At 68.6% G+C, this 55,141-nt stretch carries 54 protein-coding genes (2 of these 54 only partly in view); 34 read left to right on the top strand and 20 right to left on the bottom strand.

Annotated features, from left to right (window positions below; genetic code table 11):
- From ACM14_RS00490 to boxA, 4 genes are all read left to right on the top strand, one after another.
- Nucleotides 1–479, top strand: partial view of a helix-turn-helix transcriptional regulator gene (locus tag ACM14_RS00490; RefSeq protein WP_013799986.1) — the 3' portion only. 436 nt of this gene lie to the left of the window's left edge; 479 of the gene's 915 nt are visible here — the last part of the coding sequence; the start codon falls outside the window, past its left edge; its stop codon occupies nt 477–479.
- A gap of 194 nt (nt 480–673) precedes the next feature.
- Nucleotides 674–2,344 (top strand): 2,3-epoxybenzoyl-CoA dihydrolase, encoded by a 1,671-nt coding sequence (boxC, locus tag ACM14_RS00495; RefSeq protein ID WP_065344951.1) that lies wholly within the window; start codon nt 674–676, stop codon nt 2,342–2,344.
- Between the two features lie 38 nt (nt 2,345–2,382).
- Nucleotides 2,383–3,810 carry a benzoyl-CoA 2,3-epoxidase subunit BoxB gene (gene boxB / locus ACM14_RS00500; protein WP_043823400.1) on the top strand — a complete coding sequence of 476 codons (1,428 nt, stop codon included), beginning with the start codon at nt 2,383–2,385 and terminating at the stop codon, nt 3,808–3,810.
- A 26-nt stretch (nt 3,811–3,836) separates the two neighbouring features.
- A complete protein-coding gene (boxA, locus tag ACM14_RS00505) occupies nt 3,837–5,180 on the top strand; it encodes a benzoyl-CoA 2,3-epoxidase subunit BoxA (RefSeq protein ID WP_065344952.1) in 1,344 nt (447 codons plus the stop codon).
- Nucleotides 5,181–5,318: 138 nt separating this feature from the next.
- Here the strand turns inward: boxA and ACM14_RS00510 are convergent, their stop codons facing one another.
- Together ACM14_RS00510 and ACM14_RS00515 are read right to left on the bottom strand one after the other, a co-directional pair.
- Nucleotides 5,319–6,086 carry an aspartate/glutamate racemase family protein gene (locus tag ACM14_RS00510; protein ID WP_065345025.1) on the bottom strand — a complete coding sequence of 256 codons (768 nt, stop codon included), beginning with the start codon at nt 6,084–6,086 and terminating at the stop codon, nt 5,319–5,321.
- 14 nt (nt 6,087–6,100) lie between these two features.
- Nucleotides 6,101–6,982 carry an amino acid ABC transporter substrate-binding protein gene (locus ACM14_RS00515; RefSeq protein ID WP_012202010.1) on the bottom strand — a complete coding sequence of 294 codons (882 nt, stop codon included), beginning with the start codon at nt 6,980–6,982 and terminating at the stop codon, nt 6,101–6,103.
- Nucleotides 6,983–7,204: 222 nt separating this feature from the next.
- Between ACM14_RS00515 and ACM14_RS00520 the strand changes: the two genes are divergently transcribed.
- Complete coding sequence (locus tag ACM14_RS00520) at nt 7,205–8,434, top strand: D-amino acid dehydrogenase (protein WP_065344953.1); 1,230 nt, start codon at nt 7,205–7,207, stop codon at nt 8,432–8,434.
- Nucleotides 8,435–8,446: 12 nt separating this feature from the next.
- Here the strand turns inward: ACM14_RS00520 and ACM14_RS00525 are convergent, their stop codons facing one another.
- Nucleotides 8,447–9,352, bottom strand: a complete 906-nt coding sequence (locus tag ACM14_RS00525; RefSeq protein ID WP_012202007.1) for a LysR substrate-binding domain-containing protein — start codon at nt 9,350–9,352, stop codon at nt 8,447–8,449.
- A gap of 53 nt (nt 9,353–9,405) precedes the next feature.
- Nucleotides 9,406–9,978 (bottom strand): cob(I)yrinic acid a,c-diamide adenosyltransferase, encoded by a 573-nt coding sequence (locus ACM14_RS00530; protein WP_065344954.1) that lies wholly within the window; start codon nt 9,976–9,978, stop codon nt 9,406–9,408.
- Between the two features lie 181 nt (nt 9,979–10,159).
- On the opposite strand from ACM14_RS00530, the gene ACM14_RS00535 reads away from it, so the two are divergent.
- Both ACM14_RS00535 and ACM14_RS00540 read left to right on the top strand, forming a co-directional pair.
- Nucleotides 10,160–10,519 carry an EF-hand domain-containing protein gene (locus ACM14_RS00535; RefSeq protein WP_065344955.1) on the top strand — a complete coding sequence of 120 codons (360 nt, stop codon included), beginning with the start codon at nt 10,160–10,162 and terminating at the stop codon, nt 10,517–10,519.
- An 82-nt stretch (nt 10,520–10,601) separates the two neighbouring features.
- Nucleotides 10,602–12,026 (top strand): FAD-binding oxidoreductase, encoded by a 1,425-nt coding sequence (locus tag ACM14_RS00540; RefSeq protein ID WP_013799978.1) that lies wholly within the window; start codon nt 10,602–10,604, stop codon nt 12,024–12,026.
- Here ACM14_RS00540 and ACM14_RS00545 read toward each other — a convergent pair.
- Nucleotides 12,016–12,921 carry a LysR family transcriptional regulator gene (locus ACM14_RS00545; protein ID WP_065344956.1) on the bottom strand — a complete coding sequence of 302 codons (906 nt, stop codon included), beginning with the start codon at nt 12,919–12,921 and terminating at the stop codon, nt 12,016–12,018. The two genes, ACM14_RS00540 and ACM14_RS00545, sit on opposite strands and share 11 nt — an antisense overlap.
- Nucleotides 12,922–13,050: 129 nt before the next feature.
- On the opposite strand from ACM14_RS00545, the gene ACM14_RS00550 reads away from it, so the two are divergent.
- Nucleotides 13,051–14,259 (top strand): CaiB/BaiF CoA-transferase family protein, encoded by a 1,209-nt coding sequence (locus tag ACM14_RS00550; RefSeq protein ID WP_012202002.1) that lies wholly within the window; start codon nt 13,051–13,053, stop codon nt 14,257–14,259.
- Nucleotides 14,260–14,330: 71 nt separating this feature from the next.
- Nucleotides 14,331–15,332 (top strand): tripartite tricarboxylate transporter substrate binding protein, encoded by a 1,002-nt coding sequence (locus ACM14_RS00555; RefSeq protein WP_013799975.1) that lies wholly within the window; start codon nt 14,331–14,333, stop codon nt 15,330–15,332.
- Between the two features lie 188 nt (nt 15,333–15,520).
- On the opposite strand, the gene ACM14_RS00560 is transcribed toward ACM14_RS00555, so the two are convergent.
- Together ACM14_RS00560 and ACM14_RS00565 are read right to left on the bottom strand one after the other, a co-directional pair.
- Nucleotides 15,521–16,810, bottom strand: a complete 1,290-nt coding sequence (locus tag ACM14_RS00560; protein WP_065344957.1) for a M20/M25/M40 family metallo-hydrolase — start codon at nt 16,808–16,810, stop codon at nt 15,521–15,523.
- Between the two features lie 157 nt (nt 16,811–16,967).
- Nucleotides 16,968–18,242 (bottom strand): MFS transporter, encoded by a 1,275-nt coding sequence (locus ACM14_RS00565; protein ID WP_063328069.1) that lies wholly within the window; start codon nt 18,240–18,242, stop codon nt 16,968–16,970.
- Nucleotides 18,243–18,307: 65 nt separating this feature from the next.
- Between ACM14_RS00565 and ACM14_RS00570 the strand changes: the two genes are divergently transcribed.
- The 5 genes from ACM14_RS00570 (at nt 18,308) to ACM14_RS00590 (ending at nt 22,283) form a co-directional block, all read left to right on the top strand.
- Nucleotides 18,308–19,330 (top strand): helix-turn-helix domain-containing protein, encoded by a 1,023-nt coding sequence (locus ACM14_RS00570; RefSeq protein WP_065344958.1) that lies wholly within the window; start codon nt 18,308–18,310, stop codon nt 19,328–19,330.
- 98 nt (nt 19,331–19,428) lie between these two features.
- The gene (locus ACM14_RS00575; protein ID WP_065344959.1) at nt 19,429–19,989 is read left to right on the top strand and encodes an RNA polymerase sigma factor; all 561 of its coding nucleotides are present in this window, start codon (nt 19,429–19,431) and stop codon (nt 19,987–19,989) included.
- Nucleotides 19,986–20,573: a hypothetical protein gene (locus ACM14_RS00580; protein WP_065344960.1), complete on the top strand. Its 588-nt coding sequence runs from the start codon at nt 19,986–19,988 to the stop codon at nt 20,571–20,573. Before ACM14_RS00575 ends, ACM14_RS00580 begins: the two co-directional genes overlap by 4 nt.
- 34 nt (nt 20,574–20,607) lie before the next feature.
- On the top strand, nt 20,608–21,849 hold the full coding sequence (locus ACM14_RS00585) for a sulfite oxidase (RefSeq protein ID WP_065345026.1): 1,242 nt from the start codon (nt 20,608–20,610) through the stop codon (nt 21,847–21,849).
- 86 nt (nt 21,850–21,935) lie between these two features.
- On the top strand, nt 21,936–22,283 hold the full coding sequence (locus tag ACM14_RS00590) for a cytochrome c (RefSeq protein WP_034368558.1): 348 nt from the start codon (nt 21,936–21,938) through the stop codon (nt 22,281–22,283).
- 16 nt (nt 22,284–22,299) lie between these two features.
- On the opposite strand, the gene ACM14_RS00595 is transcribed toward ACM14_RS00590, so the two are convergent.
- From ACM14_RS00595 to mnmG, 9 genes are all read right to left on the bottom strand, one after another.
- Nucleotides 22,300–24,603 carry an IPTL-CTERM sorting domain-containing protein gene (locus ACM14_RS00595; RefSeq protein WP_175403216.1) on the bottom strand — a complete coding sequence of 768 codons (2,304 nt, stop codon included), beginning with the start codon at nt 24,601–24,603 and terminating at the stop codon, nt 22,300–22,302.
- A gap of 333 nt (nt 24,604–24,936) precedes the next feature.
- Entirely contained in the window at nt 24,937–25,758 is an 822-nt protein-coding gene (locus ACM14_RS00600) for a methyltransferase type 12 (RefSeq protein WP_065344962.1), read from the bottom strand.
- A gap of 188 nt (nt 25,759–25,946) precedes the next feature.
- Nucleotides 25,947–26,981: a peptidoglycan-binding domain-containing protein gene (locus tag ACM14_RS00605; RefSeq protein WP_013799966.1), complete on the bottom strand. Its 1,035-nt coding sequence runs from the start codon at nt 26,979–26,981 to the stop codon at nt 25,947–25,949.
- A gap of 196 nt (nt 26,982–27,177) precedes the next feature.
- On the bottom strand, nt 27,178–28,113 hold the full coding sequence (locus ACM14_RS00610; protein WP_013799965.1) for a ParB/RepB/Spo0J family partition protein: 936 nt from the start codon (nt 28,111–28,113) through the stop codon (nt 27,178–27,180).
- Nucleotides 28,114–28,126: 13 nt separating this feature from the next.
- Complete coding sequence (locus tag ACM14_RS00615; RefSeq protein WP_043783088.1) at nt 28,127–28,672, bottom strand: alpha/beta hydrolase; 546 nt, start codon at nt 28,670–28,672, stop codon at nt 28,127–28,129.
- A gap of 186 nt (nt 28,673–28,858) precedes the next feature.
- Complete coding sequence (locus ACM14_RS00620; protein ID WP_034397528.1) at nt 28,859–29,629, bottom strand: ParA family protein; 771 nt, start codon at nt 29,627–29,629, stop codon at nt 28,859–28,861.
- 13 nt (nt 29,630–29,642) lie between these two features.
- The gene (locus ACM14_RS00625; RefSeq protein ID WP_012201988.1) at nt 29,643–30,257 is read right to left on the bottom strand and encodes a LysE family transporter; all 615 of its coding nucleotides are present in this window, start codon (nt 30,255–30,257) and stop codon (nt 29,643–29,645) included.
- A gap of 106 nt (nt 30,258–30,363) precedes the next feature.
- The gene (gene rsmG / locus ACM14_RS00630; protein ID WP_012201987.1) at nt 30,364–31,023 is read right to left on the bottom strand and encodes a 16S rRNA (guanine(527)-N(7))-methyltransferase RsmG; all 660 of its coding nucleotides are present in this window, start codon (nt 31,021–31,023) and stop codon (nt 30,364–30,366) included.
- Nucleotides 31,020–32,999, bottom strand: coding sequence for a tRNA uridine-5-carboxymethylaminomethyl(34) synthesis enzyme MnmG (gene mnmG, locus ACM14_RS00635; RefSeq protein WP_065344963.1), 1,980 nt, complete (start codon nt 32,997–32,999; stop codon nt 31,020–31,022). The genes rsmG and mnmG overlap by 4 nt, the downstream gene beginning before the upstream one ends.
- Before the next feature lie 302 nt (nt 33,000–33,301).
- On the opposite strand from mnmG, the gene ACM14_RS00640 reads away from it, so the two are divergent.
- Complete coding sequence (locus ACM14_RS00640) at nt 33,302–33,889, top strand: NADPH-dependent FMN reductase (protein ID WP_016447287.1); 588 nt, start codon at nt 33,302–33,304, stop codon at nt 33,887–33,889.
- Between the two features lie 95 nt (nt 33,890–33,984).
- A complete protein-coding gene (gstA, locus tag ACM14_RS00645; protein ID WP_013799958.1) occupies nt 33,985–34,593 on the top strand; it encodes a glutathione transferase GstA in 609 nt (202 codons plus the stop codon).
- A 60-nt stretch (nt 34,594–34,653) separates the two neighbouring features.
- Here gstA and ACM14_RS00650 read toward each other — a convergent pair whose 3' ends face one another.
- Nucleotides 34,654–35,427 carry an IclR family transcriptional regulator gene (locus ACM14_RS00650; RefSeq protein ID WP_065344964.1) on the bottom strand — a complete coding sequence of 258 codons (774 nt, stop codon included), beginning with the start codon at nt 35,425–35,427 and terminating at the stop codon, nt 34,654–34,656.
- A 114-nt stretch (nt 35,428–35,541) separates the two neighbouring features.
- On the opposite strand from ACM14_RS00650, the gene ACM14_RS00655 reads away from it, so the two are divergent.
- From ACM14_RS00655 to ACM14_RS00680, 6 genes are all read left to right on the top strand, one after another.
- Complete coding sequence (locus ACM14_RS00655) at nt 35,542–36,297, top strand: SDR family NAD(P)-dependent oxidoreductase (protein ID WP_047469596.1); 756 nt, start codon at nt 35,542–35,544, stop codon at nt 36,295–36,297.
- Between the two features lie 13 nt (nt 36,298–36,310).
- Nucleotides 36,311–36,697, top strand: a complete 387-nt coding sequence (locus ACM14_RS00660; RefSeq protein ID WP_063327853.1) for an NIPSNAP family protein — start codon at nt 36,311–36,313, stop codon at nt 36,695–36,697.
- A 12-nt stretch (nt 36,698–36,709) separates the two neighbouring features.
- The gene (locus ACM14_RS00665; RefSeq protein ID WP_065344965.1) at nt 36,710–37,261 is read left to right on the top strand and encodes a VOC family protein; all 552 of its coding nucleotides are present in this window, start codon (nt 36,710–36,712) and stop codon (nt 37,259–37,261) included.
- Nucleotides 37,262–37,333: 72 nt separating this feature from the next.
- Complete coding sequence (locus tag ACM14_RS00670; RefSeq protein WP_065344966.1) at nt 37,334–38,308, top strand: tripartite tricarboxylate transporter substrate binding protein; 975 nt, start codon at nt 37,334–37,336, stop codon at nt 38,306–38,308.
- A 4-nt stretch (nt 38,309–38,312) separates the two neighbouring features.
- Complete coding sequence (locus ACM14_RS00675) at nt 38,313–38,894, top strand: NADPH-dependent FMN reductase (RefSeq protein ID WP_065344967.1); 582 nt, start codon at nt 38,313–38,315, stop codon at nt 38,892–38,894.
- 81 nt (nt 38,895–38,975) lie between these two features.
- Entirely contained in the window at nt 38,976–40,094 is a 1,119-nt protein-coding gene (locus tag ACM14_RS00680; protein WP_065344968.1) for an alkene reductase, read from the top strand.
- A gap of 105 nt (nt 40,095–40,199) precedes the next feature.
- On the opposite strand, the gene ACM14_RS00685 is transcribed toward ACM14_RS00680, so the two are convergent.
- Complete coding sequence (locus tag ACM14_RS00685) at nt 40,200–41,894, bottom strand: methyl-accepting chemotaxis protein (RefSeq protein ID WP_034397522.1); 1,695 nt, start codon at nt 41,892–41,894, stop codon at nt 40,200–40,202.
- 300 nt (nt 41,895–42,194) lie between these two features.
- On the opposite strand from ACM14_RS00685, the gene ACM14_RS00690 reads away from it, so the two are divergent.
- Both ACM14_RS00690 and cueR read left to right on the top strand, forming a co-directional pair.
- Complete coding sequence (locus tag ACM14_RS00690) at nt 42,195–42,389, top strand: heavy-metal-associated domain-containing protein (protein ID WP_012201975.1); 195 nt, start codon at nt 42,195–42,197, stop codon at nt 42,387–42,389.
- Nucleotides 42,390–42,433: 44 nt separating this feature from the next.
- Nucleotides 42,434–42,868, top strand: a complete 435-nt coding sequence (gene cueR / locus ACM14_RS00695) for a Cu(I)-responsive transcriptional regulator (protein WP_012201974.1) — start codon at nt 42,434–42,436, stop codon at nt 42,866–42,868.
- A gap of 26 nt (nt 42,869–42,894) precedes the next feature.
- Here the strand turns inward: cueR and ACM14_RS00700 are convergent, their stop codons facing one another.
- Nucleotides 42,895–43,665: a TetR/AcrR family transcriptional regulator gene (locus ACM14_RS00700; protein WP_065344969.1), complete on the bottom strand. Its 771-nt coding sequence runs from the start codon at nt 43,663–43,665 to the stop codon at nt 42,895–42,897.
- Between the two features lie 130 nt (nt 43,666–43,795).
- Between ACM14_RS00700 and ACM14_RS00705 the strand changes: the two genes are divergently transcribed.
- From ACM14_RS00705 to ACM14_RS00740, 8 genes are all read left to right on the top strand, one after another.
- On the top strand, nt 43,796–44,680 hold the full coding sequence (locus ACM14_RS00705; RefSeq protein ID WP_065344970.1) for an ABC transporter ATP-binding protein: 885 nt from the start codon (nt 43,796–43,798) through the stop codon (nt 44,678–44,680).
- Nucleotides 44,677–45,558, top strand: coding sequence for a branched-chain amino acid ABC transporter permease (locus ACM14_RS00710; protein WP_013799949.1), 882 nt, complete (start codon nt 44,677–44,679; stop codon nt 45,556–45,558). Before ACM14_RS00705 ends, ACM14_RS00710 begins: the two co-directional genes overlap by 4 nt.
- Nucleotides 45,559–45,580: 22 nt before the next feature.
- A complete protein-coding gene (locus tag ACM14_RS00715; RefSeq protein WP_043825211.1) occupies nt 45,581–46,618 on the top strand; it encodes a branched-chain amino acid ABC transporter permease in 1,038 nt (345 codons plus the stop codon).
- Between the two features lie 37 nt (nt 46,619–46,655).
- On the top strand, nt 46,656–47,837 hold the full coding sequence (locus tag ACM14_RS00720; RefSeq protein ID WP_012201969.1) for an ABC transporter substrate-binding protein: 1,182 nt from the start codon (nt 46,656–46,658) through the stop codon (nt 47,835–47,837).
- A gap of 25 nt (nt 47,838–47,862) precedes the next feature.
- Nucleotides 47,863–48,681, top strand: a complete 819-nt coding sequence (locus tag ACM14_RS00725; RefSeq protein ID WP_065344971.1) for an ABC transporter ATP-binding protein — start codon at nt 47,863–47,865, stop codon at nt 48,679–48,681.
- A 13-nt stretch (nt 48,682–48,694) separates the two neighbouring features.
- Nucleotides 48,695–50,539 carry a long-chain fatty acid--CoA ligase gene (locus tag ACM14_RS00730; protein WP_065344972.1) on the top strand — a complete coding sequence of 615 codons (1,845 nt, stop codon included), beginning with the start codon at nt 48,695–48,697 and terminating at the stop codon, nt 50,537–50,539.
- A 9-nt stretch (nt 50,540–50,548) separates the two neighbouring features.
- Entirely contained in the window at nt 50,549–51,337 is a 789-nt protein-coding gene (locus ACM14_RS00735) for an enoyl-CoA hydratase/isomerase family protein (protein WP_065344973.1), read from the top strand.
- 99 nt (nt 51,338–51,436) lie between these two features.
- The gene (locus ACM14_RS00740) at nt 51,437–52,624 is read left to right on the top strand and encodes an acetyl-CoA C-acyltransferase family protein (RefSeq protein ID WP_065344974.1); all 1,188 of its coding nucleotides are present in this window, start codon (nt 51,437–51,439) and stop codon (nt 52,622–52,624) included.
- Nucleotides 52,625–52,684: 60 nt separating this feature from the next.
- On the opposite strand, the gene ACM14_RS00745 is transcribed toward ACM14_RS00740, so the two are convergent.
- Nucleotides 52,685–53,722 carry a recombination-associated protein RdgC gene (locus tag ACM14_RS00745; protein ID WP_065344975.1) on the bottom strand — a complete coding sequence of 346 codons (1,038 nt, stop codon included), beginning with the start codon at nt 53,720–53,722 and terminating at the stop codon, nt 52,685–52,687.
- A 310-nt stretch (nt 53,723–54,032) separates the two neighbouring features.
- On the opposite strand from ACM14_RS00745, the gene ACM14_RS00750 reads away from it, so the two are divergent.
- Together ACM14_RS00750 and ACM14_RS00755 are read left to right on the top strand one after the other, a co-directional pair.
- Nucleotides 54,033–54,578, top strand: a complete 546-nt coding sequence (locus tag ACM14_RS00750) for a Spy/CpxP family protein refolding chaperone (RefSeq protein ID WP_065344976.1) — start codon at nt 54,033–54,035, stop codon at nt 54,576–54,578.
- A 175-nt stretch (nt 54,579–54,753) separates the two neighbouring features.
- On the top strand, nt 54,754–55,141 hold the 5' portion of the coding sequence (locus tag ACM14_RS00755) for an acyloxyacyl hydrolase (RefSeq protein WP_065344977.1). Its footprint extends 284 nt past the window's final position; only the first 388 of its 672 coding nucleotides appear in the window; its start codon is at nt 54,754–54,756; its stop codon lies beyond the right edge, outside the window.

Raw genomic sequence — 55,141 nt, forward strand, 5'->3', positions numbered from 1 at the left:
GCAAGTCCACGCTGGGCCGCATGCTGGCCGAGCAGCTGGGCGTGCCCTTTCTCGAACTCAACCAGGAAATCGAGCGCATTGCGGGCTGCAGCGTGCGCGCCATCCACGACCTGTACGGTGCCAACGCCTACCGCCGCTACGAGCGCCGCGCGCTGGAGGAGGCCGTGCAGATCTATAGCGACGTGGTCATCGCCACGCCGGGCGGCATCGTCTCCGACCCGGCCACCTTCAACGAGCTGCTGTCGCACTGCACCACGGTCTGGCTCAAGGCCCAGCCCGAGGAGCACATGGCCCGCGTCGTGGCCCAGGGCGATACCCGCCCCATGGCCGCCAATCCCGAGGCCATGGACGATCTGCGCAGCATCCTCGAAGGCCGCGCCGGCTTCTACGCCAAGGCCGACCACGTGGTGGATACCAGCGGGCAGACGCTGGAGCAGAGCTTCGATCAGTTGAAGGCACTGTTCCTGCCCGCACGCTGAGACGGCGGCAGCAACCCACGGCATCCAGGCCCCAGGCCTGGATTTTTTTCGCCTGTGCTGGCTGGTGTTTACCCTGGATATGGCCAAAACACGCACTATCGTGCGTGTTGCTGCGTGCATTTTTGGGATGAAACTGCATAATTGTGCCTGCACCGTATCTGCGACTGCACTATTTTTCATCCAAGAGGCCGTCCATGCACCCGTCCAGCCCCACTGTCGATTACCGCACCGAGCCCGCCCAGTACCGCCACTGGTCGTTCACCGTCGAGGGCGCCATCGCCCGCATGCAGCTGAACATCGCCGAGGACGGCGGCATACGGCCCGGCTACAAGCTCAAGCTCAACAGCTACGACCTGGGCGTGGACATCGAGCTGCACGACGCGCTCAACCGCATCCGCTTCGAGCATCCGCAGGTGCGCACCGTCATCGTCACCAGCGGGCGCGACCGCATCTTCTGCTCGGGCGCCAACATCTTCATGCTGGGCGTGTCCAGCCATGCCTGGAAGGTGAACTTCTGCAAGTTCACGAACGAGACGCGCAACGGCATCGAGGACAGCTCGCGCCATTCGGGCCTGAAGTTCCTGGCCGCCGTCAATGGCGCCTGCGCGGGCGGCGGCTACGAGCTGGCCCTGGCCTGCGACGACATCGTGCTGATCGACGACCGCTCCTCCTCCGTCTCCCTGCCCGAGGTGCCGCTGCTGGGCGTGCTGCCCGGCACGGGCGGCCTCACGCGCGTGACCGACAAGCGCCATGTGCGCCATGACCTGGCCGACATCTTCTGCACCAGCGTGGAAGGCGTGCGCGGCCAGCGCGCCGTGGACTGGCGCCTGGTCGATGCCGTGGCCAAGCCCGCGCAGTTCGACGCCGTGGTGGCCCAGCGCGCGCAGCGCCTGGCCGAGGGCAGCACGCGCCCCGCCAGCGCGCAGGGCATCACGCTCACGCGCCTGGAGCGCGAGGCCACGGACGACGCGCTGCACTACCGCCATGTCAGCGTGCAGATCGACCGCGCGCGCCGCAGCGCCACGCTGACCGTGAAGGCGCCCACGCTTGGGCAAGGCCCGCAGCCTGCCACCCTCGAAGCCATCGAGCAGGCCGGCGACGCCTGGTGGCCGCTGGCCATGGGCCGCGAGCTGGACGACGCCATCCTGCACCTGCGCACCAACGAGCTGGACGTGGGCACCTGGCTGCTCAAGACCGAAGGCGATGCCGCCGCCGTGCTGGCCGCAGACGCCGCCCTGCTGGCCCACCAGGACCACTGGCTGGCGCGCGAGACGCTGGGCCTGCTGCGCCGCAGCTTTGCGCGGCTCGATGTGTCCTCGCGCACGCTGTTCGCGCTGATCGAGCCCGGCTCCTGCTTCGTGGGCATGCTGGCCGAGCTGGCCTTCGCGGCCGACCGCGCCTACATGCTGGTGCTGCCCGATGACACCGAGCGCGCCCCGCGCATCCAGCTGGACGAATTCAATTTCGGCCTGCTGCCCCTGGTCAACGACCAGTCGCGCCTGCAGCGCCGCTTCTACGAGGAGGCCGCGCCGCTGGAGGCCGCGCGCGCCGCCACGGGCCGCGCGCTGGACGGCGACCAGGCCCTGGCCTTGGGCCTGGTCACGGCCGCGCCCGACGACATCGACTGGGACGACGAGATCCGCATCGCCATGGAAGAGCGCGCCGCCATGTCGCCCGATGCGCTCACGGGCCTGGAGGCCAACCTGCGCTTTGCCAGCCGCGAGAACATGGTCACGCGCATCTTCGGGCGCCTGTCGGCCTGGCAGAACTGGATCTTCAACCGCCCCAATGCCGTGGGCGACAAGGGCGCTCTCAAGCTCTACGGCACGGGCCAGAAGGCCGGCTTCGACTTCAACCGCGTCTGACCGCAGGCACGCCCCGAAACATCCACGGAGACCCCACCATGAGCGCCATCAACTACAGCGAGAAGATCCCCAACAACGTCAACCTCGGCGAAGACCGCACCCTGCAGCGCGCGCTGGAGAGCTGGCAGCCCAACTTCCTGAACTGGTGGGGCGACGTGGGCCCCGAAGGCTCCACCGACTACGACGTCTACCTGCGCACCGCCATCAGCGTGGACCCCCAGGGCTGGGCCCAGTTCGGCCACGTGAAGATGCGCGACTACCGCTGGGGCATCTTCCTGAACCCGGCCGAGGCCGACCGCAAGGTGCACTTCGGCGACCACGCGGGCGAGAAGGCCTGGCAGGACGTGCCCGGCGAGCACCGCGCCAACCTGCGCCGCATCATCGTCACCCAGGGCGATACCGAGCCCGCCTCGGTGGAGCAGCAGCGCCACCTGGGCCTGACCGCGCCGTCCATGTACGACCTGCGCAACCTGTTCCAGGTCAACGTGGAGGAAGGCCGCCACCTGTGGGCCATGGTCTACCTGCTGCACAAGCACTTCGGCCGCGACGGCCGCGAGGAGGCCGAGGCCCTGCTGGAGCGCCAGTCGGGCGACGAGAACAACCCGCGCATCCTGGGCGCCTTCAACGAGAAGACGCCCGACTGGCTGTCCTTCTTCATGTTCACCTACTTCACCGACCGCGACGGCAAGTTCCAGCTGGCCGCGCTGGCCGAGAGCGCCTTCGACCCGCTGGCGCGCACCACCAAATTCATGCTGACCGAGGAGGCCCACCACATGTTCGTGGGCGAGTCCGGCGTCTCGCGCGTGCTGCAGCGCACCTGCCAGGTCATGAACGAGCTGCGCACCGACGACGTGGGCCGCCTGCGCGCGGCCGGCGTGATCGACCTGCCCACGCTGCAGCGCTACCTGAACTTCCACTACAGCGTGACCATCGACCTGTTCGGCGCCGACCAGTCCAGCAATGCCGCCACCTTCTACAGCAGCGGCCTCAAGGGCCGCTACGAGGAAGGCAAGCGCGCGGACGACCACCGCCTGCACGACCAGCACTACAAGGTGCTGGAGGTCGTGGACGGCAGGCTGCAGGAAAAGGAAGTACCCATGCTCAACGCGCTCAACGAGGTGCTGCGCGACGACTACATCAAGGACTCCAACGCGGGCGTGGGCCGCTGGAACAAGGTCATGGAAAAGGCCGGCATCGACTTCCGCCTCACCGTGCCGCACAAGGCCTTCAACCGCCAGATCGGCGCGCTGGCCGGCGTGCGCATGAGCCCCGACGGCCGCGTGGTCAGCGAGCAGGAATGGCGCATGCGCGAGGCCGAATGGCTGCCCTCGGACGCCGACCGCGCCTTCGTCGCCTCGCTCATGGGCCGCTGCGTGGAGCCGGGCCAGTTCGCGGGCTGGATCGCGCCGCCGGTCATGGGCATCAACCGCCAGCCCGTGGATTTCGAATACGTGCGCTTCAACTGAAGCGCCGCGCCAGCAGGGAGTCGCCCATGACAGTCGCCTTGGTAGAACACGGCATCCTCACGCAGCACCTGATCGACCCGGAGATCTGCATCCGCTGCAACACCTGCGAGGCCACCTGCCCCGTGGGCGCCATCACGCACGATGACCGCAACTACGTGGTCCTGGCCGAGCAGTGCAACGGCTGCATGGACTGCGTCTCGCCCTGCCCCACGGGCGCCATCGACAACTGGCGCAAGGTGCCGCTGGCGAGCGCCTATCCCGTGGCCGAGCAGCTGCTCTGGGACGAGCTGCCCGAGGAACTGCCGCCTGAGACGCTGGTCCAGGCACTGGTTCAGGAACGGACCCAGGCACAGGACGCAGCGGACGCGCCCGCCGCCGAGGACCTGAGCCAGGCCCAGGCCGTGATCGCGGCGGCCGCCACGCGCGGTGCGGATGCGGCCCGGCCCGACGACCAGGCCGATACCCAGGTGTTGCGCAGCGCCAGCTACGGCGCCACCGTGCCGCCCTGGTCGGCCGCCCATCCGTACACCAACCTGCATGGCCCCAGGAGCCCCGTCACGGCCACCGTGGTCGGCAACCTCAACTGCACGGAGGCGGGATTCGACAGCGAGACCCACCACATCGTGCTGGACTTCGGCAGCCAGCCGTTCCCCGTGCTCGAAGGCCAGTCCATCGCCGTCATCGCGCCCGGCACCGATGCCCAGGGCCGCCCGCATGTGGCGCGCCAGTACTCGGTGGCCAGTGCGCGCAATGGCGAGCGGCCCGGCTACAACAACCTGGCGCTGACCGTGAAACGCGTCACCCAGGACCACCAGGGCCGCCCCGTGCGCGGCGTGGCCAGCAACTACCTGTGCGACGCACGCATCGGCGACAGGGTCCAGGTCATAGGCCCGTTCGGCCAGTCGTTCCTGATGCCCAACCATCCCCGCTCGCACATCGTGATGATCTGCACGGGCACGGGCAGCGCCCCCATGCGCGCCATGACCGAATGGCGCAGGCGGCTGCGCAAGAGCGGCAGGTTCGAGGGCGGCAAGCTCATGCTGTTCTTCGGCGCACGCACGCCGCAGGAGCTGCCCTACTTCGGCCCGCTGCAAAGCCTGCCGCGCGACTTCATCGACAACAACCTGGCCTTCTCGCGCGTGGCCGGCCAGCCCCGGCGCTACGTGCAGGACCTGCTGCGCGAACGTGCGGCCGACCTGGCGGCCCTGCTGCGCGACGACAACGCGCACTTCTACGTCTGCGGGCTCAAGAGCATGGAGGAAGGCGTGGTGCTGGCACTGCGCGACGTGGCGCAGCAATCGGGACTGGACTGGGAACAGGTCGGCGCGCGCCTCAAGCGCGAAGGCCGGCTGCATCTGGAGACTTATTGACCCCCCCTGAGTCGCTTCGCGCCTTCCCCCCGAAGGGGGACGACACCCTCGGTGCGGGGCGGCCCTTCCTCGGTGTCCCTGAGTTGAGCCGCGCCAGGTTCCTAGGCAGTTATTGAATGGCGCGCAACACCTTAAAAACTAATGCGCTGGAGCTCGGACCTGTCCATAGGCATCGCCGGCCAGGGCCTGGGCCAGTATCCAGGCAGGGTCCACCAGCTCGGCACCGCGCGCCAGCGGCGACTGCGGCAGGGCCAGCGGGATCTCGGTGCAGCCCATGATCACGGGCACATCGCCATGGCGCTGCAGCAGCGGCGCCAGCACCTCGCCGAAGCAGCGCGCGGCCAGGTCCATGTCGCCCTGCTTGACGCCGTCGTAGATGCCCTGCATGAGCCGCGCGCGGCCCTGTGCATCGGGCTGCAGCGCGGTGATGCCGCACTCGGCCAGCGCCGCGTCGTACAGGCCGCTGTCATAGGTGCCCTGCGTGGCCAGCACGATGGCCTGCTGCGCGCCGCCGGCCTGCAGGTGCAGGGCGGCCTGGCGCGCAATGTGCAGCACATGCAGCTGCGGAAAAAGCGCCTGCAGCTGCCCATGCCAGGCATGGGCCGTGTTGCAGGCCAGGGCCACGCTGCGCACGCCCAGCGCCGCCATGCGGCCCACGCCCTGCAGCAGGTGCTGGGCCGGCCCCGTGGGCGACTGCGGGTCCGCCCGCAGCGCGGCGCTGCGGTCGGGCATGGGCAACTGCACCAGCCAGTGCTCGGGATAGGCCTGGTCATGCACGGGCAGGCCCTGCTGCTGCAGGTGCGCCGTGCAGGCCTGCACGAACAGGCGCACGAAATCCGCGCCTGCGGCCGGGCCCATGCCCCCGAGAATGCCCACCGCGCGCGGGGGCTGAAGCTGCTGCTGCATGCTGCGATCCGAAATCAAAAAGCGGGTTTGTCGCTGAGGTCCTGCAGGTTTTTCTGCAATTGCTCGCTCATCGGCAGGCCCAGGGCCACGTTCCTCGGGGCAATGGGCTGCATGAACCACTTGTCATAAAGCCTGGCGAACGCGCCCGACTTCATCATGTCGCCGATCACGCCATCGACCAGCTGCTTGAACTGGGGGTCGTCCTTGCGCAGCATGCAGGCATAGGGCTCGACCTGCAGCGAGTCGGCCACCACCTCGAAGTCCCCGGGGTTCTTGGCCGTGGGGATCAGGCCGAAGAGCAGGATGTCGTCCATGCCGAAGGCCGCGGCGCGGTCGTTCTCCACCAGCAGAAAGCCGTCCGCATGGTCCTTGGCCATGACGATGTTCATGCCCCAGGCCTTGTCGGCATTGGCCTTGCGCAGCACCTGCAGGTTGGTGGTTCCCGTGGTGATGGCCACGGTCTTGTCCTTGAGGTCGGCGTAGTTTTTGATGCCCGAACTCTTCTTCACCAGCAGCCGCGTGCCCGTGTAGAAATGGTTGATGGCAAAGGCCACCTCCTTGCCGCGCACCGTGTTGTTGGTGGTCGAGCCGCATTCCAGGTCGATGGTGCCGTTGGCCAGCAGCGGCATGCGGTTCTGCGAGGTCACGGCCTGCCACTGCACCTTGAGATCGGGCCGGTTCACCGCCTTCTTCACGGCCTCGGCCACGGCCTGGGACATCTCCACCGTCATGCCGATGGGCTTGCCGTTGTCCAGGTAGCTGAAGGGCACGGAGGACTCGCGGTAGGCCAGCGTGATGCGGCCGCTGTCGCGCACCTTGGCCAGCGTGTCGGCATGGGCCGCAGCCAGGCCTCCCAGGGCCAGGGCCGCGCACAGCGCGGTGGTGTGAAGTTGCATGCTTGTCTCCTCGTCTTTGGTGGATGTGCGGCCAGTGTAGGAAGGGCGGCGGCCTTTGCGGAATGACAATATCGGGCCGACCCATGCCCGCCGGTTATGGGCGGTCCCCCTGCACTGGGCAGCGGCCCGCAGCCATAACCTGCATGCATACCCCCTGTGCCAAATGCCATGGCGCAGCCTGCCGCGCGCGGCCTACAGTGCGGCTGCATGGAGAAACGATCAATGCATGTCTGCATCGTGGGCGCCGGCATCGTCGGCCTGGCAACGGCCTGGGCGCTGCAGCAGGCCGGCCACCGCATTACTGTGCTGGACCGCGCACCGGGCCCCGCCCAGGGCGCCAGCGGCGGCAATGGCGCGCAGCTGAGCTATTCCTACGTGCAGCCGCTGGCCGATCCCGGCATCTGGAAGATGCTGCCCCGCCTGCTGCTGGAAAAGGATTCGCCGCTGGCCTTCCGCCTGCGCGCCGACCCCGCGCAATGGGCCTGGGGACTGCGCTTTCTGGGCGCCTGCAATGCCCATGCCTCGGCCGAAGGCACGCGCGCCCTGCTGGCCCTGGCCGCCGAAAGCCGCCAGGCCTTCGAGTCGCTCCAGGCCGACGAAGCACTGGACTGCGACCTGCACACGCCGGGCAAGCTGGTGCTCTACCCCACCCATCAGGCGCTGGATGCCGCCGCGCAGCAGGTGGCACTGCAGGCGGGCCTGGGCGGCGCGCCGCAGCGCATCGTCAACGCCGCCGACGTGGCGCGCATCGAACCCGCGCTCGCCGGCTACGCCCAGCGCATTGCAGGCGCCGTACACACGCCCAGCGAAGCCGCAGCCGACTGCCGCCTGCTGTGCGAACAACTGGCCGCCCGGCTCACCGCGCGCGGCGCCGAACTGCGCTACGGCGTGGAGCTGCAGGGCTTCGAGCGCGAAGGCGACGCCATCACCGGCCTGCGCACCGCCGCAGGCCCGCTGCCGCTGCGCGCCGACCACTACGTGCTGGCCAGCGGCTGGGAAAGCGCGGTCCACGCGCGCCAGCTGGGCCTGCGCATTCCCGTCTATCCGCTCAAGGGCTACAGCATCACCGCCGATGCCGCAGCGCAGCTGCCGCACGCCGCGCCCCGTGTCAGCATCACCGACACCGCACGCAAGGTCGTCTTCGCACGCATCGGCGAACGCCTGCGCGTGGCCGGCATGGTGGAGATCGTGGGCCGGGACACGCGCACCGACCCGCGCCGCATCGCCAGCCTGCGCCGCTCCACGCAGGAGGTCTTCGCCGACCTGCCGCTGGACGGCAACCTCCACCCCTGGACCGGCATGCGACCCGCCACACCCACCGGCCTGCCCCTCACCGGCCGCCAGCGCGGCGGTCCGCGCAACCTGTGGCTGCAGACAGGGCATGGCGCGCTGGGGCTGACGCTGGCGTTCGGGTCGGCGCAGAGGCTGGTGGGGCAGATGGAGGAGGCCTGAAACCCGCAGGCCTCAACCAGCCAGCAACTCGCGCAAGGCCTTGCGCATTTCCTCGGTCATTGCTCGCGCCAGCACCGACCCCGGCCGCTGGGGCAGGCTGAGTGCATTGACGCCCACCGTGATGCGCGGCAGCAGGGGAACGACATGGACCTTGCGGCGGTCGGCGGCCAGGGCGGTGCAGCCGTCCATGATGGCGGCGCCCAGGCCGTACTCGGCCATGGACAGGGCCGCGTGGTAGGTCTGCACGGTGACCACGGGCGACAGGCCCACGCCGTGCTCGCGGCAGGCCTGGCCCAGGCGCATGCCCAGCGGGTCGCGTGCATCGAGAGCGACCACGGGCAGCTCGGCCAGGTCCTTGAGCTCCATGCCCTCTTCGCGCACGCGCGAGGGCGGCAGCAGGCCCTTGGGCAGCACGCAGAACATGTCCACCTCGGCCAACAGTTCATGCTCCAGCGCGGGCTGGCCCACGGAGCTGATGACGAAGCCCACGTCGGCCTCCTGCAGCAGCAGGGCCGAGACCACCTGCGGGGTGTGCAGCGCCTGCACATGGACCTGTACCTGGGGGTGGCGGCGCCGAAATCCGGCCACGGCGCGCGGCAGCACCTCGCGGCTGAGCGCGAAGACGGTGAGCACGGTGAGCCGGTCCGCGGCCTGGCCATGGCGCAGGTTGTCGGCCAGGCGCTGGACCTCGTCGAGCTGCTCGAACAGCTTCTCGATGTGGGGGAACAGCGCCAGCGCCTCATTGGTGGGCGTGAGCCGGCCGCGTGCGCGCTGGAACAGCGCAAAGCCCAGCTGCAGCTCCGCGTGCTGCAGGGTGCGGCTGACGGCCGGCTGGGTGATGTTGATCAGCCGTGCGGCAGCGCTGACGCTGCCGGTCTGCATGACGGCATTGAAGACCTCGATGTGGCGCAGACGCATGGGCCGTCCTAAACGCGGGATTGGCGCGGGATTAGCGCAGGTTCAGTGCAGGTTCACTCTTCGGCGGACTGCGCGCGGGCCATCCGCTCGCTCTTCCAGTAGACGTCGTCACCGCCATCCATGCGGTTGAGCACGCGCGCCAGCACGAACAGCAGGTCCGACAGGCGGTTCAGGTATTGGCGCGGCGCGGGCCGCATGGCCTCGCCCTGCTCCAGCGCCACCACCATGCGCTCGGCGCGGCGTGCCACCGTGCGGCAGACATGGGCCTGGGCCGCGGCGCGGCTGCCGGCCGGCAGGATGAATTCCTGCAGCCGGGGCAGCTGCGCGTTGTAGTGGGCCAGCGCTTCATCGAGCTGCAGCAGGGCGTCGTCCTTGAGCAGTTCATAGCCGGGAATGGACAGCTCGCCACCGAGGTTGAACAGCTGGTGCTGCACATCGACCAGCAGTTCGCGCACGTCCTCGGGCAGGGCCTCGCACAGCAGCAGGCCGATGTGGGAATTGAGCTCGTCCACATCGCCCATGGCGTGCGGGCGGCCGCTGTTCTTGGAGACGCGCGTGTTGTCGCCCAGGCCCGTGCTGCCGTCGTCTCCGGTGCGCGTGGCGATCTGTGTCAAACGGTTGCCCATGGGCGTTCTCCTTGGCGGTGCGGGGGTGGAAAGCCGGACCCGTAACGGCCCAACACCCAATTGTGCGTTACAGGCGGCACGCAAATGTTGTAGCAGGCAACAGCCGGCAAAAGTGCTGGCCCTGCTGCGCTGCAGCAGGTGGAATGCAGTCATGTTCCACGTTCGACAAGGAGTTCGACATATGACCTCTCAACTGCGCAAAGTCTCTGGTTTTGAAATCCGCAGCGTGATGTTGTTCGCGGCCATTTCGCTGGGCAGCGTCACTGCCATGGCGCAGGCTCCGTCCGCAGCACCGCAGCCGACGTTTGGCGGCGGCTCGGCAGCAGGCGTGCAATCTGCGCCAGCACCCGCAGCACCAGCGGGCGGCGCCAACGAGGTGCAAGCCGCATTCGACCGCGCCGACACCAACCGGGACGGCAAGCTGGGCAAGAAGGAGGCCGAGGCCCTGCCCGCCGTGAGCAGCAATTTCGCGCAGATCGATGCCGACAAGAACGGATCGCTGTCGCGCGATGAATTCAGCAAGGCTGTCCAGCCGCGCTGACACCCGGATGCCTGGCGGCTGACCCACACGGTTGGGCGGCAGGGCCGGTGGTATTCTTTCCAGTTCCCCCTGGAGAACACCGATGAACGCCCCTGTCGCCCCCGTCCGCCTGCAGCCTGACTTCGCTCAGCGCCCCATCCCCGAAGCCTTCCTCCAAGCCCTGGCCCAGCGTTTCGGCGCCCAGTGCTCCACGGCTTTGGCGGTGCGCGAACAGCACGGCCGCGACGAGGGCGCCATCCAGGCGCCCCCGCCTGCGGCCGTGGTCTTTGCCGAAAGCACGCAGGACGTGCAGGACGCGCTGAAGCTGGCCGACCAGCATGCCGTGCCGGTCATCCCCTACGGCGCAGGCTCCTCGCTCGAAGGCCATCTGCTGGCCGTCGAGGGCGGCATCAGCCTGGACCTGAGCCGCATGAACCGCATTCTCTCGGTCAACACCGAGGACCTGACGGTCACCGTGCAGCCCGGCATCACGCGCAAGCAGCTCAACGATGCCATCAAGGACACGGGCTTCTTCTTCCCCATCGATCCCGGCGCCGATGCCTCCATCGGCGGCATGACCGCCACGCGCGCCAGCGGCACCAATGCCGTGCGCTACGGCACCATGCGCGAGAACGTGCTGGCGCTGGAACTGGTCACGGCCAGCGGCGAGTTGATGCGCACCGGCACGCGCGCCAAGAAAAGCAGCGCGGGCTACGACCTCACGCGCCTGATCGTGGGCAGCGAGGGCACGCTGGGCGTGGTCACCGAGATCACGGTGCGCCTGTACCCGCTGCCCGAGGCCGTGAGCGCGGCCATCTGCTCCTTCCCCAGCATCGAGGCCGCCGTGCGCACGGTCATCCAGACTATCCAGATGGGCGTGCCGATCGCCCGCGTGGAGCTGGTGGACGTGAACTCGGTGCGCATGGTCAATGCCTACAGCAAGCTCACGCTGCGCGAGGAACCCATGCTGCTGATGGAGTTCCACGGCTCGCCCACGGGCGTGAAGGAGCAGGCCGAGATGGTGCAGGACATTGCGGGCGAGTTCGGCGGCAACGCCTTCGAATGGGCCGAGCGTCCCGAGGACCGCACGCGATTGTTCACGGCCCGCCACAACGCCTATTTCGCGGCCGTCTCCAGCCGCCCCGGCTGCCGCTGCATCACCACCGATGCCTGCGTGCCCATCAGCCGCCTGGCCGATGCGCTGCTGGACTCGGTGCGCGAGGCCGATGACAGCGGCATTCCCTACTTCCTCGTCGGCCACGTGGGCGACGGCAACTTCCACTTCGGCTACCTGATCGACCCGGACAACGAGGACGAGCGCTCGCGCGCCGAGCAGCTCAACCACCAGTTGGTGTCGCGCTCCATTGCGCTGGGCGGCACCTGCACGGGCGAGCACGGCGTGGGCATCCACAAGATGGATTTCCTGCGCGAGGAAGCCGGCGACGGCGCGGTGCAGATGATGCGCTCCATCAAGCAGGCGCTGGACCCGAAGAACATCCTGAACCCCGGCAAGATCTTCAGCCTCTGAGTCCCTCCGCCGCGGCCTTCTCGCGCAGGAAGTCGATCAGCGTGGTGATGGCCCGCGTCTGGTAGTGGGACGGCATGTACAGCAGGTATTGGCGCGTGGCCAGAAAGTCCAGGCTGCCGGGCGGCAGCGGCAGGCGCTCAAGCGCGCCGCTGGCCAGTTCGGCCGCCACCATGTAGCGCGGCACCACGGCCACGCCCAGGCCCTGCAGCACGGCATCGCGCAGGAAGTGGAAGTTGGGCGACATCAGGCGCGGGCGTATGCGCAGCTCGGTGGGCCGGGCGCCGTTCATGCCCGCCGTGCGCAGCTTCTGGCCCGTGAGGGCCGAGGTGATCAGCGGCACGCGCTTGAGCGCCAGCAGCGAGTCGGGATGGCCATGCGCAGCCAGAAACTGCGGCGTGGCGCAGGCCTCGTAGAGCACATCGCCGAGCTTGCAGGCCACCAGGCTTTCAGGCGGCTCGGTCATCACGCGCACGGCGAAGTCCACGGCGCCCTGCATCAGGTCCTCGATGTCGTTGTCGAAGATCACCTCCAGCGTGATGCCCGGATGCATGCGCATGAACTCCGTCAGCCAGCCCGACATCTGCAGCTGGCCGTAGCCGCTGGGCACGCTCAGCCGCACGGTGCCCTGCAGGCTCTGGCCCAGGCTGTCCACCGACTCGGCCGCCGCCATGGCTTCCTGGCGTATCGCGCGGCCATGGGCATACAGGCGCAGGCCCAGCTCGGTGGGCTCGACCTGGCGCGTGGTGCGGCGCAGCAGCTGCTGGCCGATCTGGCGCTCGAACTGGTTGAGCCGGTGGCTGACGTTGGCGCGACTCATGCCCAGGCGCACGGCGGCGCGGCTCAGGTTGCCGGCTTCGATGATGTCCACCAGCAGGGACAGTCCGCCCAGATCCATTGTCAAACCTCAGTACACACAATGTCCATTTTTTAGCACGATTGTCAAAGTCCATAAACGAATAAAGAATGCGGGCCTGCCCGGGCATCACCGGCCCGTTGCGGTTTTCGTGGTTCGACAAGGTTTCGCATGAGTGCTCTCCCCTCTTCCCTGCCGCTGGACGGCGTGCGCGTCCTGGATCTTTCGCGCGTGCTGGCCGGCCCCATGTGCGCCATGGCGCTGGCCGACCTGGGCGCCGATGTCGTCAAGGTCGAGCACCCGGGCCGCGGCGACGACACGCGCGACTGGGGCGTGCGCGTGGGCCAGCGCAACACCTCCTACTTCAACAGCGCCAACCGCAACAAGCGCTCGGTCACGCTGGACCTGCAGGCCGAAGAGGGCCTGCGCATCGCACGCGAGCTGGCGGCCGACAGCGACGTGGTCATCCAGAACTTCAAGGTCGGCGGCGCCGAGAAGCTGGGGCTGGGCTACGAGCAGCTGTCGCAGCTGAACCCGCGCCTGGTGTACTGCTCCATCTCGGGCTACTCGCGCAGCGGCCCCGAGGCCACGCGGCCCGGCTACGACCTGGTGGTGCAGGGCGAGTCCGGCATCATGGCCATGAACGGCGAGCAGGGCCAGGGCCCGCTGAAGTTCGGCGTGGCCGCCGTGGACATGTTCACGGGCATGTACTCGGCCCAGGCCATCCTGGCCGCGCTCTACGAGCGCGAGCGCAGCGGGCGCGGCCGCCATGTGCAGATGGCCCTGTACGACTGCGGCCTGATGATCACCAGCTACTACGGCATGGAGGCCTTGCTCAAGGCCGGCGACCCGCCCAAGTTCGGCAACGCCCATCCGTCCATCGTGCCCTACGGCGTGTTCGAGGCGGCCGACGGCCCGCTGGTCATCACCGTGGGCAACAACGGCCAGTTCCAGCGCTTTTGCACCGACGTCATCGCCAAGCCCGAGTGGGCCGCCGACGAACGCTTTGCCACCAATACCGCACGCTCGGCAAACCGCGAGCTGCTGATGCCGCTGGTGCAGGCCGAGCTGCTGCGCTTCACGCGCGCCCAGCTGCTCGAATGCCTGACGGCCGCGCAGATTCCCTGCGGCGAGGTGCTGGGCCTGTTCGAGGCCCTGAACTCGCAGCGCACGGCCGACGCCGGCCTGCTGCACCGCTTCGAGGACAGCGAGGCCGGCAGCCAGTCCGTGCTGGCCCCGCCCTATGCGCTGGACGGCCAGCGCCTGCCCGTGCGCCGCCCGCCGCCGCACCAGGGCGAACACACCGACGAGGTGCTGCAGCAGCGCCTGGGCCTGGACGAACAGGCCCGCGCCGCACTGCGCGCCAAAAACATCATCTGAGAGCGCGCAGACGTTCCCACCCAGACCGCTCCACGGCTCTCATTTCCACCCCTTCCCGCTTGAGGAGACATATGACTTCCACCCCCTTCCAGGCCTCGCGCCGCCAGATCCTTTCCGCCGCCTGCGCCACCGCCATCGCCACGCTGGCCCCCGCCGCCCGGGCCCAGAGCCAGTGGCCCGACAAGCTGATCAAGCTGACCGTGGCCTTCCCGCCCGGCGGCCCCACCGACACGGCCGCGCGCATCGTCGCGCAGCGCCTGACCGAGCGCCTGGGCCAGACCATCGTCATCGACAACCGCCCCGGCGCCTCGGGCTCGGTGGGCACGGCGGCCTTCATCAAGTCACAGCCCGACGGCTACTCGCTGTCCATGTTCGGCATGCCCGCGCTGCTGGCGCCCATGCTGTTCAACAACAACCTGTACGACGTGCGCAAGGACTTCCTGCCCGTGGCCACGGTCTATGACCTGCCCATGGCCATCGTCATCAACCCGCGCGAGCTGCCGGACGTGACCAACCTGCAGCAGCTGATCGAGCATGCCAAGAAGGCCAAGCCGGCGCTGAACTACACCAGCTCGGGCACGGGCAGCTTCGGCCACCTGTCCATGGAGCAGCTCAAGGACCTGGGCGGCTTCGACATGCAGCACGTGCCCTACCGCGGCAGCGCGCCGGCCGTGACCGACCTGATCGGCGGCCAGATCGCCGTGATGTTCGCCGACGTGGTCGCGGCCCTGCCCCACATCCAGGCGGGCAAGCTGCGCGCCATTGCCGTCAGCTCGCAAAAGGCCAAGCAGCTGCTGCCGAACGTGAAGTCGGTGGCCGAGCAGGGCTTCCCCGGCTTCGACGCCGACACCTGGGGCGGCCTGATCGCCCCGCTGAACACGCCGCCCGCCGTGGTCCAGCGCCTGAACCAGGAGCTCAAGCTCATCCTGGCCGAGCCCGAGCTGCAAAAGAAGATGCTGGCCGCAGGCGCCATTGCCACCTACCAGGACGGCGCGGCCATGAAGGCGCGCCTGAATGCCGACTTCACGCGCTGGAGCAAGATCGCCAAGGACAAGAACATCTCTTCGCAGTAAAGAACACAGAGCGCCCCACGATGCGCCTTCAGGGCATGCCGCAAGGCATGCCCTTTTTTGCTTTTTGCCCCCGCCATCTGCAGAGTGCGCCAGGTTTCGCCGCCGGGCCGCCCCAAGGCGAAACGCGGCCCCCTCGGGGGGCGCCCGGCCAGGGGCAGCGGACCATGCGAAGCAGGGGAGCGTGGGGGCTACTTCGACAGATCCATGATCATGCGCGTGGCCAGGTACAGGCGGGGCACGATGGTGTTCAGCTGCACATACTCCGCATCATTGGAGTGCGCACCGTAGCCGCTCAGGCCAAAGCCCTCGATGACCGCACCCTTGGCCTTGAGCGCCGCAAACGCCGCGTCGGTGCCGCCGCCCGTGGCCTTTTCCATCACGCTCATCTTCAGGCCCAGCTCGTCGCTGTAGATGGTCTGCGCCTGTTTGGCCAGGCTGCGCGAGGCCTCGTTGGCCTCCAGCGGCGGGCGGCGCACTTCGAACTTGAGCTGCACCTTGCTGGCGCCCAGCAGCTTGTGGCCCACCTTGGCCTGCATGGCCTGCTCCAGCGCCGTGAAGTCGGCCACGCGCAGCGCGCGGGCGTCGGCCTGGGCCGTGGCCTCGGCGGGAATGACGTTGCGGTTGGTGCCGGCCTTGGCCACGGTCCAGTTGAGCTTGAGGCCGGTCTCGGGCTTGGACAGGTCCTTCATCTGCAGCAGCTGGTGCGACAGCTCGTACAGCGCGTTCACGCCGTCCTCGGGCTTGGCGCCCGCGTGCGAGGCCTTGCCCTCGACCTTGAGGTAGGCCGCGCCGATGCCGCTGGTGGCCAGGCGCACGCCGCCGTCGGTGCCGCCGCCTTCGAAAGAGAAGACCGCATCCTGCTCGGCGCCCATGCGCGTGATGGTGCTGCGCGCGCCGGGCGAGCTGATTTCCTCGTCGCTGTTCATCAGCACGGTCAGCGTGCCGTAGTTGTCGAAGCCCAGCTGGCGCAGCATGGCCACGGTGTGCAGGATCAGGGCCACGCCCTGCTTGTCGTCGGCAATGCCCAGGCCGTAGGCGCGCTCGCCGTCGATGCGAAACGGCTGGTCCTTGAGCATGCCGCGCAGGTAGACCGTGTCCATGTGGGCGATCAGCATGATGCGGCTGGTGCCCTTGCCCTTGAACTCGGCATGCACCATGGGACCGATCTTCTCGGGCGTGTCACCCAGCCGGTAGACGTCGGTGGGCTGCAGGATCTCGACCTTGCCGCCCTGCTCGCGCAGCTTGCCGGCCACGTAGTTGGCGATCTGCTCCACGCCCTCCATGTCCTTGCTGCCCGACTCGATGTGCACCAGGTCGCGCAGCGTGTCCAGCAAGGGCTGCTGGTGCTTTTGCGCCAGCGCCTGGATATCGGCCTTGGGCGCAGCCAGGGCACTGCCGGACAGGCCGGCCATGGCAAGGGCCAGCGCCAGCGGGGCGCTGCGGAACATGAGGGAAAGCGGTGCGAAGGCGGAACGCATGGACAGGTCTCCTGTGTTGAAAAAGTTGTGCCTGCACGATAGCAGGCGCCGCGCAGGGCGCACGCAATTGCCGTGCCTGTTTTGTCCATCTCACCGCCCAAAGCAAAGGCCCCGCAAGCTGTGGCCTGCGGGGCCTTGTGGGGAGCGAGACCCGGAATCAGCCCGCGCTCAGCGCCATGCCGCCCTTCTTGCTCACGCCATCGCCCACGACCACGGCCGACACCACGCTCAGCACCAGGGCAATGGCCGATCCGTAGAACACGCCGTGGCTCATGCCGTGGTCCAGCATGTAGCCGAACACCGGCGCGGCCAGGCAAAAGCCCAGGTCCAGGCCCGAATACACCGTGCCGTAGACGCGGCCGGTGGCGCCGGGCGGGGCGGCGCGCTTGATCAGCATGTCGCGCGAGGGGCCGGCCAGGCCCGTGCCCAGGCCCGCGATGGAGGCCACGCCCACGGCCGCCATGGCCGGCAGCCAGCCCGTGCCGACCAGGAACAGCGCAACGCCCGAGCCCAGCATGCAGATGGAGATCACCTTCTCCAGCCGCTGCACACGGCCCACGAGGAAGCCGCCGGCCAGCATGCCTGCCGCGCCGCACAGCATGTAGCCCGTGACGATGAGCGCCGTCACGCTCAGCGGCAGTCCGTACATGGACTGCATGGCGGGGCTGGCAAAGCTCTGGATGGCGCTGAGCGCGCAGGTGCTCCAGAAGAAGAACGAGAAGCACAGCCAGACCGAGGGCAGCTTCAGGAAGGCCATGGGATGCTCCTGCGGCACGGCGGCCGCAGCGGCGCGCGCCGCGGGGGCCTGGGCATCGGCCGCACGGTCGTCCAGCGCCTCGCGGTTGAGCACCATGATGGTGAGGATGACGGCGGCCAGGGCCGCGCCGCACAGGCAGGCCAGGCGCCACGAGCCCGTGGCCGTGGTGATGCCCGCCATGAACAGCGGCGCCAGCGCCCAGCCGATATTGCCCGACAGGCCGTGCACCGAGAACGCATGGCCGATGCGCTTGGCCGACACGCGCTTGTTGAGGATGGTGAAGTCCACCGGGTGGAAGGGCGCATTGCCCAGGCCCGCGAAGAAGGCTGCCAGCAGCAGCATTCCATAGCCCTGTGCCAGGCTGGCGACCACGCCCGCCACGGTGAAGCTGCCCAGCGCCGCAAACAGAATGGGGCGCGCGCCGAAGCGGTCCACGGCAAAGCCGGCCATGGCCTGTCCCACGCCGGAGACCACGAAGAACAGCGACACCATCACGCTGAGTTCGGCATAGCTGTAGCCGAACTCGGCGATCAGCCACGGGAACAGCGGCGGCAGCAGCAGGTGGAAGAAATGCGAGGAACCATGCGCCAGGCCGATCAGGCCGATGGTGCGCACATCGCTGCGCAGCGGGTCCGGAGCCACGGCGTCCGGCATGGAAGAAGAAGAGGCGGTCATGGGCCGCATCTTAGGCAGCAGCGTTTCGTCTTGTATGCGATAGTCTGCCAACTTCTGTCGCAAACATGCCAAAGCCTGTCTCCACGCCCGGCACCCCTGCCGACACCCTTGCCGACACTTGTGCCGAAACCCTGCCCAGCGCCTGCCCCGCAGCCGCACTGCGGTCGGTGCGCAGGGCCCGGCCAATGGAGCCGGTGGAGGCCCTGCATCCGCACCTGTTCGTGCCCACGCCCCAGCGCCCCGTGCGCGCCAAGCAGCACCGCCTGTCGGCACGCACGCGCGTCATACCGCACAGCCACAGCTGGGCACAGATCGCCATCTCGCTGGACGGCGTGCTGCACCTGTCGGCCCCCCAGGGCACGCTGATCGCCCCACCCTCCAAGGCCGTGTGGATTCCGCCCGGCCTGGTCCACGCCGTGGCCATGGTCGAGGAAGCCGATCTCGTCTCCATCTACGTGCTGCAGGACGATCCGGCCCAGGGCCCCGTACTGCCGGACCTCCCGCCCTGCGGCGTGGCCTGCAACCCGCAGGACTGGGCACGTTGCCGCGTGCTGGAGGTCTCGCCGCTGATGCGCGAGCTGATCACGGCCCTGCCCAAGCAAAGCGATGACCAGCCCGCACCCGACGCCGCCACGCTGCAGCGCGAGCACCATCTCAGCGCCCTGCTGCTGGAAGAACTGCGCCGGGCCAGCGAAGTCCACCTTGGCGTGAACATGCCCCAGGACAAGCGGCTGCGCATGCTCTGCGAGGCCGTGGTGGCCGACCCCACCCAGCACGAGAGCCTGGCCGACTGGGCGGCAGACACCGGCGCCAGCCCGCGCACCGTGGCCCGGCTGTTCCAGCAGCAGCTGGGCTGCAGCTTCACCACCTGGCGCCAGCAAGTCGTGCTGGCCCACGGCCTGAGCCTGGCCGCGCGCGGCCTGCCCATACAGCAGATCGCGGCCGAGCTGGGCTACAGCCCCAGCGCCTTCAGCGCCATGGTGCACCGCACGGTGGGCATGCCCCCGGCACGGTTCTTCGGGCAGCAGGCCGGTTCCGCTGCCCACAGGGTCGGAACAGGCGCTGTATCGCGGCCGACCAGGGAATGACAGGGAGCCATCGCCTCTTCGCGATAGCTGATCCGATATAGGGTTTGCCGATAGGCAGGCCATGGAATGCGGCGGCGCCCTGCGTGCTCTTATGCCGCATGATCTCCACCGCCGAGTCGCGCTACAACCAGTGGGTGCGCGAGCACTACCGATTCCTGCTGCGCAGCGCCTGGGCGCTGACCGGCTCGCGCGCGCTGGCCGAGGACGTGGTGCAGGACTGCTTCACCAGCGCCTGGCGCTTTCGCCACCAGCTGCGCGAGGCCGCAATGGCGCGGGCCTGGCTGTTCCAGATCATGCGCCGCCATGCCTTCCGGCACCTTGCGCCATCGGCCCATCTGGTCAGCGATGACGAGGCGCTGGACCAGCATCCCGCCCCCTCCCCCTCGCCTTCGGCGCTGGACGACCGGCTCGACGTGGTCAAGGCGCTGGCGCGCATCGCCCCCATCCACCGCGAGGTGCTGGTGCTCTATTACTTCGACGACATGCCCACGGCCCAGATGGCCGAGGCCCTGGACATTGCGCCGGGCACGGTGCTGTCGCGCCTGTCACGCGCCCGCGATGCGCTGAAGGCGGCGCTGGAGCAGGCGGCCCCGGCGCCTGCTCAAGAGACTGCCAGCGTGATCCCGCTGCGCGCCACCCGATACCAAGGCTTGAAATGACTGCCCCGGACACAACCGACGAATCGGCCTTCGACCTGCGCGCACGCGCCGAACTGGCCCTGGCCTTCGACCCCGGGCCGCACGGCGAGCCGCCCGCCCATCTGCTGCGCCACACGCGCTGGCATGCGCGCAGCGGCGTGCGCCGCCTGATCGCCGCGCTGCTGGTGGGCAGCTCGGCCGCCACCGCCGTGTTCGCCATGCGCCCGCCCGAGCTGGTGCGCGCCGCCATCGAGCATGAGTACTACGAGCGCACGCTGCGCGGCAGCTTCATGCCCGAGGCCGAGGTCGCGCGCCGCATGGACCTGCCGGCCGGCGAGAAGCTGCCCGGCTACACCCAGCTGATGCGGCCCTGCGACATCGACGGCACGCGCGCCTACCACCTGACCACCTTCTTCGAGAAGGGCGGCATCGTCACCGTGCTGGCCTTCGACCAGCCCCAGCGCCTGGCCGATGGCCAGGGCTGGTGGGCCAACATGCACTGGCAGGTCGTTCGCTCGCGCGAAGGCCGGCCGCTGGTGCTGGTGGCCCAGAAGAAACAGGCCCTGGCCGTGGCCAGCAAGGCCCTGGGCACCCCTGCCCCATGAGATGCCCGATGACAACCACCACGAGGAGACACCCATGAACCACTTGCCGACATCGCCCACCTCCCCCGCGCGCCGCAGCCTGCTGGCCGGCAGCGCCAGCGCACTGGCCGCCGCAGGCCTGGCCGGTCTGCACCAGGGCGCATTGGCCCAGGCCCAGGCACCCGCAGCTGCGGCAGCACCGGCGGCCAAGCCCCTGCCCGGCTACGCGGGCTGGAAGAAGGCCGATGCCCTCATCGTCCACAGCTCCACCACCATAGAGACGCGGCGCGGCGCCTTCGGCACCAGCGTGATCACGCCCAGCGACCAGCTCTATGTGCGCAACAACCTGCCCACGCCGCCCGAATCCATCGTGGCCGACCGCGATGCCTGGCAGCTGCAGGTGGAGGGCGTGCGCCAGCCCCGCAGCCTCAGCGTGCGCGAGCTCAAGTCCCTGGGCCTGGAGACCGTGGCCATGGTGCTGCAGTGCTCGGGCAATGGCCGGGCCTTCTTTCCCAGCAAGCCCAGCGGCACGGCCTGGACCGTGGGTGCGGCCGGCTGCGTGGTATGGAGCGGCGTGCCCGTGCGCGAGGTGGTCAAGGCCCTGGGCGGTGTGTCAGACGGCGGTCTCTACATGACCGGCACGGGCGGCGAGGTGCTGCCTGCGGGGCTGGACCCCAAGAGCGTCATCGTCGAGCGCTCGGTGCCGCTGTCGGCCATGGAAGACGCGCTGCTGGCCTGGGAGATGAACGGCGAGCCCATCCCGCTGGCCCATGGCGGGCCGCTGCGCCTGATCGTGCCCGGCTACACCGGCGTGAACAACATCAAGTACATCAAGCAGCTGGCCTTCACGCCGCGCGAGAGCGAGGCCCACATCATGTCCCACGGCTACCGCATCTCGCCGCCCGGCAGCAAGGGCGACCCGAGCCAGCCCTCGGTGCAGGAGATGAGCGTCAAGTCCTGGATCAACTCGCCCCTGCCCGAGGACGGCGGGCAGGCCGCCGGCCTGGTGCAGATCCACGGCGTGGCCTTTGGCGGCATGGACGCCGTCAAGGGCGTGGAGGTGTCCACGGACGGCGGCAAGAGCTGGCAGGCCGCGCGCCTGGTCGGCCCCGACCTGGGCAAGTACGCCTGGCGCCAGTTCGTGCTGCAGGCGCGCCTGCCCAAGGGCACGCATGTGCTGGCCAGCCGCGCCACCGACGCGCGCGGCCGGGTCCAGCCCGAGACGCGCGGCGAAAACCAGAGTGGCTACAACAACACCAGCTGGGCCGACCACGCCGTGACCGTCACCGTGGCCTGAGCACGGCCCGCGCGCCCATCCCGCCCCCCTTCCCGTCACTTCCCGCACACGGCGCCAGACCGTGGCGGGCCCGTACCCCCATTGCCATGTTCACGATGAAACACCTGATCCACACCGCCCTGCTGGGCAGCACTTTGCTCGGCAGCGCCCTGCTGTCCGCCCCCGCCTTTGCCGATGAAGCGGCCCAGATGGCCCTGGGCAAGAAGCTGTTCGCCACGGCCACGCCTGCCTGCGCGCTGTGCCACACGCTCAAGGACGCGGGCGCCGAGGGCGCCATCGGCCCCGTGCTCGACGAGCTCAAGCCCGACGCCGCGCGCGTGGCGCGCGCACTGCGCGACGGCATAGGCGCCATGCCCTCGTTCAAGGCCACGCTCAGCGAGGCCGATATCGCCGCGCTGTCGCTCTATGTGAGCAAGGCCAGCGCGAAGAAGTAGAGGCAGGCCGCCGTGCTCAGTCCCGCACGGCGCCCGGGCGGCGGCGCTGCCGCCAGGCAGCCAGCCCGCCCAGCATCAGGGCCAGGCCAGCCAGGCCGGCCGTGCCCAGCGCGGGAATCTGCTGCACCCCTGTGGCACCCGCCAGGCGTGACTGCAGATACCAGTGGCTGCCCACCTGCACCAGCTGATAGCTGTAGCCTCCGGCCTGCAGCGGCGCCGCCAGCACGAAGGCACCTGCAGGCGATGCCGCACCATTGACCTGCACGACCAAAATACCGTTACCCGCGGTCGCCGCGCCCAGGCCTGCGGCGTTGGCAATGTCCAGGCGCGTGGGCGCACCTGCCGTCACGCTGCCGTTCACCACCAGACGGTCACTGGGCGACGCTTCATTGCCCAGTTGCGTGGCCATGGCCAGCACGCCGCCGCCGCTGTAGTTGCCTGTCACGCTCAGCGTGGTGCCGGGTACGGCCGGAGCGCCGGTCCTGGGAAGGCGCACCGTGCCCGCGTTCACCAGGCTGGCCACGGTCTGGGCCAGGCCGTCGAGATCCAGCACGCCCGAAGCCTGCACCTCATGGGCCGAAACGCTGGTCAGCACATTGGCAGCGCCGGCACGCAGACTGCCGCCCTGGACCGTGGTGGCGCCGCCGTAGCTGCCGGCAGCTTCCAGCACCAGCGTGCCGGTGCCGGCCTTGGCCAGGCCACCCGGGCCGGACAGCACCAATGCCACCGTCGCCGTCGCGCCGCTGGCCACGTTGACCGTGTTGGCTCCCGCGCCCTGCAATCCCAGGGTCGCACCCTGGAGGCGGTAGCCATCGACATCGAACTGCATGCCGGTAATGCCGATGGCCCCCGCACCGGCATCCGCCGTCACCACACCGGCCAGGCCCTGGAACCGGGCCACGGTGGGGTTGGGTTGATAAGGGCCGTTGAGCGCGCCGCCAGCACCAGTCCAGTTGCGGCCATCGGCACGCCAGACGCCTGTGCCGCCGTTGACCACGTTGTTGTCCCTGAGCGCGGCATTGCCACCATCCCAATAGCCCAGTGCCACGCCGACCGTGGAGAGCAGGTTCACCTGCCCGGGCACCGAAGTCTGCAGGGTCAGGTTGTCCGCCACCACGCCTGGCGGCAGCGCGCCGAAGGCCAGGCTCCCGGCCAGCGTGCCGCGATAGTCGAACAGCCGGTACACGCCTGCGCCAAAGCCGCCCAGGTCATTGATGCCAAGCGTGCCGCCCAGCGTGAGATTGCCGTTCACATCGAACAGGGCCGTGGCCGAAGGCGCTCCTAGGCCGGCCTGTACCACCGCACCGCCGCCCAGCGTCGCCAGGCCTGCAACGCTGAGCTTGCGGCCTTGCTGGCCCAGCAGCACGCCGCCGGCGGTCTGGTCCAGGTCGCCAGAGACCGTGCCCGCCCCGGTCACCACGCCGGAGCCGCTGGCCGTGACGGTGCCGCCCTGCGTGCCATCGACATCCAGCTGCCCGCCCGTGACCGACGCCGTGCCGCCAAGCGCATTGGCGACCACCAGCCGCCCCCCGGAGACCGCGGTGCTGCCCGAGAAACCGGAGCTGTCGGCCGACAGCGTGGTCGTGCCGGCCTGATGGGTGATGCGGTGCGTGCCGGGATCGACGCTGGACAGCGCAAGCGCAAAGCCCAGGTTGGCGCCCGTGTGGTTGAAATGCAGGGTGCCGGTCCCCAGGCGGAAGTCGATGCGGGCCGCATCGACCACGCCGGGCGCCATGGCGGCGTCGGCCGGTCCACCTCCCACCTGGAGGGTTCCGACAGCGCCCGCGTCAGCATCCATGGTGATGGTCCCGGCGCCCCCCTGCACAGACAGCGCACCACCATCGCGCACGGTGACCGTGCCTGTTCCGTTGAAGCTGGTGAAGAAATCCTGGGTGCTGCGCCAGGCCGAGCCTGTTCCACTGATCGTCGCCGTGCCCACGCCTTCAGGGACATCGCCCAAAGCACCCACCACGCCTGACACCACGCCCCCATCTTCGACCTTCAAGGTGCCTGTGCCCCTGCCACCAATCACGAGACTGCTTGAACCGTTCCACGTGGAACCCGCGCCCCGGACGGTGACCGTGCCATTGCTGCCCAGGTCGTAGCCCACGGTGCCGACCCCGGAGTGGGTCACTGAGCCTCCGCTGTCCATGGTGAGCGTTCCCGTGCCCGTACTGCCGACGTGCAGCGTGGTGCCCGCATTCCAGCTGGGCGAGGGGTTGGGCATCTGGACAGGCACCACATCGCCGGTGGAAGTGACCGTTTGGGCTTGCGCCTGGGTGCAGCACAAGGCCACGCCCCATGCCAGGATTTTCAACACGGACCGAGGGGGCACAGGCAGCGAAGAAGAAGGCGAACGCATGCGGCTGCGGGCCGTGCATGCACGAGACAGTTCCATATCCATCTTGGCGATCTTTGTGTTTGTCATCTGCACCGCAGCCTGGCGCAGCAGATGGGTCAAGACTTGCAGGGCCTGCATCTGTGGATGGCAGGCACAGCAAGTCTTGCGCACGTACACAAAGAGTCAATTCCGGGGAGCATGGAGAGCCTGCCTTTCTCCTGTAAGACAAAGGCGCGAAGTGTGTGGGCCCGCCGTCCGGACTCAGTGCCTGGCCCCGGCCGTGCAACGCCACGGCTGGAGCGGCACAGGCTCTCATCGGCGCTGCTGCAGCTCCCGCCGCGCCTTTTCGTAGGGCGTCTCCTCGGGCTCGGGAACATGCACCACGGCCTCGCCGGCACCGCCCAGCGGCATGCGGTAGACCCAGAGGCTGTGGCGGCCCGGTCCCTGGCGCTGCCAGGAGGGCTCCACGCCGGGCAGCGCAAAGTCCAGGCTGACCAGCCAGGCACCCTCAGGCAGCTCCGTGGCGGCCTTGACGGCCGCACGGCCCATGCTTTCGGGGCGCTGGAACAGGTAGACCATCTGGTACCCGCTCCAGTCGGCCAGCCAGATGTCGGCACGGCGCACGCGGGCCCAGGGGCAGCGCAGCGCGCACAGCCAGCGCAGCGGCCAGCTCCACTCCATGCCGTTGAGCCGCGCCTGCGGGTACTGCCCGCGCAGCGCGCGCAGGCCGTCGCCCAGGCCGCAACCGGCATCGAGCACGGCCGCGCCGTCCGGCAGCGGCGCGGCATCGGCCAGGCCTTGCAGCGCATCTGTCGGCGTGGGAAACAGCGGCGCATCGCGCCAGGCGTTGAGCGGGTAGACCAGGGTCAGCAGACCCAGCGCCGCCAGCCACAGCCAGGGGCTGATGGCGGCCAGGCCGCCCGGCCCCCACAGCATCAGGCAGGACAGCGGAAAGCCCGCCGCCACGGCCAGGCGCCGCCACCAGGGCGTGGCCAGCAGGCTGGCGAGCACGCCCAAAAAACAGGCCGCCAGCCAGGCGGCCAGCGGCCCTAGGGTCGATTGCAGCGCGGCGTAAACAAGCCAGGCACCCGCCCAGGCAAGAAGGGCCGGGGCTGGCCAGGGAAGGCGCCGCATGTCAGAGCCTCATTGCGCGACGCGCCTCCCACAGCCCATGAAACGAGCGCGACCTATGAGCCCGAAACGCCCCAAACCAGGGACAGCGGGCAAGGGCCGCCCCGCAGCGAGGCTGTCGCCGGCCGCCCGTATGCCCCCCTCCCGCAGGAGAGGGGGAAGGCGCGAAGCGACTCAGGGGGTGCTGCATCTCATTGCTGTTGCAGTGCTTGCGAGGTGGCACGGTCGAGGCGGCCGGTCTGCGGCAGGCTCTGGTCGCGCTGGAACTCGCGCAGGGCGTTCTGGGTGTTCTTGCCCATGGAGCCGTCAGGCGTACCTGCGGTGTAGCCCAGGGCATTGAGCTTTTGCTGGGCCGCGCGCAGCGACATGCCGGCGGCATTGGCGCCCGGAGCCGATGTCTGCGACGGTGCGGCACCGCCGTCCACGCCCAGGCGTCCGCCGCCGCCCAGGCCCTGGCCCTTGACGGTCTGCGCCTTGTAGTTGCGCAGCGAGCGCACCATCTGGTTGTAGGCGTCCATGAAGGCGGCGGCGATCACCTTGCCTTCGGCCGTGCGCGTGTAGCCGCCCAGCGAGGCGCCGGCGGAGCCGCCGAACAGCGCGCCCATGCCGCCCCAGTCGGTCTTGGAGGACGAGCCTTCGGAAGCCGACACCTGCACGCCCGAGCGGTTGTCCACCAGGGCCAGCATGACCGAGGCTTCACGGGTCTTGGTGGCTGCAGCCAGCGCGCCGAAGATGCCGCCGGCGCGGCCGCCGATGGCGCCGCCCATGCCGCCGGCATCGCTCTGGTTGAAGATCACTTCGGGGGACAGGCCGTAGTCGGAGGCCACCATCTGGCCCTTGCCCAGGTTGCTGCCGCCGCGCATTTCGCCCGAGTCCATCAGCGCGCGTTCACGCGCCATGGCACCCATGCCGGCCGCGCCGCGTTCCACGACGATGAAGCAGTTGGACTGCTGGATCATCAGGCGCAGCAGCTGCGAGGTGGGCGGCAGGCGGTACTGCTGCGTGAGGATGGTGTACCAGCCCGCGGTCTGGTTCTCAACCAGGGAGATGGTGCCCAGCGAGGAGTCGCAACGCTCCAGCTCGGTGTTGGCGTTCTCGGCGCTGGCACCGCCTGCGGCGCCCGTGGCCACGGTCTTGGCTTCGGGCGAGCCCATGCGCATGTCGGTGGTCACGCAGCCGGTCAGCGCCACGGCAGCGATGGCAGTCAGGGCAAGATACTTCTTCACGTTGTAATCCTCTTGGTCTGGTCTAGGTGAATCAGCGCCAGGGCAATGGGCGTCCACGCACTGGCAGCGTCGCCAGTCAGCGATTACACACAATTACCCCGCATAACAGCGCGCAAATATACCGGGATTCACCCTTGCGAAAAAGCGCTGCTTTGCTGGAGAACGACAGATCACAGACGGTTACAAGCTGTTGTCATCACTCGGGTGCATCACCGCGCAAACGTTCGATCAGCCCGTTGAGCGCATCGAGCGAGCCGAACTGGATCGCCACTTCGCCCATTTCCTGCAGCTTGCCGCCACGGCGCACGGACTTCTTGATGCGCACTTCGACATCGGCCATGAGCAGATCGGACAGCTCTTCTTCCACGCGCTTGATGTCGCGCGACTTGCCGTCCTTCTTGGACTTCTGGCGCACCAGGCTGAAGTCGGCGCCGATCTTCTTGACCAGGGCCTCGGCCTCGCGCACCGACAGCTTCTTGGCCGCGATCTGGTTGCCGGCCGTGATCTGGGCCGCGCGGTCCAGCGACAGCAGGGCGCGCGCATGGCCCATGTCGATGTCGCCGGCCATGAGCATGGTCTGCACCGGGTCGGCCAGGTTGAGCAGGCGCAGGATGTTGGTGGCCGCGCTGCGCGAGCGTCCCACGGCCTGGGCCGCCTGCTCGTGCGTGAGGCCGAATTCCTTGACCAGGCGCGACAGGCCCTGGGCCTCTTCCAGCGGGTTGAGGTCCTCGCGCTGGATGTTCTCGATCAGCGCCATGGCGGCGGCGGCCTCGTCGGGCACCTCGCGCACCAGCACCGGCACCTCGGCCAGGCCGGCGATGCGGGCCGCACGGAAGCGCCGCTCGCCCGCAATGATTTCGTACTTGCCGGCGTGGTCGCCCTTGGCCAGGCGGCGCACCAGGATGGGCTGCATGATGCCTTGGGCCTTGATGCTTTCGGCCAGCTCGTAGAGCGCGCCCTCGTCCATGTGGGTGCGCGGCTGGTACTGGCCGGGCACCATGACGTCGAGCTGCAGGATGCTGGGCAGGCCGGTCTCGGCCACCGGGCCGCCGCCCTCTTCCTTGTCGTGGACCTTGGGTCCGAGCAGGGCTTCCAGCCCGCGTCCCAGTCCCTTGGGTTTCTTGGTCACCATGGTGTTGTCCTTGTCAAAGCGATGCCAGCAGCGCGTGTCCGCTGTCCCAGTCGCCCAGCCCGCTGGCCGTGTTGAGATGGCCCGAAGGCCCTGCGTCGACGAAGCGTGCGCCCCAGGCATCGGCCATGGCTTGCACGCGCTGGGCGCTGCAGTAAATGTCGTTGTCGCTGCCGACCACGATGGAGGCAAACGGCAGGCGCTGCATCATCACGGGCGACCAGCCGGGCAATTGCTCGCGCAGCTGGGGCTGCTCGGTATCGCCGGGGGCCACCAGCAGCGCGCCGCGCACCTTGCGGGCGGCCAGCGGCGAATGCGCCGCCCACCAGGCCACAAGGATGCAGCCCAGGCTGTGCGCCACCAGCACCACGGGGCGCGGCGCGTCGAGCACCGTCTCCTGCAGCCTGGCGCTCCAGTCGCCGCGCAGCGGGCGGTCCCAGTCGTTTTGCTCCAGGCGGCGGTAGCCGTGGCGCTGCTCCCAGCGGCTTTGCCAGTGGTCGGCGTCCGAGTTCTGCCAGCCGGGCAGCAGCCAGACGTCCTCAGCAGTCACGTCGATTTGCATGTTCTGCTCAGCCATTTAAATAACCAATGCGCTGAGTTGCGCCTACAGCCCATGAAACCGGCGTGGCCCAAGGCCAGTGACAGCAAGCAAGGGCCGCCCCGCAGCGAGGCTGTCGTCCCCCTCCCGCAGGAGAGGGGGAAGGCGCGAAGCGACTCAGGGGGTGTTGTGTCGAACCTTGCATGGCTCTCACATCTTCTTGATGCGGCGCACCATCTCGTGCGCGAAATCGATGAAGGCCTTGCTGCCCTTGGCGCCCGGATCGAAGACCACGCCGGGCACGCCATAGCTGGGCGCCTCGGCCAGGCGCACGTTGCGCGGGATGACGGTGTCGAACACCTTGTCGCCGAAGTGCTCCTTGAGCTGGTCGCTGACCTGCTGCTGCAGCGTGGTGCGCGGATCGAACATCACGCGCAGCAGGCCGATGATCTGCAGGTCGGGGTTCATGTTGGCATGCACCTGCTTGATCGTGTTGACCAGGTCGGTCAGGCCTTCGAGCGCGAAGTACTCGCACTGCATGGGCACGACCACGCCATGGGCCGCGCACAGGCCGTTCAAGGTGAGCATGGACAGGCTGGGCGGGCAGTCCACCAGCACGAAGTCGTAGTCGGCATCGACCGCCTTGAGGGCGCCCTTCAGGCGATCGTTGCGGCGCTCCAGGGTGACCAGCTCGATCTCGGCGCCGCTGAGTTCGCGGTTGGCGCCCAGCACGTCGTAGCCCACGGCATCGGAACGCACGGCGGCTTCCTTGACGCTGGCGTTCTCCAGCAGCACGTCATAAACCGACAGCTCCAGCGCACGCTTGTCCACGCCCGAGCCCATGGTGGCATTGCCCTGCGGGTCCAGGTCGATCATCAGCACGCGCTGGCCGACCTTGGCCAGGCCCGCTGCAAGGTTGACGGCGGTGGTGGTCTTGCCGACCCCGCCCTTTTGATTGGCGACACAGAAGATTTTGGCCATGGTATTTACACGCTTATTTGGCGATGGCCAGCTTGAGGCCAAAACCGATCAGGAACACGCCCGCAGTCTTTTCGAGAACCCGGGAAACCGCAGGATTGGCGCGCATGCGCTCGGCCAGATGCGCGGTCAGCAGCACCACGATCAGGCAATAGAGAAAGGTCAGCGCGGCCACCGTGGCCGCCATCACCGCGAACGTGAGCAGGCCCTGGTGGCTTGCGGGATCCACGAACAGCGGGAAGAAGGCCATGTAGAACACGATGGACTTGGGGTTCATCAGGGTGATCAGGCCGGCCTGGCGAAAGTAGTGGCGCGGCTCGATGTGCAGCACGGGCTTGTCGCCGGGCTTGGCGGTGAGCATCCTGAAACCCAGCCAGCCCAGGTAGGCGGCGCCCAGCCACTGCACGGCATGGAAGGCCGTGGGATAGGAGGCCAGCAGCGCGGCCACGCCCGCCACGGCCATCCAGATCAGCACCTGGTCGGCCGCCAGCACGCCGGCGCAGGCCGCCATTCCGGCACGTATGCCGCCCTTGCCGGTGGAGGTGATCAGCGCCAGATTGCCCGGCCCCGGAATCAGCAAAAACAGAAGAATGGCAACAACGAATGCGCTGAAATCGGAGATGCCGAACATGCTGACCCCTGAGCGATGAAAGCTGGGAGTTTATGCGAGGGCCATGGCCAGCGCATGTGGAACATGGCCCCGCCGCAACGCGGCAGTGTGCCATTCGGTAAAAAAGTCAGGCGCAAACGCGCAGCCAGAGGATGCAGCGCTCGGCATCCAGGCCCGGCACCTTCAATGGTTCCACGTGAAACACCTGCACGTCGGCGGGCAGCGCGGCGATTTCATCGTCGGGGTGCTTGCCCTTCATGGCCAGCCAGGTGCCGCCCTCCTCCAGCGCCTGGCGCGACCAGCTGGTGAAGTCCGCCAGCGAGGCAAAGGCACGGCAGCTGATCAGCGGATAGCGCGTGGTCAGCTGCTCCACGCGGCTGTGGATGCCGCGCAGGTTGGGCAGGCGCAGCGTGGCCGCCGCCTGCTGGATGAAGGCCGCCTTCTTGCCCACCGTGTCCACGCAGTGCACGTCGATCTGCGGGCAGCAGATGGCAAAGACCACGCCGGGCAGGCCGCCGCCCGAGCCCACGTCCAGCATGGCGGTGCGGCCTTCGCGCGCAGGCATCTGTGCCAGATGGCGCTGCAGCGCCGGCACGGCAGCCAGGCTGTCGAGCAGGTGATGGGTCAGCATCTCCTGCGGATCACGCACGGCCGTGAGGTTGTAGACCTTGTTCCACTTGCCCAGCAGGGCCTGGAATTCCATCAGCGTATCGATCTGGGCGGGGGTGAGGTCCAGCCCCAGTGCCTGCAGGCCGGCTTCGAGCGGAGCGCGCAGTTCCTGGCTCATGCGGATGCCTCCTCGCCCTTCGCGTCAGTCACATCCGGTGCAAAGCCCCGAAAGCCCCCCTTCTTCAGGTGCACCATCAGCAGCGAGATCGCCGCCGGCGTCACGCCCGACATGCGCGACGCCTGGCCCAGCGTCTCGGGCCTGTGCTTTTGCAGCGACTGGCGCACCTCGAAGGACAGGGCCGGCACCTGCATGTAGTCCAGCTCGGCCGGCAGGCGCAGGTTCTCGAAGTGGGCGGTGCGCTGCACCTCGTCCTTCTGGCGGTCGATGTAGCCTGCGTACTTGGCCGCGATTTCCACCTGCTCGACCACGGAGGCGCTGAGATCGCCCAGCACCTCGGGCTGCACATCGGCCGAGGCATAGCGGCCCTCGTTCAGGCTCATCAGCTTGCCGTAGCCCACATCGGGCCGGCGCAGCAGGTCGAACAGGTTGTACTCGCGCTCGATGGACTTGCCCAGCACACGCTCCGATTCCTCGGGCGTGACGATGCGCGGATTGACCCAGGTGGACTTCAGGCGCTCTGTTTCACGTGAAACAGCATCGCGCTTGCGGCTGAAGGCATCCCAGCGCGCATCGTCCACCAGGCCCATGGCGCGGCCCGCTTCGGTCAGGCGCATGTCGGCGTTGTCCTCACGCAGCTGCAGCCGGAACTCGGCGCGGCTGGTGAACATGCGGTAGGGCTCGGTCACGCCCTTGGTGATCAGGTCATCGACCAGCACGCCCAGATAGGCCTCGTCGCGGCGCGGCAGCCAGGCTTCCTGGCCGCGGCACTGCAGCGCGGCGTTGAGGCCGGCGAACAGGCCCTGGGCCGCCGCTTCCTCGTAGCCGGTCGTGCCGTTGATCTGGCCGGCGAAGAACAGGCCCTGGATCTGGCGCGTCTCGAAGCTGCTCTTGAGCGAGCGCGGATCGAAGTAGTCGTACTCGATGGCGTAGCCGGGGCGCAGGATGTGCGCGTTCTCCAGCCCCTTCATGCTGCGCACCAGTTCGTACTGGATGTCGAAGGGCAGGCTGGTGGAGATGCCGTTGGGATAGAACTCGTTGGTGGTCAGGCCTTCGGGCTCCAGGAAGATCTGGTGGCTTTCCTTGTCGGCAAAGCGGTTGATCTTGTCCTCGACGCTGGGGCAGTAGCGCGGTCCCACGCCCTCGATCTTGCCCGTGAACATGGGGCTGCGGTCAAAGCCGCTGCGGATGATGTCGTGCGTGCGCTCGTTGGTGTGGGTGATCCAGCAGGGCATCTGGCGCGGGTGCATGGCCGCATTGCCGATGAAGCTGAACACGGGCAGCACGCCTTCGTTGACACCGCCGGGCATGCCGTCGCCGGGCTGCTCCTCGCACTGCGAGAAATCGATGCTGCGGCCATCCAGGCGCGGCGGCGTGCCGGTCTTCAGGCGCCCCTGGGGCAGCTGCAGCTCCTTGAGCCGCGACGACAGGCTGACGGCCGGCGGATCGCCCGCGCGGCCTGCCGCGTAGTTGTTCAGGCCCACGTGGATCTTGCCGTCCAGGAAGGTGCCCGCCGTGAGCACCACGGTGCGGCTGCGAAAGCGCACGCCCACCTGGGTGACGGCACCCACCACGCGGTCGCCCTCGACCATGAGGTCATCCACCGCCTGCTGGAACAGCCACAGGTTGGGCTGGTTCTCCAGCATGTCGCGGATGGCGGCCTTGTAGAGAATGCGGTCGGCCTGGGCGCGCGTGGCACGCACGGCCGGGCCCTTGGAGCTGTTGAGGATGCGGAACTGTATGCCGCCGATATCGGTGGCCAGCGCCATGGCGCCGCCCAGCGCATCCACTTCCTTGACCAGATGGCCCTTGCCGATCCCGCCGATGCTGGGATTGCAGCTCATCTGGCCCAGGGTCTCGATGTTGTGGCTCAGCAGCAGCGTCCTGCAGCCCATGCGCGCAGCGGCCAGCGCGGCCTCGGTGCCGGCGTGGCCGCCACCGACCACGATCACATCAAATTCCTGTGGGTACAACATGCTTATCACTCCGGGGGCCTGCCCGGCCCAAGCCCCCGACACGGAGCACTCACGCTCCGGCGCTCATGGCAGGTGGCCCTCGTTCATGTAGCGAGGGGAACCCAGCGGGGAACCCGCGATTTTCCCACCTTTGCCGCACCAGTGCCTTGCAAGGGGTCGGCCGGCCCCGCCACCGGGCCGGCACTGCGCCGGTGTTCCACGTGAAACAGTGCGGCGAACCAGCGCGTGCACCGCAGGATGCTGCGCGCCGCCGCCCGCAGGGCGGCCCGCTTGCAAGAAACATGTGCAGGGCCTGTGATGCAATGGCGGCCATGCAGATCCTCATCTTCGCGGGCAGTACCCGCCAACAATCGCACAACCGGCGCCTGGCCGCCGCCGCCGCCGACATGGCGCGCGAACTGGGCGCCCAGCCCACGCTGCTGGAGCTGTCGGATTTCGACATCCCCATGTACAACGCCGACCTGGAGGCCAGCGGCACGCCGCCCGACGTGCTGCGCTTCAAGGCCGCGCTGCACAGCCACCCGGCCTGGCTGATCTGCTCGCCCGAGTACAACGGCAGCTACCCCGCCCTGCTCAAGAACGCCATCGACTGGGCTTCCAGCCCCGTGGCCGGTGATCCGGTCTGGTCCGATGGCACCCTGCCCTTTCGCGGCAAGGTCGTGGGCATGGCCAGCGCCTCGCCCGGCGGCCTGGGCGGCCTGCGGGCCCAGTCGCACCTGGCGCCGCTGCTGCTGAACCTGCAGTGCTGGCTGGCACCCGTGAGCCACGCCGTAGGACAGGCAGGCCAGGCATTCGACGACGCCGGCCGCCTGCAGCGACCCCAGGACCAGCAGGGCATGAAGGCCGTGCTGGAACAGGTGCTCTGGGCTGCACAGCGCCTGTCGGCCTGAACCCTGCCGCCAGCGCGGTCCCATCATGCGCAGCCCCTGCACATGGGGTTAGCATGGGCGCTTGTCTTTCTTACCCTGATCGGAAGCCATCCACCATGAAGCTCTACTACAGCCCTGGCGCCTGCTCTCTGTCTCCCCACATCGTCCTGCACGAGGCAGGCCTGGCCTACGAGCCGGTCCTGGCCAGCACCAAGACGCACAAGCTGCAGGACGGCACGGACTACTACGGCATCAACCCGCTGGGCTATGTTCCCTTCCTCGTGCTCGACGACGGCGACACGCTGCATGAAGGCCCGGCCATCGTCCAGTACCTGGCCGATCTGGTCCCCGAGAAGAAGCTGGCACCGGCCAACGGCACCATGGCCCGCTACCACCTTCAGGAGTGGCTGAACTTCATCGGCACCGAGCTGCACAAGGGCTTCGGCCCCCTGTTCAACCCCGCCACGCCCGACGACTACAAGCCCGTGGTGCGCCAGCGCGTGCTGGACCGCCTCAAGTGGGTGGACGGCGAGCTCAATGGCCGCGACTACCTGATGGGCGAGCAGTTCACCGTGGCCGACGCCTACCTGTTCACCGTGACGGGCTGGGCCCAGTTCGTGGGCGTGGACATCTCCGAGCTGACCAACCTCCTGGCCTACCGCGAGCGCGTGCTGGCCCGCCCTGCCGTGCAGGCCGCGATGAAGGCCGAAGGCCTGCTCAAGTAAGCAGCGCCGAGCCCGGGCTCGGCGGCACAAGGGGCCGGCTGGTGTGAACCAGCCGGCCCCTTATCTTTTGCGCGTGCGGATGCGCTGCTCTATCTGGGCCGCCGCAGCGCGCACCTGCTGGGCGATGCGCCGCACGCGCGCCGCCGTCATGCGCTGGGTCAGCGCGGCCACGCTGACCGCCCCCATGGCCTGGCCCATGCTGTCGCAAAAATGCGCGCCCACGGCCGTCACGCCCAGGCTCACGCGGTTCTGTATCACGGCCACGCCTGCGCGGGCCGTTTCCTCGCAGGCCAGGCGCAGTCCCGCATCGGTGAGCTTGCCAAAGGCCGGCAGGGCGGGCGCCACGCGCTCGATGATGGCCTCGCGCTCCTCGGGCGCAATGGCGGCCAGCACGGCCAGCCCCCCGGCGCCCACGCCCAGCGGGCGCCGGCTGCCGACCTGCAGCACCAGCGTGCGTATGGGGAAGTCGCCTTCGAGCCGGTGCAGGCACACGGCCTCGAATCCGCTGCGCACCACCAGGTAGGCCGTGTCCTCGGTTTCACGTGACAGCGCCGCCATGGCCGGCTCGCACAGGTCGCGTATGTCGTGCAGCATCGACCCGGCCAGGCCCAGCTCGAAGGCCAGCGGCCCCAGCCGGTAGCGGTGGGTCTGGGCGTCGTGCACCACCAGGCGCTCGGCAATCAACTGCTTGAGGATGCGGTGGGCCGAAGGGTGGGGCACGCCGGATTTTTCGGCCAGTTCGCTGAGCGGGCAACCGCGCGCGCCCCCGGTCGCCAGCAGCTTGAGAAAGGCCACGCCCCGCTTGAGGGAGCCGGCATCGGACGATGAGGTCATGTTCGTTTATCGGACAACTGAGTGGCGCCGCCGGGCGATTTGAAAACAATCGGAATGGCCGATCAACCACGGCCCGGCCAGGGCACGGCAAGGCCGGGCGCCACGGATTTCCGAATGATGCAACTCTCCCATCCGCCATTGCAAGACAGAATCGCCGTCGTCACCGGCGCCAGCAGCGGCATAGGCGCCGCCACGGCGCGAGCCCTGGCCCGCGAGGGCGCCACCGTCGTGATCGGTTACCACCAGGGCCGCGACCGCGCCCAGGCGCTGCGCGAGGAACTGCCGGGCAGCCACCACACGCTGCAGCTGTCGCTGCAAGACGAGGCCAGCCACGCCACCGCCGCCCAGTGGCTGCAGCAGCACCTGGGCCGGGTGGACCTGCTGGTCAACTGCGCGGGCTTCACCGAGCGCATCGCGCACGCGCAGATCGATGCGCTGGAGCCCGCGCTGTTCAATCGCATCCTGTGCGCCAACGTGGGCGGCACCTATGCCGTGACGCGGGCCCTGCTGCCGCTGCTGCGCGCCTCGCAGGACGCCGCCGTGGTCAACGTGTCCTCGGTCTCCGCCTTCACGGGCCTGGGCAGCAACATGGCCTATTGCGCCGCCAAGGCCGCGCTGGACACGCTGACGGTGTCCATGGCGCGCGCCTTCGGCCCGGTGCGCTTTCTGTGCGTCTCGCCCGCCGCCGTGGACACGGGTTTCGTAGGGGGCCGCAGCCGCCAGGAGCTGGAGAAAAAGGCCGCGCACACGCCGCTGGGCCGCGTGGTCGAACCCGGCGATGTGGCGCAGGCCATCCTCGCCTGCGCCACGCATCTGCGCACGGCCACGGGCACGCGCATCGTGATCGACGGCGGCCACAGCCTCGGTTGAAAGAAGGCACGTCATGCTCGTCGAACAACGCACCTACACCGCCCACCCCGGCAAGTGGCGGGACTACCTGGCGCTCTACCAGGCCGAGGGCCTGGAGCTGCAGCAGCGCATTCTGGGCCGCATGGTCGGCTACTACACCAGCGACTCGGGGCCGCTCAACCAGATCGTCCACCTGTGGGCCTATACGGACCTGAACGAGCGCGCCGAGCGCCGCGCGCGCCTGCTGGCCGAGCCACGCTGGCAGGCCTATGTCGCGCGCATGCTGCCGCTGCTGCAAAGCCAGGAATCGAAGTTCCTGGTCCCGGCCCCCTTCTTCCAGCCCCAGTGGAGCGGCTGCCAGGAGCCGCTCCACGGCGCCACAGGCCCCGCGTCCACTTCCGGCCCCCTTTCCACCGACTGACAGGAGACATCCATGCTGTGCAAAAAGCTTCACCACGCCGCCTACCGCTGCAAGGACGCGGCCGAGACCGTGCGCTTCTATACCGAGGTGCTGGGCCTGCGCTTCACCCACGCCATGGGCGAGGACCATGTTCCTTCCACGGGCCAGTACAGCCCGCACATCCACATCTTTTTCGAGATGGAGGACGGCAGCTCCATCGCCTTCTTCGAGTGCCCCAGGGACCCGGGCCAGATGAAGGACATGGAGTCGCCGGGCTGGATACAGCACTTCGCCTTCGAGGTCGCCGACGTGGACACCGTGCTGCGCGCCCGGCAGGACCTGCTGGACCGGGGCATTGACGTGGTGGGCCCCACCAACCACGACGACTTCATCACCTCCATCTACTTCTTCGACCCTTCGGGCCACCGCCTGGAGCTGACCGCACGCACGGCCGACGCGGCGCGCCACCAGGTCTTCGAGCAGGAGGCCATGCAGGTGCTGGCCCTGTGGAACGAGACCCGCGACTGGTCGCAGCGCGAAAAGCTCTACGGCGCCCAGACCGGCTACGCACGCGCGGACCGCTAGCCGCAACACCAGCCAGGCCAGCCAGGCCACTGGACAGGTCCGCAGCGCGCAATACAAAAAAGGAGATATGACATGACTGCCATCACCCGACGCACGGCCCTGCTTGCAGGCGCCGCCTCACTCGCCCTGTCCACGGCCCGGGCCCAGGGCGGTTTTCCCAACCGGCCCATTCAATTGATCCACGGCTTTGGCGCGGGCGGCAACGCCGACGTGGTGGCTCGGCTCGTGGCCCAGAAGCTGCAGGAATCGCTCAGGCAGCCCGTGGTGGTGGAGATCAAGAGCGGCGCGGGCGGCTCCATTGCCAGCAACTTCGTGGCCAAGGCGGTGCCGGACGGCTACAGCCTGGTCATGCTCACGGGCGCGCACACCGTGTCGGCCGCGCTGCGCAAATCGCTGCCCTACGACGCGGTCAAGGACTTCGCCTTTGTCTCCACCGTCTCGTCCTTTCCCTTCGTGGTGGCCGTGCGCGCCGAGCATCCCGCCAGGACCCTGGCCGATCTGCTGGCCATGGCCCGCAAGGAGCCGGGACGCATCACCTTCACCTCGGTGGGCGTGGGCTCCACCCAGCACATGGCCGGTGAGCTGCTGGGCTCCACGGCCAAGGTACAGCTGCTGCACGTGCCCTACCGGGGCGGCGGCGCACCCGTGCAGGCTGTGATAGCGGGCGATGTGGACGTGCTCAGCGACACGCTGACCGTGGCCATGCCGCACATCAAGTCGGGCCGGCTGCGCGCCCTGGCCGTCACCAGCGCCCAGGCCTGGCCCACCCTGCCCGAGGTGCCGCCGGCCTCGGCCGTGCTGCCCGGCTTCGAGGTGCGCTCCTGGCTGGGCCTGGCCGCGCCCGCAGGCACGCCCGCCGACGCGGTGCAAAGGCTGGCCGCCGAAACCCACAAGGCCCTGAAGGAGCCCGACCTGCTCCAGGCCCTGGCCAGCGCCGGCAGCGCGGCAACGCCCTGCAGCCCCGAGGAGATGCGTGCCATGGTGGGCGCCGAGATCGCGCGCTGGCGCGGCGTCATCCAGCAGGTCGGCATTCCGCTGCAGGCCTGACGCCATGGACATCATCGGCCTGTGCGGCAGCCTGCGCCGCCATTCCCTGAACCGCATGCTGCTGGAGCTGGCGGGCGAATGCCTGCCACCCCAGGCCACGATGCAGGTCTGCGACTGGCGCGCGCTGCCGCCGCTGGATGCCGACCTGCTGGCCACGGGCATGCCCGAATCCGTGCACCAGTTGCGCGAGCGCATCCGCCGTGCCGACGCCGTGGTTCTGGCCACGCCCGAGTACAACTTCTCCATTCCAGGCATGTTCAAGAATGCGCTGGACTGGATCTCGCGTGGCGACGACCAACCCTTTCAGCACAAGCCCGTGGCCCTTGTCTCGGCCTCGCCCGGCCCGCTGGGCGGCGCGCGCGTGCAGTACGAACTGCGCAAGGTATTGCAGTGCATGGAAGCCGACGTGCTGGCCCGGCCCGAGGTCTTCGTGGGCCAGGCGGCGCAGAAATTCGACAGCCAGGGCCTGTGCACCGATGCCGCCACGCGCAGCTTCGTGACGGCGCAGATGCAGGCGCTGGGCCGACTCGTGGCGCAGCACCGTCGCCTGCACGACAGCGCGCAAATCCCTGGCCTGCACGATTGATTCCATGGGCGTAATCTGTGCCGTACGCCGCGCCGCCCGCACGGGCGGCGCTTTTGCTTCACGCACAGAAAGCCCCGTTGCATGACCTCTCTGTTCGAACCCATACAGGCCGGCGAGCTGCGCCTGCCCAACCGCATCGCCATGGCACCCCTGACGCGCAACCGCGCACCCCAGGCCTTGCCCAACGACATCATGGTCACCTACTACGCCCAGCGCGCCAGCGCCGGCCTGCTGATCAGCGAAGGCACGGCCATCAGCCACCAGGGCCAGGGCTATGCCCATGTGCCGGGCCTGTACGGCAGCGAGCAGCTCGACGGCTGGAAGCGCGTGACCGACGCCGTGCACAAGGCCGGCGGGCGCATCGTCACCCAGCTGTGGCATGTGGGCCGGGTCTCGCACACGTCGCTGCAGCCCGAAGGCCAGGCGCCCGTGGGGCCGTCCCCGGTGGCGGCCAAATCCAAGACCTATGTGATCGACGAGGACTCGGGCAAGGGCCAGTTCGTGCCCACCTCCGCGCCGCGCGCGCTCGCCCAGCACGAGCTTCCCGCCATCGTCCACAGCTTCGCCGTGGCCGCGCGCAATGCCGTGGAGACGGCCGGTTTCGACGGCGTGGAGCTGCACGGCGCCAACGGCTATCTGCTGGACCAGTTCCTCAAGACCGGCGCCAACCAGCGCGATGACGACTACGGCGGCAGCATCGAGAACCGCGCCCGCCTGCTGCTCGAATGCACGCGCGCCGCCGCCGATGCCGTGGGCGGCGGCCGCGTGGGCATCCGCCTGTCGCCCGTGACGCCGGCCAACGACATCGCCGATGCCGACCCCCAGCCGCTGTTCGAATACGTGGTGCGCCAGCTGGCGCCGCTGGGCCTGGCCTACATCCACATCATCGAAGGCGCCACCGGCGGCCCGCGTGAATTGCCCGACCGGCCCTTCGACTACGCGGCCCTCAAATCCGCCTACCGCCAGGCCGGCGGCCAGGGCGCCTGGATGGTCAACAACGGCTATGACCGCGACATGGCGCTGCGCGCCGTGGAAAGCGGCCACGCCGATATCGTGGCCTTCGGCAAGGCCTTCATCTCCAACCCCGACCTGGTCCACCGCCTGCGCGACGACCTTCCGCTGAACCCCTGGAACTCCAGCCTGTTCTACGGCGGCGGCGCCGAAGGCTATATCGACTACCCGCTCGCGCGCCAGGCCTGATTTGCGGCGCTGCAAAGCAAAAAGCCCGCAGGCATGGCCTGCGGGCTTTTTTCGTTCGAGCGATTCACGGCGTCACGTGAAACAGGGCCGCTGGCCCCTGCCTTCTCAGGCGTGTTCCAGCAGCTGGGTCTCGCGGGCCGAAGCCAGCGGGGCGCGGCCGGCAGCCGGGGCCAGGCCGGGCTTGCCCTGGCCGGGACGGCCATAGGAAGCATGCGAGCCCATGGACGCCACGGCCGCACCGGCAATGCGGAACTGGCCCACCACCTGCGCCAGGCGCGCGGCCTGCTCGCGCAGCGACTCGGCGGCTGCGGCCGATTCCTCGACCAGGGCTGCGTTCTGCTGCGTCATGCGGTCGATATCGCCCACGGCCTGGTTGACCTGGCCGATGCCCCCCGACTGCTCGCTGGAAGCCGCCGTGATCTCGCCAATGATGTCGCCCACGCGCTGCACGCTGTCCACGATTTCCTTCATGGTCTTGCCAGCATCCTCCACCTGGCGCACGCCCACGTCCACGGCCTGCACGCTGGTCTGGATCAGCGCCTTGATCTCGCTGGCCGCCTGGGCCGAGCGCTGGGCCAGGGATCGCACCTCGGCCGCCACCACGGCAAAGCCGCGGCCCTGCTCGCCGGCACGCGCCGCTTCCACGGCGGCGTTCAGCGCCAGGATGTTGGTCTGGAAGGCGATGGAGTCGATCAGGCCGATGATGTCGCCGATCTTGCGGCTGGAGGTCGTGATCTCCTGCATGCTCACCACCGCCTGGGCCACCACGTCGCCACCGCGCGTGGCCGTGGTCGAGGCAGAGGCCGCCAGCTGGTTGGCCAGCTGCGAGGACGATGCCGTCTGCTGCACCGTGGCCGTGAGCTGGGACAGCGAGGCCACGGTCTCCTGCACATTGCTGGCCGTCTGCTCGGTGCGCGAGGACAGGTCCTGGTTGCCCGTGGCGATCTCCTGGCTGGCCGTGGCGATGTTGCCGCTGGCGTCGCGCACCTGGGTCACCATGGAGCCCAGGCTCTGCTGCATCTGGTCCAGGGCGCGCTGCAGGTCGGCCACCTCGTCCTTGCCCTCCACCTTCACGCTCTGCGACAGATCGCCCTGGGCAATGGTCAGCGCCGTCTGGCGCGCCTGCACCAGGGGGCGGCAGATGGACAGCATGTTCATCAGCGTCAGCGGCACCACCACCAGCACCGTGAGCACCACGGCCGCCACGAAGATCCACTGCGTCTGCTCGGCCACGCCCTGCTCCTCCGCGGCCATGGCATCGACCTGCTGGCGCAGCAACTGGTCGAGCTGGGCGATGAGCTTTTCGACTTCGGCCACCTCGGCCATGGCCTTGCCGCTCATGCGGTTGGCCGTGGTCGCCGTGTCATAGCCACCGGCCTCCAGCTGCCGCGCAATGTGCTCGAACTGCTGGCGGTAGCGGTCCACGCGCTCGGAGATGCCGCTGACGATGGCATCGTCGGCCGGGTCCTCGTCCTTCAGAAAGCGCTCGGCCACGGATTTCACGCGGTCGATGGCGGCTAGCCACTGGGTGTGGGCCTTGCGCACCTCTTCGGCACGCTCGTACTGGATGATCATGTCCTTTTCATGGGCGCGCACGGCACCCAGCTCGGCGCGCAACTCCACCATGTAGCCCATCTTGGCGTACGAGGTATGCATGAACTGCTGACTCATGCCATGGATGCGGAACATGCCCAGCATCCCGGCTCCGCCCAGCAGACCCAGCAGTACCAGCACCATGGCGATGGCACCCAGCATCCGCGTGCGGATCGTGAAAGCCCGCATCATTCCCAACAAGTTCATGACCGTTTTCCTCTCTGTCAGTCAAGGCGCCCGCACGGTCTCCAAATGCATAGCGCCAACGTAAATACAAATTGTTGCAGTTTGTCAGATGATCGCCAATGGCCTATGACGGTTTTTGCCTATTCACGGCTCTTTTCGATCTATCGGCCATTGCAGCGGATCATTGAGCCGGCCGGCTCACATCGAATTGGGCCAAATCAACCCTTGCCCAGCCAGGCGCTTGACCTTGCCATGGTGTCAGGGTTCAACATGCCGTCCATGGCTTGCGCCACTTCGGCGCGCCCCAACCAGGAGCGAGAGATGCAACATGTTTTCACCGTGCAGGGCATGACCTGCGGCCACTGCGAACGCGCCGTCACCCAGGCCGTGCAGGGCGTGGATGACCAGGCCCAGGTAAAAATCGATCGCGCCGCCCAGCGCGTGGAAGTCGACAGCAGCGCCAGCCGCGAGGCACTGGGCGCCGCCATTGCCGAAGAAGGCTACAAGGTCGCCTGAGAGACACCTCAAAGACACCCGAAGGCATCCGAAAGGCACGCACCATGTCCGCCCACCCCGCACAGCACTGGCCCGTCTCCATCGGCGAGGCCGCGCGCCGCGCCGGTGTCTCGGCGCGCATGGTGCGCCACTACGAAGCCCAGGGCCTGCTGCCGCCCATGCACCGCACGGACGGTGGCTACCGCCAGTACGCCGAGGCCGACGTGCATGCCCTGCGCTTCATCCGCCGGGGGCGCGACCTCGGTTTTTCCATGGACGAGATCGCCACCCTGCTCGGCCTGTGGCAGGACAAGAGCCGCGCCAGCAGCCAGGTCAAGGCCATCGCCCAGCGCCACATCGACGAACTGACCGAGCGCATCGCCGCCATGCAGGCCATGCAGCGCACGCTCAAGACCCTGGTGCACTGCTGCCACGGCGACGACCGGCCGGACTGCCCGATATTGGATGATCTGGCGGCGCAGGAGAGTGCGGCGCCGTAGCGTGTCTCACGGCAGGGAACGGCGCTTCAGCCGCCCGCCTTCGCACGCTTTGCAGGCTTGCCCACCTTGGGTGGCTTGGATAACTTGGGCGTATCGAGAACATCCGCCCGCCGCAACACCCCCCCCATCAAGGTATCAATGCACTGCTGCGCCACTTCCTCGGCCGAGTACTGGCCGCCAGGCTGGTACCAGCGGCCTATCCAGCTGAGCGCGCCAGCAATCACGAAGGCGGTCATCTTGGGGTCGCAGGGGGCCAGCGAGCCCTCCTGCACGCCAGCGGCCACCAGGCGGCGGAAGGCCTGGTCTATGGCGGCCTTCTGGCGGCGCAGTTCGCGGCGGCTGTCGGGGGGGACCTGTTCGTCGCCGACACGGATCAGGCACATGCCGAAGTCCATGGTGACGATGCGCGCATAGACCTGCATGCAGGCGCGCAGCTGGTCCACGGCCTGGCCGCCTGCGCGGCGCGAGGCCTCGATGCCTTCCAGCGTCATGGCCAGGCCCTGGTTCACGCACTGCAGCAGGATCTCGTCCTTGTTCTTGACGTAGTAGTACAGCGTGGGCTTGCTCACGCCCAGCCGCGCGGCGATGTCGTCCAGCGAGGTGGCGGAGAAGCCGCGCTCGTTGAACAGCTGCGCGGCGGCCTGCAGCACGGCCTGGCGCTTGGCCTCGCGCTGCTGCTCGCGGTCAGGCGTGCCGCTCCAGGGCGAGTCCACGGCGGGCGCCGCACGGCCGTTGCGGGTGCGGGTTCCGGAGCTGGGGCTGGGTCGGGTCTTGGTTTCAGGGCTCGATGGCTTCATGGCGGCGGTCGCACCGGGGAAATCACCGATGCTGCATGCGGTGGGCGACAACCAGAATCTACTCCAAAGTAAACAGCCTACGCATCAGTAGGCTCCTGCCCGGCTCGACGAACCAACGCACGAGAGCGCCATGGAGACACACCCCGACGGCGGCCCGCCCGCCCCCTTGCTGCAGGTCGATGGCGTCACGCTCGCCTTTGGCGGCGTGAAGGCGCTGTCGGGCGTGGGCTTCGATGTGCAGTCCGGCTCGATCACGGCGGTGATCGGCCCCAACGGCGCGGGCAAGACGTCGCTGTTCAACACCATCTCGGGCTTTTACCGGCCCACGGGCGGCTCCATCCGCTTCCAGGGCGAGGACATCACGCGCATGCCGGCGCCGCGCCGCGCGCGGCTGGGCCTGGGGCGCAGCTTCCAGAACATTGCGCTGTTCCGGGGCATGACGGTGCTGGACAACATCAAGCTGGGCCGCCACGCCCACCTGCGCACCAACGTGCTCGACGCCCTGCTCTACCTGGGCCGCGCACGCCGCGAAGAGGCCGAGCTGCGCCGCGACATCGAGGAGCGCATCATCGATTTCCTGGAGATAGACCACATCCGCCATGCGCCCGTGGCCGCCCTGTCCTACGGGCTGCAAAAGCGCGTGGAGATGGCGCGCGCCCTGGCCATGCAGCCACGCATCCTGATGCTGGACGAGCCCGTGGCCGGCATGAACCGCGAGGAGACCGAGGACATGGCGCGCTTCATCCTCGACGTGCGCGCCGAATGGGGCGTGACCGTGCTCATGGTGGAGCACGACATGGGCATGGTCATGGACCTGTCCGACCATGTGGTGGTGCTCAACTTCGGCCAGGTCATCGCCCAGGGCACGCCCGCCGTGGTGCAGGCCGATCCCGAGGTGAACCGCGCCTACCTGGGCGCGGGCGACGTGGGCGAGCTGCGCCAGCGGCTGCGCGGCGCGGCCGAACGGCCAGCGCCCGTCGGGCACCTGCCCGCCATGGCGCAGAGGGCCGCATGATGGACTGGGCCTACCTGTTCGAGATCGCCCTCACGGGCCTGGCCGCAGGCGGCCTGTATGCGCTGGCCGCGCTGGCCTTCGTGGTGGTCTACAAGGCCACGCGCGTGGTCAACATCGCCATCGGCGAGCTGCTGATGGTGGGCGCCTACCTGTTCTTCACCTTCGCGGCCATGTTCGCGCTGCCGCTGTGGCTGGCCATTCCCGCCGCCGTGCTGGGCACGGGGCTGCTGGGCGCGCTGATCGAGCGCACCATGATCCGGCCGCTGCTGGGCGAGCCGCCGATCTCGGTGTTCATGGTCACCGTGGGCCTGGCCTCGGTGCTGGTGGGCCTGGTGGAGCTGATCTGGACGGCCGACCAGCGCCGCCTGCCCGAGTTCATGCCCACGCAGCCCGTGATGATCGGCGAGGCCTTTCTCGCGCCCAAGGTGGCCTGGGGCGCAGCCGTGGCCGTGGTCTTCATCGCGGCCGTGCTGCTGGTGTTCCGCTACTGGCGTGGCGGCGTGGCCCTGCGCGCCACGGCCAGCGACCAGGCAGCGGCCTATTCGGTGGGCATCAACGTGCCGCGCGTGTTCTCGCTGGCCTGGGTGGTGTCGGCCATGATCGCGGCGGTCTCGGGAATCATCGTCGGCTCCATCGGCGGCATCTCGTCGAGCATGGGCGTGTTCGGCCTGTCGGTGCTGGTGGTCGTCATCGTGGGCGGGCTGGACAGCGTGCTGGGCGCCCTGGTCGGCGGCCTGTTCATCGGCCTGGTGGAGGCGCTGGCCGGCGCCTACCTGGGCGGCGAGTACAAGCTGCTGGCCACCTTCATCGTGCTGGTCGTGGTGCTCATGCTCAGGCCCTACGGCCTGTTCGGCACGCACGAGATCGAGCGGCTCTAGACAGCTTCAGAAAGACGGCAGCATGCGCATAGGCACCCTCAAGGAAAGCTACATCGCCGATGCGGCGCTGTTCGACTCCCGCACGCAACGCATCTGGCTGGCCATGGCCGGCGCGCTGCTGCTGCTGTTTCCCTTCATGGCCAGCGACTACTGGCTGTACCTGGCCTGCCTGGTCAGCATCAACGTGGCCGGCGCCACCGGGCTGAACATCCTCACCGGCTACACGGGCCTGGTCAGCCTGGGACAGGCCGCCTTCATGGGACTGGGCGCCTACACGGTGGCCATCGTGCAGGCGCGCTGGGGCACGCCCGTGCTGTTCAACCTGCTGGCTGGCGGCTTCGTGGCCATGCTGGGCGGCATCGTGGTGGGCCTGCCCTCGCTGCGCGTCAAGGGCCTGTACCTGGCGATTGCCACCATCGCGGCCTCGTTCATCGCCCATTTCCTGTTCGCCAACCTCAGGCTCACGGGCGGCACGGCGGGCCTGACGCTGCAGCCGGCCACGGTGTTCGGCGTGGCGCTAGACACCTCGTTCCGGCTGTACTGGGTGATCGTGCCCGTCACGCTGCTGATGCTGCTGGGCGCGGCCAACCTGTTTCGCACACGCATAGGCCGCGCCTTCATCGCCATCCGCGACCGCGACATCTCGGCCGAGGTGCTGGGCATACCGCTGCTGCGCTACAAGCTGCTGTCGTTCGGGCTGTCTTCGTTCTACGCGGGCGTGGCGGGCGGGCTGTGGGCGTACTTCTTTCGCGTGGTCACGCCCGAGAGCTTTCCCCTCTTGATGTCCATCTTCTTTCTGGCGGCCATCATCGTCGGCGGCATGGGCTCCATCCTGGGCGGCATCCTGGGCGCGGTCTTCATGACCATGGTCCCGGAGCTGCTCAAGCTCATCGTGGACCTGCTGCCCGGCGGCTCGGAGCTGGCCGTCTTCCTGTCGCCCGTGCGCACCATGGTGTTCGGGCTGCTGATCATCGTCTTTCTGGTCTTCGAGCCGCAGGGGCTCGCAGAAATGTGGCGGCGCCTGCGCCGCTTCTTCCACCTGTGGCCCTTCCGCAATTGAGGCGGCGCCGCGCACGACAAGCAAAAGGAGACAAGCAATGCAGCAACACCCGACCTCCTCGCGCCGCCGCAGCCTGCTGCTGGCGGCCGGCGCCAGCCTGGCCGCACCGCTGGCCGCCCGTGCCCAGGCCGGTGGCGAAGACATCGTGATCGGCGGCTCCATCCCCATGACGGGCGTGTTCGCCTTCGCGGGCGTGGGCATCAATGCCGGCATGGGCGACTACGTGAAGATGGTCAACGAGGCCGGCGGCATCAAGGGCCGCAAGATCCGCTACGTGCCCGAGGACACGGGCTACAAGGTCGATGTCTCGGTGGCCGCGTTCAAGAAGATCACCAGCCAGAACAAGGTCAACCTCTACTACGGAGACTCCACGGGTTTTTCCAAGACCATCAACCCGGAGCTGGACCGCAACGGCGCCATCCTCATGGCGGGCGCCTCCTTCGCCACCGAGCTCAACAACCCGGCCAAGTACCCGAACCAGTTCCTCGTGGGACCCGACTACACGGAGATGTTCGGCATCCTGCTCAAGCACATCGCCAAGGAAAAGCCGGGCGCCAAGGTGGCCTTCGTCTACTCCGACTCCGAATTCGGCCGCGACCCCATCGAGGCCAGCGAAGCCGCCGCGAAGAAGCTGGGCCTGAACGTGGTGGCCAAGCTGATGACACCGCCCGGCAGCGTGGACGTGTCCACCGAAGTCATCAAGCTGCGCCGCGCCGCGCCCGACTACACCATCTTCCACGGCTACATCCTCGCGCCCATTCCCGAGTTCATCCAGCAGGGCAAGCAGATGGGCATGACCAGCCAATGGATGGGCACCTTCTGGACCATGGACAGCTCCACCGTCATGAAGATGGGCGAGGCCGGCGACGGCTTCATGGGCGTCATGCCCTACCGCTACTACTACGACACCTCGGCCAAGGCGCCCATGCTGGACAAGATCCGCGCGCTGCGCCCCGAGTACCAGAGCACGGCCTATATCCAGGGCTTTCTGGCGGCCATGCTGTTCGTGGAATCGGCCAGGCGCTGCCTGGACGCGGGCAAGCCGCTCACCGGCCCCAACCTCAAGGCCGCGCTCAACTCCATCAAGGACTTCGACACGGGCGGACTGATCGGCGTGCCCATCACCATCAAGGGCAATTCCATCCCCGTGGGCCGCGTCTACAAGGCAGATATGAAGGCGCAGAAGATGCTGCCCGCCTCTGACTGGATCGCACTTTGACTGTCGTCCGAACAGACGCCCGCACATGACCGAGCAGCCCACGGACAAGGTCCTCGAAATCAACAACATCGAGGTCATCTACAACAAGGTCGTGCAGGCCCTGCGCGGCCTGTCGCTGGCCGTGCCGCGTGGCCAGATCGTGGCCCTGCTGGGCAGCAACGGCGCGGGCAAGAGCACCACGCTCAAGGCCGTCTCGGGGCTGCTGGCGCTGGAGGACGGCCTGCTGGCCAGCGGCAGCGTGCGCTACAACGGCCAGTCCACCGCGCAGTACGCGCCCCAGCAGCTGGTGCGCCTGGGGCTGTCGCATGTGATGGAGGGCCGGCGGGTGTTCGAGGACCTCACGGTGGAGGAAAACCTCGTGGCCGCGACCTACGCGCTCACGGGCCGCAATCAAGTCAAGCCCGACTTCGACCTGGTCTACAGCTACTTCCCGCGCCTGCATGAGCGACGCAAAGGCCTGGCCGGCTACCTGTCGGGCGGCGAGCAGCAGATGCTGGCCATTGGCCGCGCGCTGATCGCCCAGCCCCAGCTCATGCTGCTGGACGAGCCCTCGCTGGGCCTGGCGCCGAAGCTGGTGGAGGACATCTTCACCATCATCGCGCGCATCAATGCCGAGCGCGGCACCTCCATGCTGCTGGTCGAGCAGAACGCCACCGTGGCCCTGGCCGTGGCGCACAGCGGCTACATCATGGAGAACGGCAAGATCGTCATCGACGGCCCGGCCGAACGCCTGGCCCAGGATGCCGACGTGCGCGAGTTTTACCTGGGCATGGGTGGCAGCGGCGAGGTGAAGAGCTTCCGCGATCTCAAACACTACAAGCGCCGCAAGCGCTGGTTGTCCTAGCCTGGGAACGCACATGCAAGCCCTTCCCGAACTCACCCTGCCCCAGATGCTGGCCGAACGCGCGCGCAGCGATGCCCAGCGCGTGGCCATACGGCAAAAGGACTTCGGCATCTGGAAGCCCACCAGCTGGGCGCGCTACCACGAGCGTGCCAGCCACTTCGGGCTGGGCCTGGCGCAGCTGGGCCTGCCGCCAGGCGGCCACATGGGCGTGATCTCCGAGAACCGCATCGAGTGGGTGCTGGCCCAGATGGGCGCGGGCCTGATCGGCGCCATCACCGTGGGCGTGTACCCCACCAGCCCCACGCCCGAGGTCGCCTATGTGGCGGGCCATGCCGATGTGGACATCATGGTCTGCGAGGACCAGGAGCAGACCGACAAGCTGCTGGCCGCCCTGCCCCAGCTACCGCGCCTGAAGAAGATCATCGTCATGGAGACCAAGGGCCTGCGCAGCTTCGCGCCGGAGGTCCGCGCCCTGATCGCCACCTTCGACGAGGTCGAGCGCCTGGGCGCCCAGGCTGCCCAGGCCGCCAGCCGCGCCCCCATCGAAGAGGCGCTGGCACGCCAGACGCTGGATGACGTGGGGCTGATGATCTACACCTCAGGCTCCACCGGCAAGCCCAAGGGCGCCATGATCACCTACCGCAACATCCGCGGCGTGGTGCCCGGCATTGCCGAGCGGCTGGGGCTGGACGGCGGCACGCGCCACCTGTCCTACCTGCCGCTGTGCCACGTGGCCGAGCAGATGCTGACCAGCTTCGTGCCCGTCTACCTGGGCTCGCAGGTGCACTTCGGCGAGTCCATCCGCACGGTGCAGGAAGACCTGCGCGAAGTCGCGCCCAACATGTTCCTGGGTGTGCCGCGCATCTGGGAAAAACTGCATGCGGCCATCAGCATCAAGATGCAGGAGACCGGACCGCTGCGCCGCGCGCTCTACCGGCGCGCCATGGCGGCCTGCGCGCCGCTGGCCGAAAAGCCCCGCAGGCAGTGGAGCCTGGCCGAGCGCCTGGCCTGGGCGGCCAGCTACTGGAGCGTGCTGCGCGCGCTGCAGAACTTCATCGGCCTGCGCGAGGCGCGCGTGGCGCTCACCGGCGCCGCGCCCATACCGCCCGACGTGGTCCGCTTTTTCCGCACGCTGGGCGTGCCGCTGATCGAGGTCTACGGGCTGACCGAATCCACGGGAATGGTTACCGGCCACCGCCTGGACGACGTGGCCGTGGGCAGCGTGGGCGTGGCCACCGAAGGCGTGCAGTGGCGCATCGCCAGCCATGGCGGCCAGCCCGGTGACGAAGGCGACGGCAGCGGCGAGCTCCTGATCAAGGGCGACATGGTCTTCGCGGGCTACTACAAGAACCCAGAGGCCACGGCGCAAAGCCTGCAGGACGGCTGGCTGCACACGGGCGACGTGGTGCGCGTGCAGGGCGGCCAGCTGCGCATCGTGGACCGCCTCAAGGACATCATGATCACCGCCGGCGGCAAGAACCTCACGCCCTCGGAGATCGAGAACACCATGAAGTCCAGCCCCTTCATCAAGGAGTGCATCGTCGTGGCCGAGGGCCGCAAGTTCGTGGGCGCGCTGGTGCAGATCGACTATGAGACCGTGGGCCAATGGGCCCAGGCGCGGCGCATCCCCTTCACGCATTTCCGCTCCCTGGCCGAGATGGCCGAGGTGCGCGCGCTGATCGATGCCGAGATCGCGCAGGGCAATGCGCGCCTGGCCCAGGTCTCGCATGTGCGGCGCTTCCATCTGCTGACCAAGGAACTGGACCACGACGATGGCGAAGTCACGGCCACGATGAAGGTGCGCCGCTCGTCCATCTACAAGACCTACGCCGCCGAAATCGACGCCCTGTACCACTGATCCGCTCCCATGACCGACACGCAAGACACCCCGCTGCTGCTGCACCGCGAAGGCGCCATCGCCACGCTGACCTTCCACCGCCCCGCCGCCCTCAACGCCATCGACGTGCCCATGGCGCTGGCACTGCGCGATGCCGTGCGCACCCTGGCCCAGGACCGCGCGCTGCGCTGCGTGGTGCTGAACGGCGCGGGCCGCGCCTTCATGGCGGGCGGCGACCTGGACACGCTGGCCGCCGACCCCGTGCGCGGCGCGGCCGAGCTGCTGGCGCCGCTCAACGAGGCCGTGGCGCTGCTGGGCCAGCTTGATGCGCCCGTCATCGCCAAGGTGCACGGCGCGGCGGCAGGCGCAGGCCTGTCGCTGATGCTGCAGGCCGACTTCGTCTACGCGGCCGAGGGCACACGCTTCAACCTGGCCTACATCAACCTGGGCGCCAGCTGCGACGTGGGAGCCTCCTGGGCGCTGCCGCGCATCGTGGGCCTGCGCAACGCGCTGGAGATCGCCATGCTGGGCGAGACCCTGGACTGCGCCCAAGCGCAGCGCCTGAGCCTCATCAACCGCGTCCTGCCGCCCGCCGAACTCGACGCCGCCGTGCAGCAGCTGGCCCATCGCCTGGCCGCCGGCCCCACGGTGGCCCTGGGCCATATGCGCCGCCTCATGCGCGCGGGCCTGGACCGCAGCCTGCGCGACCAGCTGGCCGCCGAGGCCTGCGCCTTCGATGCCTGTGCGCGCACGGCCGACCTGCCGCGCGGCATTGCGGCGTTCCACGCCAAGCAGGCACCGCAATTCGAGGGACGTTGACCTGCGCCCGGAACTGACGCCGAGGCGGCTGCGCTGCCTGCCGCCTGCCCGGCACAATGCACTCCATCCCCCGTGTTCATCGCTTCGAGGAGCTTCACCATGACCCCACGCGACGTCTTCGTCGTCGGCACTGCGCGCACCGCCATCGGCACCTTCGGCGGCAGCCTCAAGGACGTACCCAACACCCAGCTGGCCACCACGGCCGTCAAGGCGGCCATCGAGCGCGCGGGCCTGGCGCCCGACGCCGTCGGCCACGTGGTCATGGGCAATGTGATCCCCACCGATACCAAGGACGCCTACCTCTCGCGCGTGGCCGCCATCGATGCGGGCTGCCCCATCGAGACGCCGGCCTTCAACGTCAACCGGCTGTGCGGCTCCGGCCTGCAGGCCATCGTCTCTGCCGCCCAGGCCATTGCGCTGGGCGACTGCGACGTGGCCATCGGCGGCGGCAGCGAGTCCATGAGCCGCGGCCCCTACTTCGACCAGGCCGCCCGCTGGGGCGCGCGCATGGGCGACGCCAAGAGCATCGACTACATGCTGGGCATCCTGCACGACCCCTGGCAGAAGATGCACATGGGCATCACGGCCGAAAACGTGGCCGAGCGCTACCACATCAGCCGCGAAATGCAGGACGAACTGGCGGCAGCCAGCCACCAGCGCGCGGCCGCTGCCATTGCGGCAGGCCACTTCAAGGAGCAGATCGTTCCCGTGGAGATCTCCACGCGCAAGGGCGTCGTGGTCTTCGATACCGACGAGCATGTGCGCGCCAGCACCACCATCGAATTGCTGTCCACCATGAAGCCCGCGTTCCGCAAGGAAGGCGGCAGCGTGACGGCCGGCAATGCCTCGGGCATCAACGACGGCGCCGCCGCCGTGGCCCTGGCCGCAGGCGATCGCGTGGCGGCCCTGGGACTGAAGCCGCTGGCGCGCCTGGTGGGCTACGCCCATGCCGGCGTGGACCCCGCCTACATGGGCATAGGCCCCGTGCCGGCCACGCAGAAGGTGCTGCAGCGCACGGGCCTGAAGATTGCAGACATGGACGTGATCGAGGCCAACGAGGCCTTCGCGGCCCAGGCCTGCGCCGTGATCCAGCAGCTGGGCATGGACCCGGCCAAGGTCAACCCCAACGGCTCGGGCATCTCGCTGGGCCACCCCGTGGGCGCCACGGGCGCCATCATCACCACCAAGGCCATCGCCGAGCTGCAGCGCACGGGCGGCCGCTATGCGCTGGTGACCATGTGCATTGGTGGCGGCCAAGGGATCTCGGCCATCTTTGAAAGAGTCTGAGCGCCGCCTGGGCGTGGCGATGTTTCACATGAAACATCGCCACCGCAGCCGCCTGCCGGCCTAGAAAGGCGCTTCTTCAGGCGCCGTATCCACGGGCGCCAGGGCCGGCCCAGTCAGCGCACCACGGCCCGAGGCCGCTGCACGCGGTGCCGCTGCGGGAGTCTGGGCAGCGGGTGTCTGCAGCGATGCCGGCAGATCCTGGCCCAGGCCCGTGCGCCCTTCCCCACCCAGCGCCTCGATCAGATCGGGGATGAGCCTGGACAGCTCGCCCGTGGCAATCGCCACATCGGCATCGAAGCCGCCGTCGTCCTGCGACTGGCCTTCCATCACGGCATCGAGCAGCGCGATCTTGCGGATCTGCAGACCCTCGGTCAGCACAAAACTCACGCGGTCATCCCAGGTCAGCGCCAGGCGCGTGGGCAGCTTGCCGTGCTCGATGTGCTGGCGCACCTCGTCGATGTCCAGCGGATGGCGGGCATAGCGCACCACGGCCTTGGATTCGTCGGCGGCCTTGAGCTCGCATTCGCGGTCAATCGAGAAGCCGGCCGGGCTTTCCTGCGTGGTCAGCCAGTGCGCCATGGCGGCCTGGGCGCTGGTCTGCGTATCGACCAGGGCCAGCGCAAAGCCTGTGAGGCCCTCCACCAGCGAGCTGACCACCTCGTCGGCGCGCGCCTGGCTGCCCGTGTCCAGCACCAGGGTGCGGGCCTGCGGGTCCAGCCAGACCCACATGGCGCCCTGCTTGGTGAAGGCCATGGGCAGCAGGTCCAGCTTGGCCTCGTCCTTGAGGTCCTTCTTTTCCTTCTTGCCGGGCTTGCGGCCTTCGGTGGCCTCGATGTGGGCAGCCTTTTCGTTGACGCGGCGGTTGAGCACGCTGGCCGGCAGCATCTTGGCCTCGGTCATGAAGCGCATCACCCACTGATTGGCCACGGACTCGGCCAGCGGGCCATGGGGCTCGCCGCGCGGCGGCACCCAGCCGGCGCTGCGCTCCTGAGTGGCGCCGCACTCGGCAAACGGGCTCTTGCCCAGGGCTTCTTCAAGCTGCTGCAAATCGCCCTGCCAGCTCTCGGCAATGCGATAGACGATCATGTTTTTGAACATAGCGAACCTTTGCTCGGACGGACTGCGGCTGCGCCGCAGCAGGGGTGTGCAACACCGGGCTGCGCCGCCTCCATCCAGAGGGAGAAAACAGAAAAAACAGCAGGGGCGCCATGCCTTGGCGCCCCGCCCGGTCATTGTGCATGCCTGGCACCGGACGGCGCTGCACAAGCTTGTCAATTCTTTACAAGCCGTGCGCAAAACCTCACTGCCCCGATACATCGGACGACCACACTTCAATCATCCGCTGCACAGGGCTCGCCAAGTGCCTTGACGGCGGCCTTCAGTCACCCTCTCCAGAAAGGATTTTGGAATGACCACCACCTTCCGCCGCACCCTCGCCAGCGCCGCCGCTGCCACCGCCTTGCTGGCATCGTTCGCCCTGCCCTCGTACGCCCAGACCGCCGCGCCGGCAGCACCGGCTGCAGCCACCACGCCCAAGCCCGAACGTCCCATGCACAAGCCTGGCGAACGCCGAGAGCACATGCAGCAGCGCATCGCCAAGCTCAAGGCCGACCTCAAGCTCACGCCGGCCCAGGAGACCGCATGGAACACCTATGCGGCCACCTTCAAGCCCGGCGAGCGTCCCCAGCGCATGGAGCGCGAGGACTTCGCCAAGCTGACCACGCCCCAGCGCATCGACAAGATGCGTGAAATGCGCGCCCAGCGCGCGGCCGATGCCGATCGCCGCGGCGAAGCCACCAAGGCCTTCTACGCCCAGCTGGATGCCAGCCAGCAAAAGACCTTCGATGCCGCCACGCTGCACAAGGGCCACCCCGGCCACCACGGCATGGACCACGGCCCGCGCCATGACCACAAGAGCGGCCAGGCCCGCCCTGCCCCGGCACCCGCCCAGTAAGCAGCCACCTGGCCTGCCCGCCACCAGCGGGCAGCCGGATTGCTTGCGCCAGCCCTTGCACGGACGCCTTGTCAGGCGGCCGACAGTGCAAGGGCTTTTTTGCTGACTCCCCGATCTTCCCCGGACTGCCTAGAGTGGAACAGGCACAGCATTGTGTGCTGCCCCGGAGAAGATCATGGCCCCCAAAAACACTCAAACGACGCCATCCAGCTGCCAGAACCACGCAACGGCGCGCAAACATCCACCAGAACGTTCAGGGCGACCAGAGCGACTAGAGCGACCAGGACGACCCGCAAGTTTTGCCGCCGTGCTGCTGGCCGGTGCAGCGGCCGTCCTGCCCCTGGCGGCGCAGGCGCAGTCCACGCCGGAATCCTCCCCCTCCATGTACCTGCAATACGGCGCGGCCGAGCACAGTGCCGACAGCTGGACCGTGGGCGTCACCGTGCCCTGGCGCAACTGGCGCCATGCGTTGTGGGGCGGCCAGCTCAGCGGCTACTGGGATGTCTGGGGCGCCCGCTGGTCGGCGCCGCTGGAGGGTCGCGATCGCGGCACCTGGGTCATCG

The organism is Delftia sp. JD2 (assembly GCF_001682645.1).
Lineage (GTDB): Bacteria > Pseudomonadota > Gammaproteobacteria > Burkholderiales > Burkholderiaceae_C > Comamonas > Comamonas acidovorans.

What these genes read in the sequence shown, in the direction of transcription:
- boxC (WP_065344951.1), top strand. Translation starts at nt 674, where the DNA reads ATGCACCCGTCCAGCCCCACTGTCGATTACCGCACCGAGCCCGCCCAG.
- boxB (WP_043823400.1), top strand. Translation starts at nt 2,383, where the DNA reads ATGAGCGCCATCAACTACAGCGAGAAGATCCCCAACAACGTCAACCTC.
- boxA (WP_065344952.1), top strand. Translation starts at nt 3,837, where the DNA reads ATGACAGTCGCCTTGGTAGAACACGGCATCCTCACGCAGCACCTGATC.
- ACM14_RS00510 (WP_065345025.1), bottom strand. Translation starts at nt 6,086, where the DNA reads ATGCAGCAGCAGCTTCAGCCCCCGCGCGCGGTGGGCATTCTCGGGGGC.
- ACM14_RS00515 (WP_012202010.1), bottom strand. Translation starts at nt 6,982, where the DNA reads ATGCAACTTCACACCACCGCGCTGTGCGCGGCCCTGGCCCTGGGAGGC.
- ACM14_RS00520 (WP_065344953.1), top strand. Translation starts at nt 7,205, where the DNA reads ATGCATGTCTGCATCGTGGGCGCCGGCATCGTCGGCCTGGCAACGGCC.
- ACM14_RS00525 (WP_012202007.1), bottom strand. Translation starts at nt 9,352, where the DNA reads ATGCGTCTGCGCCACATCGAGGTCTTCAATGCCGTCATGCAGACCGGC.
- ACM14_RS00530 (WP_065344954.1), bottom strand. Translation starts at nt 9,978, where the DNA reads ATGGGCAACCGTTTGACACAGATCGCCACGCGCACCGGAGACGACGGC.
- ACM14_RS00535 (WP_065344955.1), top strand. Translation starts at nt 10,160, where the DNA reads ATGACCTCTCAACTGCGCAAAGTCTCTGGTTTTGAAATCCGCAGCGTG.
- ACM14_RS00540 (WP_013799978.1), top strand. Translation starts at nt 10,602, where the DNA reads ATGAACGCCCCTGTCGCCCCCGTCCGCCTGCAGCCTGACTTCGCTCAG.
- ACM14_RS00545 (WP_065344956.1), bottom strand. Translation starts at nt 12,921, where the DNA reads ATGGATCTGGGCGGACTGTCCCTGCTGGTGGACATCATCGAAGCCGGC.
- ACM14_RS00550 (WP_012202002.1), top strand. Translation starts at nt 13,051, where the DNA reads ATGAGTGCTCTCCCCTCTTCCCTGCCGCTGGACGGCGTGCGCGTCCTG.
- ACM14_RS00555 (WP_013799975.1), top strand. Translation starts at nt 14,331, where the DNA reads ATGACTTCCACCCCCTTCCAGGCCTCGCGCCGCCAGATCCTTTCCGCC.
- ACM14_RS00560 (WP_065344957.1), bottom strand. Translation starts at nt 16,810, where the DNA reads ATGCGTTCCGCCTTCGCACCGCTTTCCCTCATGTTCCGCAGCGCCCCG.
- ACM14_RS00565 (WP_063328069.1), bottom strand. Translation starts at nt 18,242, where the DNA reads ATGACCGCCTCTTCTTCTTCCATGCCGGACGCCGTGGCTCCGGACCCG.
- ACM14_RS00570 (WP_065344958.1), top strand. Translation starts at nt 18,308, where the DNA reads ATGCCAAAGCCTGTCTCCACGCCCGGCACCCCTGCCGACACCCTTGCC.
- ACM14_RS00575 (WP_065344959.1), top strand. Translation starts at nt 19,429, where the DNA reads ATGATCTCCACCGCCGAGTCGCGCTACAACCAGTGGGTGCGCGAGCAC.
- ACM14_RS00580 (WP_065344960.1), top strand. Translation starts at nt 19,986, where the DNA reads ATGACTGCCCCGGACACAACCGACGAATCGGCCTTCGACCTGCGCGCA.
- ACM14_RS00585 (WP_065345026.1), top strand. Translation starts at nt 20,608, where the DNA reads ATGAACCACTTGCCGACATCGCCCACCTCCCCCGCGCGCCGCAGCCTG.
- ACM14_RS00590 (WP_034368558.1), top strand. Translation starts at nt 21,936, where the DNA reads ATGTTCACGATGAAACACCTGATCCACACCGCCCTGCTGGGCAGCACT.
- ACM14_RS00600 (WP_065344962.1), bottom strand. Translation starts at nt 25,758, where the DNA reads ATGCGGCGCCTTCCCTGGCCAGCCCCGGCCCTTCTTGCCTGGGCGGGT.
- ACM14_RS00610 (WP_013799965.1), bottom strand. Translation starts at nt 28,113, where the DNA reads ATGGTGACCAAGAAACCCAAGGGACTGGGACGCGGGCTGGAAGCCCTG.
- ACM14_RS00615 (WP_043783088.1), bottom strand. Translation starts at nt 28,672, where the DNA reads ATGCAAATCGACGTGACTGCTGAGGACGTCTGGCTGCTGCCCGGCTGG.
- ACM14_RS00620 (WP_034397528.1), bottom strand. Translation starts at nt 29,629, where the DNA reads ATGGCCAAAATCTTCTGTGTCGCCAATCAAAAGGGCGGGGTCGGCAAG.
- ACM14_RS00625 (WP_012201988.1), bottom strand. Translation starts at nt 30,257, where the DNA reads ATGTTCGGCATCTCCGATTTCAGCGCATTCGTTGTTGCCATTCTTCTG.
- rsmG (WP_012201987.1), bottom strand. Translation starts at nt 31,023, where the DNA reads ATGAGCCAGGAACTGCGCGCTCCGCTCGAAGCCGGCCTGCAGGCACTG.
- mnmG (WP_065344963.1), bottom strand. Translation starts at nt 32,999, where the DNA reads ATGTTGTACCCACAGGAATTTGATGTGATCGTGGTCGGTGGCGGCCAC.
- ACM14_RS00640 (WP_016447287.1), top strand. Translation starts at nt 33,302, where the DNA reads ATGGCGGCCATGCAGATCCTCATCTTCGCGGGCAGTACCCGCCAACAA.
- gstA (WP_013799958.1), top strand. Translation starts at nt 33,985, where the DNA reads ATGAAGCTCTACTACAGCCCTGGCGCCTGCTCTCTGTCTCCCCACATC.
- ACM14_RS00650 (WP_065344964.1), bottom strand. Translation starts at nt 35,427, where the DNA reads ATGACCTCATCGTCCGATGCCGGCTCCCTCAAGCGGGGCGTGGCCTTT.
- ACM14_RS00655 (WP_047469596.1), top strand. Translation starts at nt 35,542, where the DNA reads ATGATGCAACTCTCCCATCCGCCATTGCAAGACAGAATCGCCGTCGTC.
- ACM14_RS00660 (WP_063327853.1), top strand. Translation starts at nt 36,311, where the DNA reads ATGCTCGTCGAACAACGCACCTACACCGCCCACCCCGGCAAGTGGCGG.
- ACM14_RS00665 (WP_065344965.1), top strand. Translation starts at nt 36,710, where the DNA reads ATGCTGTGCAAAAAGCTTCACCACGCCGCCTACCGCTGCAAGGACGCG.
- ACM14_RS00670 (WP_065344966.1), top strand. Translation starts at nt 37,334, where the DNA reads ATGACTGCCATCACCCGACGCACGGCCCTGCTTGCAGGCGCCGCCTCA.
- ACM14_RS00675 (WP_065344967.1), top strand. Translation starts at nt 38,313, where the DNA reads ATGGACATCATCGGCCTGTGCGGCAGCCTGCGCCGCCATTCCCTGAAC.
- ACM14_RS00680 (WP_065344968.1), top strand. Translation starts at nt 38,976, where the DNA reads ATGACCTCTCTGTTCGAACCCATACAGGCCGGCGAGCTGCGCCTGCCC.
- ACM14_RS00685 (WP_034397522.1), bottom strand. Translation starts at nt 41,894, where the DNA reads ATGAACTTGTTGGGAATGATGCGGGCTTTCACGATCCGCACGCGGATG.
- ACM14_RS00690 (WP_012201975.1), top strand. Translation starts at nt 42,195, where the DNA reads ATGCAACATGTTTTCACCGTGCAGGGCATGACCTGCGGCCACTGCGAA.
- cueR (WP_012201974.1), top strand. Translation starts at nt 42,434, where the DNA reads ATGTCCGCCCACCCCGCACAGCACTGGCCCGTCTCCATCGGCGAGGCC.
- ACM14_RS00700 (WP_065344969.1), bottom strand. Translation starts at nt 43,665, where the DNA reads ATGAAGCCATCGAGCCCTGAAACCAAGACCCGACCCAGCCCCAGCTCC.
- ACM14_RS00705 (WP_065344970.1), top strand. Translation starts at nt 43,796, where the DNA reads ATGGAGACACACCCCGACGGCGGCCCGCCCGCCCCCTTGCTGCAGGTC.
- ACM14_RS00710 (WP_013799949.1), top strand. Translation starts at nt 44,677, where the DNA reads ATGATGGACTGGGCCTACCTGTTCGAGATCGCCCTCACGGGCCTGGCC.
- ACM14_RS00715 (WP_043825211.1), top strand. Translation starts at nt 45,581, where the DNA reads ATGCGCATAGGCACCCTCAAGGAAAGCTACATCGCCGATGCGGCGCTG.
- ACM14_RS00720 (WP_012201969.1), top strand. Translation starts at nt 46,656, where the DNA reads ATGCAGCAACACCCGACCTCCTCGCGCCGCCGCAGCCTGCTGCTGGCG.
- ACM14_RS00725 (WP_065344971.1), top strand. Translation starts at nt 47,863, where the DNA reads ATGACCGAGCAGCCCACGGACAAGGTCCTCGAAATCAACAACATCGAG.
- ACM14_RS00730 (WP_065344972.1), top strand. Translation starts at nt 48,695, where the DNA reads ATGCAAGCCCTTCCCGAACTCACCCTGCCCCAGATGCTGGCCGAACGC.
- ACM14_RS00735 (WP_065344973.1), top strand. Translation starts at nt 50,549, where the DNA reads ATGACCGACACGCAAGACACCCCGCTGCTGCTGCACCGCGAAGGCGCC.
- ACM14_RS00740 (WP_065344974.1), top strand. Translation starts at nt 51,437, where the DNA reads ATGACCCCACGCGACGTCTTCGTCGTCGGCACTGCGCGCACCGCCATC.
- ACM14_RS00745 (WP_065344975.1), bottom strand. Translation starts at nt 53,722, where the DNA reads ATGTTCAAAAACATGATCGTCTATCGCATTGCCGAGAGCTGGCAGGGC.
- ACM14_RS00750 (WP_065344976.1), top strand. Translation starts at nt 54,033, where the DNA reads ATGACCACCACCTTCCGCCGCACCCTCGCCAGCGCCGCCGCTGCCACC.